The 57,671-nt window shown below is 65.8% G+C and carries 47 protein-coding genes and 1 tRNA gene (1 of these 48 running past the window's edge); 29 read left to right on the forward strand and 19 right to left on the reverse strand.

Going from position 1 to position 57,671, the window contains the following annotated elements; translation table 11 throughout:
* Positions 1-98: 98 nt before the first annotated feature.
* Complete coding sequence (locus tag QP413_RS06915) at positions 99-1,331, reverse strand: DUF3662 and FHA domain-containing protein (RefSeq protein WP_070758887.1); 1,233 nt, start codon at positions 1,329-1,331, stop codon at positions 99-101.
* Between the two features lie 325 nt (positions 1,332-1,656).
* Between QP413_RS06915 and QP413_RS06920 the strand changes: the two genes are divergently transcribed.
* Both QP413_RS06920 and QP413_RS06925 read left to right on the forward strand, forming a co-directional pair.
* A tRNA-Leu gene (locus QP413_RS06920) sits at positions 1,657-1,741 on the forward strand.
* 101 nt (positions 1,742-1,842) lie between these two features.
* Positions 1,843-2,469, forward strand: a complete 627-nt coding sequence (locus QP413_RS06925; protein ID WP_012359327.1) for a GNAT family N-acetyltransferase — start codon at positions 1,843-1,845, stop codon at positions 2,467-2,469.
* A 42-nt stretch (positions 2,470-2,511) separates the two neighbouring features.
* Here the strand turns inward: QP413_RS06925 and cydC are convergent, their stop codons facing one another.
* Genes cydC through QP413_RS06945 form a run of 4 tightly spaced genes read right to left on the reverse strand, consistent with a single transcriptional unit; the run spans position 2,512 to position 8,592 of the window.
* The gene (gene cydC / locus QP413_RS06930; protein ID WP_284781256.1) at positions 2,512-4,182 is read right to left on the reverse strand and encodes a thiol reductant ABC exporter subunit CydC; all 1,671 of its coding nucleotides are present in this window, start codon (positions 4,180-4,182) and stop codon (positions 2,512-2,514) included.
* Positions 4,179-5,915 carry an ABC transporter transmembrane domain-containing protein gene (locus QP413_RS06935; protein ID WP_284781257.1) on the reverse strand — a complete coding sequence of 579 codons (1,737 nt, stop codon included), beginning with the start codon at positions 5,913-5,915 and terminating at the stop codon, positions 4,179-4,181. Before QP413_RS06935 ends, cydC begins: the two co-directional genes overlap by 4 nt.
* On the reverse strand, positions 5,915-6,880 hold the full coding sequence (gene cydB / locus QP413_RS06940; protein WP_284781258.1) for a cytochrome d ubiquinol oxidase subunit II: 966 nt from the start codon (positions 6,878-6,880) through the stop codon (positions 5,915-5,917). Before cydB ends, QP413_RS06935 begins: the two co-directional genes overlap by 1 nt.
* Positions 6,877-8,592 carry a cytochrome ubiquinol oxidase subunit I gene (locus QP413_RS06945; RefSeq protein ID WP_284781259.1) on the reverse strand — a complete coding sequence of 572 codons (1,716 nt, stop codon included), beginning with the start codon at positions 8,590-8,592 and terminating at the stop codon, positions 6,877-6,879. Before QP413_RS06945 ends, cydB begins: the two co-directional genes overlap by 4 nt.
* Positions 8,593-8,827: 235 nt before the next feature.
* Between QP413_RS06945 and QP413_RS06950 the strand changes: the two genes are divergently transcribed.
* The gene (locus QP413_RS06950) at positions 8,828-9,391 is read left to right on the forward strand and encodes a hypothetical protein (protein WP_284781260.1); all 564 of its coding nucleotides are present in this window, start codon (positions 8,828-8,830) and stop codon (positions 9,389-9,391) included.
* Between the two features lie 138 nt (positions 9,392-9,529).
* On the opposite strand, the gene QP413_RS06955 is transcribed toward QP413_RS06950, so the two are convergent.
* Entirely contained in the window at positions 9,530-10,330 is an 801-nt protein-coding gene (locus QP413_RS06955; protein ID WP_284781261.1) for a DUF4442 domain-containing protein, read from the reverse strand.
* A gap of 76 nt (positions 10,331-10,406) precedes the next feature.
* On the opposite strand from QP413_RS06955, the gene QP413_RS06960 reads away from it, so the two are divergent.
* Both QP413_RS06960 and QP413_RS06965 read left to right on the forward strand, forming a co-directional pair.
* Positions 10,407-11,669, forward strand: a complete 1,263-nt coding sequence (locus QP413_RS06960; protein ID WP_284781262.1) for a glycosyltransferase 87 family protein — start codon at positions 10,407-10,409, stop codon at positions 11,667-11,669.
* Positions 11,614-12,750: a DUF1524 domain-containing protein gene (locus QP413_RS06965; protein WP_284781263.1), complete on the forward strand. Its 1,137-nt coding sequence runs from the start codon at positions 11,614-11,616 to the stop codon at positions 12,748-12,750. The genes QP413_RS06960 and QP413_RS06965 overlap by 56 nt, the downstream gene beginning before the upstream one ends.
* Positions 12,751-12,872: 122 nt before the next feature.
* On the opposite strand, the gene QP413_RS06970 is transcribed toward QP413_RS06965, so the two are convergent.
* A complete protein-coding gene (locus QP413_RS06970; RefSeq protein WP_284781264.1) occupies positions 12,873-13,865 on the reverse strand; it encodes an asparaginase in 993 nt (330 codons plus the stop codon).
* A 167-nt stretch (positions 13,866-14,032) separates the two neighbouring features.
* On the opposite strand from QP413_RS06970, the gene QP413_RS06975 reads away from it, so the two are divergent.
* From QP413_RS06975 to QP413_RS07020, 10 genes are all read left to right on the forward strand, one after another.
* Positions 14,033-14,677: a CPBP family intramembrane metalloprotease gene (locus tag QP413_RS06975; RefSeq protein ID WP_284781265.1), complete on the forward strand. Its 645-nt coding sequence runs from the start codon at positions 14,033-14,035 to the stop codon at positions 14,675-14,677.
* A gap of 192 nt (positions 14,678-14,869) precedes the next feature.
* Positions 14,870-15,580, forward strand: coding sequence for an NUDIX domain-containing protein (locus tag QP413_RS06980; protein ID WP_148811466.1), 711 nt, complete (start codon positions 14,870-14,872; stop codon positions 15,578-15,580).
* Between the two features lie 95 nt (positions 15,581-15,675).
* On the forward strand, positions 15,676-16,947 hold the full coding sequence (nadA, locus tag QP413_RS06985) for a quinolinate synthase NadA (RefSeq protein WP_284781266.1): 1,272 nt from the start codon (positions 15,676-15,678) through the stop codon (positions 16,945-16,947).
* Entirely contained in the window at positions 16,947-18,572 is a 1,626-nt protein-coding gene (locus QP413_RS06990) for an FAD-binding protein (protein WP_284781267.1), read from the forward strand. Before nadA ends, QP413_RS06990 begins: the two co-directional genes overlap by 1 nt.
* Positions 18,573-18,675: 103 nt before the next feature.
* Positions 18,676-19,575, forward strand: coding sequence for a carboxylating nicotinate-nucleotide diphosphorylase (gene nadC / locus QP413_RS06995; protein WP_284781268.1), 900 nt, complete (start codon positions 18,676-18,678; stop codon positions 19,573-19,575).
* A complete protein-coding gene (locus QP413_RS07000) occupies positions 19,575-20,732 on the forward strand; it encodes a cysteine desulfurase family protein (RefSeq protein WP_284781269.1) in 1,158 nt (385 codons plus the stop codon). The genes nadC and QP413_RS07000 overlap by 1 nt, the downstream gene beginning before the upstream one ends.
* 75 nt (positions 20,733-20,807) lie before the next feature.
* Positions 20,808-22,166 carry an MFS transporter gene (locus QP413_RS07005; protein ID WP_284781270.1) on the forward strand — a complete coding sequence of 453 codons (1,359 nt, stop codon included), beginning with the start codon at positions 20,808-20,810 and terminating at the stop codon, positions 22,164-22,166.
* Positions 22,167-22,220: 54 nt separating this feature from the next.
* A complete protein-coding gene (locus QP413_RS07010; protein ID WP_148811472.1) occupies positions 22,221-22,970 on the forward strand; it encodes an SDR family oxidoreductase in 750 nt (249 codons plus the stop codon).
* A 172-nt stretch (positions 22,971-23,142) separates the two neighbouring features.
* Positions 23,143-24,426 (forward strand): Fic family protein, encoded by a 1,284-nt coding sequence (locus tag QP413_RS07015; RefSeq protein ID WP_284781271.1) that lies wholly within the window; start codon positions 23,143-23,145, stop codon positions 24,424-24,426.
* Positions 24,427-24,556: 130 nt separating this feature from the next.
* A complete protein-coding gene (locus QP413_RS07020; protein WP_284781272.1) occupies positions 24,557-25,354 on the forward strand; it encodes an NAD-dependent deacylase in 798 nt (265 codons plus the stop codon).
* Here the strand turns inward: QP413_RS07020 and QP413_RS07025 are convergent.
* Positions 25,351-26,475 (reverse strand): hypothetical protein, encoded by a 1,125-nt coding sequence (locus tag QP413_RS07025; protein ID WP_284781273.1) that lies wholly within the window; start codon positions 26,473-26,475, stop codon positions 25,351-25,353. The genes QP413_RS07020 and QP413_RS07025 overlap by 4 nt on opposite strands.
* A gap of 188 nt (positions 26,476-26,663) precedes the next feature.
* Here QP413_RS07025 and QP413_RS07030 point away from each other — a divergent pair, with 188 nt between their 5' ends.
* Positions 26,664-27,872 (forward strand): hypothetical protein, encoded by a 1,209-nt coding sequence (locus QP413_RS07030; protein WP_284781274.1) that lies wholly within the window; start codon positions 26,664-26,666, stop codon positions 27,870-27,872.
* Between the two features lie 21 nt (positions 27,873-27,893).
* Here the strand turns inward: QP413_RS07030 and QP413_RS07035 are convergent, their stop codons facing one another.
* Positions 27,894-28,475 carry a hypothetical protein gene (locus QP413_RS07035; protein WP_284781275.1) on the reverse strand — a complete coding sequence of 194 codons (582 nt, stop codon included), beginning with the start codon at positions 28,473-28,475 and terminating at the stop codon, positions 27,894-27,896.
* A 251-nt stretch (positions 28,476-28,726) separates the two neighbouring features.
* Here QP413_RS07035 and QP413_RS07040 point away from each other — a divergent pair, with 251 nt between their 5' ends.
* A complete protein-coding gene (locus QP413_RS07040; protein ID WP_284781276.1) occupies positions 28,727-29,782 on the forward strand; it encodes a DNA (cytosine-5-)-methyltransferase in 1,056 nt (351 codons plus the stop codon).
* Between the two features lie 17 nt (positions 29,783-29,799).
* Positions 29,800-30,672 carry an NgoMIV family type II restriction endonuclease gene (locus QP413_RS07045; RefSeq protein ID WP_284781277.1) on the forward strand — a complete coding sequence of 291 codons (873 nt, stop codon included), beginning with the start codon at positions 29,800-29,802 and terminating at the stop codon, positions 30,670-30,672.
* A gap of 110 nt (positions 30,673-30,782) precedes the next feature.
* Here QP413_RS07045 and QP413_RS07050 read toward each other — a convergent pair whose 3' ends face one another.
* Positions 30,783-33,290: an acyltransferase family protein gene (locus tag QP413_RS07050; protein WP_284781278.1), complete on the reverse strand. Its 2,508-nt coding sequence runs from the start codon at positions 33,288-33,290 to the stop codon at positions 30,783-30,785.
* 177 nt (positions 33,291-33,467) lie between these two features.
* Positions 33,468-34,025, reverse strand: coding sequence for a gamma carbonic anhydrase family protein (locus QP413_RS07055; protein WP_012359352.1), 558 nt, complete (start codon positions 34,023-34,025; stop codon positions 33,468-33,470).
* A gap of 49 nt (positions 34,026-34,074) precedes the next feature.
* Here QP413_RS07055 and QP413_RS07060 point away from each other — a divergent pair, with 49 nt between their 5' ends.
* Positions 34,075-34,566, forward strand: coding sequence for a flavodoxin family protein (locus QP413_RS07060; RefSeq protein WP_284781279.1), 492 nt, complete (start codon positions 34,075-34,077; stop codon positions 34,564-34,566).
* Between the two features lie 13 nt (positions 34,567-34,579).
* Here the strand turns inward: QP413_RS07060 and QP413_RS07065 are convergent, their stop codons facing one another.
* On the reverse strand, positions 34,580-34,900 hold the full coding sequence (locus QP413_RS07065) for a hypothetical protein (RefSeq protein ID WP_070758580.1): 321 nt from the start codon (positions 34,898-34,900) through the stop codon (positions 34,580-34,582).
* A 67-nt stretch (positions 34,901-34,967) separates the two neighbouring features.
* On the opposite strand from QP413_RS07065, the gene QP413_RS07070 reads away from it, so the two are divergent.
* Complete coding sequence (locus tag QP413_RS07070; RefSeq protein ID WP_012359355.1) at positions 34,968-35,429, forward strand: DUF488 domain-containing protein; 462 nt, start codon at positions 34,968-34,970, stop codon at positions 35,427-35,429.
* Positions 35,430-35,492: 63 nt separating this feature from the next.
* Positions 35,493-35,780, forward strand: coding sequence for a GlsB/YeaQ/YmgE family stress response membrane protein (locus QP413_RS07075; protein ID WP_284781280.1), 288 nt, complete (start codon positions 35,493-35,495; stop codon positions 35,778-35,780).
* Between the two features lie 57 nt (positions 35,781-35,837).
* Here the strand turns inward: QP413_RS07075 and QP413_RS07080 are convergent, their stop codons facing one another.
* A complete protein-coding gene (locus QP413_RS07080; RefSeq protein WP_284781281.1) occupies positions 35,838-38,453 on the reverse strand; it encodes an ATP-dependent helicase C-terminal domain-containing protein in 2,616 nt (871 codons plus the stop codon).
* Between the two features lie 95 nt (positions 38,454-38,548).
* Complete coding sequence (locus QP413_RS07085; protein WP_284781282.1) at positions 38,549-38,905, reverse strand: hypothetical protein; 357 nt, start codon at positions 38,903-38,905, stop codon at positions 38,549-38,551.
* 379 nt (positions 38,906-39,284) lie between these two features.
* On the opposite strand from QP413_RS07085, the gene QP413_RS07090 reads away from it, so the two are divergent.
* Complete coding sequence (locus tag QP413_RS07090) at positions 39,285-39,977, forward strand: DNA-3-methyladenine glycosylase I (RefSeq protein WP_284781283.1); 693 nt, start codon at positions 39,285-39,287, stop codon at positions 39,975-39,977.
* Positions 39,978-40,049: 72 nt separating this feature from the next.
* Here the strand turns inward: QP413_RS07090 and QP413_RS07095 are convergent, their stop codons facing one another.
* Positions 40,050-42,302 carry an NADPH-dependent 2,4-dienoyl-CoA reductase gene (locus tag QP413_RS07095; RefSeq protein ID WP_284781284.1) on the reverse strand — a complete coding sequence of 751 codons (2,253 nt, stop codon included), beginning with the start codon at positions 42,300-42,302 and terminating at the stop codon, positions 40,050-40,052.
* A gap of 99 nt (positions 42,303-42,401) precedes the next feature.
* Here QP413_RS07095 and QP413_RS07100 point away from each other — a divergent pair, with 99 nt between their 5' ends.
* Positions 42,402-42,755, forward strand: a complete 354-nt coding sequence (locus tag QP413_RS07100; protein WP_284781285.1) for an RNA-binding S4 domain-containing protein — start codon at positions 42,402-42,404, stop codon at positions 42,753-42,755.
* Positions 42,755-43,588: a VOC family protein gene (locus QP413_RS07105; RefSeq protein WP_284781286.1), complete on the forward strand. Its 834-nt coding sequence runs from the start codon at positions 42,755-42,757 to the stop codon at positions 43,586-43,588. Before QP413_RS07100 ends, QP413_RS07105 begins: the two co-directional genes overlap by 1 nt.
* 9 nt (positions 43,589-43,597) lie before the next feature.
* Here QP413_RS07105 and QP413_RS07110 read toward each other — a convergent pair whose 3' ends face one another.
* Complete coding sequence (locus QP413_RS07110) at positions 43,598-45,634, reverse strand: M13-type metalloendopeptidase (protein WP_284781287.1); 2,037 nt, start codon at positions 45,632-45,634, stop codon at positions 43,598-43,600.
* A gap of 140 nt (positions 45,635-45,774) precedes the next feature.
* On the opposite strand from QP413_RS07110, the gene QP413_RS07115 reads away from it, so the two are divergent.
* The 3 genes from QP413_RS07115 (at position 45,775) to QP413_RS07125 (ending at position 48,946) form a co-directional block, all read left to right on the forward strand.
* A complete protein-coding gene (locus tag QP413_RS07115; RefSeq protein WP_284781288.1) occupies positions 45,775-46,503 on the forward strand; it encodes a hypothetical protein in 729 nt (242 codons plus the stop codon).
* Entirely contained in the window at positions 46,500-47,474 is a 975-nt protein-coding gene (locus QP413_RS07120) for a PrsW family intramembrane metalloprotease (protein WP_284781289.1), read from the forward strand. Before QP413_RS07115 ends, QP413_RS07120 begins: the two co-directional genes overlap by 4 nt.
* 149 nt (positions 47,475-47,623) lie before the next feature.
* Positions 47,624-48,946, forward strand: coding sequence for a glycoside hydrolase family 25 protein (locus QP413_RS07125; RefSeq protein ID WP_284781290.1), 1,323 nt, complete (start codon positions 47,624-47,626; stop codon positions 48,944-48,946).
* A 165-nt stretch (positions 48,947-49,111) separates the two neighbouring features.
* On the opposite strand, the gene QP413_RS07130 is transcribed toward QP413_RS07125, so the two are convergent.
* From QP413_RS07130 to QP413_RS07140, 3 genes are read right to left on the reverse strand one after another with little or no spacing between them, the layout of a single operon-like run.
* Positions 49,112-52,750 carry an arabinosyltransferase domain-containing protein gene (locus tag QP413_RS07130; protein ID WP_284781291.1) on the reverse strand — a complete coding sequence of 1,213 codons (3,639 nt, stop codon included), beginning with the start codon at positions 52,748-52,750 and terminating at the stop codon, positions 49,112-49,114.
* A gap of 54 nt (positions 52,751-52,804) precedes the next feature.
* Positions 52,805-54,805, reverse strand: a complete 2,001-nt coding sequence (locus tag QP413_RS07135; protein ID WP_246818007.1) for a galactan 5-O-arabinofuranosyltransferase — start codon at positions 54,803-54,805, stop codon at positions 52,805-52,807.
* 36 nt (positions 54,806-54,841) lie between these two features.
* A complete protein-coding gene (locus QP413_RS07140; protein WP_284781292.1) occupies positions 54,842-56,320 on the reverse strand; it encodes an NYN domain-containing protein in 1,479 nt (492 codons plus the stop codon).
* 247 nt (positions 56,321-56,567) lie between these two features.
* On the opposite strand from QP413_RS07140, the gene QP413_RS07145 reads away from it, so the two are divergent.
* Positions 56,568-56,942: a GntR family transcriptional regulator gene (locus QP413_RS07145; RefSeq protein WP_012359373.1), complete on the forward strand. Its 375-nt coding sequence runs from the start codon at positions 56,568-56,570 to the stop codon at positions 56,940-56,942.
* Between the two features lie 167 nt (positions 56,943-57,109).
* Positions 57,110-57,671, forward strand: partial view of an ATP-binding cassette domain-containing protein gene (locus QP413_RS07150; protein ID WP_070758231.1) — the 5' portion only. Its footprint extends 410 nt past the window's final position; the window shows 562 of its 972 coding nt (coding positions 1-562); it begins with the start codon at positions 57,110-57,112; its stop codon lies beyond the right edge, outside the window.

A 57,671-nucleotide genomic window follows, 5' to 3' on the forward strand; every position in this document is an offset into this window, starting at 1 on the left:
TCGTGCTCTCAATGGAAACTGCTCCCCACTAGTCGGTAACTGATTTCTCAGTCCAACTAATGGGGAGCAGTTCATAAACGGTAGGGGGTTGGAACGCCCTAGTGGTGGAAGCGGACCTCGATCTCGGAGTGGCCCACGGCAATGACATCACCGTCGGCGAGCAGCCAGTTCTCGATCGGAGTGCCGTTGACGGACGTACCGTTCGTGGACTGCAGATCGGTGAGGACGGCGTCGTAACCATCCCAGGTGATCTCCGCGTGCTGACGGGACACGCCCGTGTCCGGGATGCGCAGGTCGACGGTCTTCCCGCGGCCGATGAGGTTGCTGCCTTCGACCAGGTCGTAGCGGCGGTCGCTGCCGTCCCGCAGGGTGAGGGTGACGGTCAGTTGCTCGGCTTCCGGCCGCGGCTCCCCCGTCCCACCGCGGACGGGGGCCTCCTCATTCGCGGCGTGGGTGATCACCGTGGTTCCGGGGTAGCTGTGCTCCGGGTCGACGGCGCCGTCCTGGTCCTCGTCGGCCGGTGCGGCCGCGTCCTCCTGGACGGCCGGTCCGTCCTGCTCAGCGGCGGAATAGCCAGCGTCCTCGGTGTTCGTATTCTGCCCACCGTCGACGGACTGGGCGGGGGACTGGGAAGTGCCGGGGTGGCTCGAATCGGAGTGCTCCGCGCCGTAGCCCGTGCCCGGGCTGGGGCGGACGACCGAACCCAGGCCCGCGCCCGCGGCCCCCGTCTGCGCGGGGAAGGAATCGCTATCAGCGTCATAAGCCTGGGCCTCGACCTCGCGCACCTGGCTGGGGTCCTCCGGCCACTCCCGCTCACCGGGGGCGACGTCCTCGTCCGGGCGGGAGGAAGAACCAGCGGAGCTGGAAGATTCAGCAGAGCTTTGAGAACCAGCAGAGCTGGCGTCGGCGTCGGCGCCTGCATTCTCGTCCTCGGCGGGGGAGTAGCTCTCGGGGATCTTGAAACGGGAGTCGGCCTTCAGCTGGCCCGTGTGCAGGTCCTCCTCGACCCGAAGATCAACCGTGACCTGGTTATTCGTTGTCCATCCCTCGTTGCGGATGAAACGGCCCAGGCGGGCGGAAAGGTCGCGGACCAGCGTGGGGTGGCTCTCCTTCAGGGAGTCGTAATCACGCTGGGAAATCGAGACGATGAAGAAGCTTGGGGCAAGCCGGTTGCCCTCGCTATCCACCATCACGGAGTCCTCGGCCTGCTGCTTCAGCATCTCGTCGATCTCGGTCGGGACAACTTCGCCACCGAATACCCGCGCGAAGCTGTTATCCAGGCCCCGCTGTAGTGCGCTATCCAGTTTGCGAAATTTTCCGAAAAGATCCATCGATATTTTCCTTCCTTGGACGTCTAGGCCGTCTAACCAGAAAGGCCGCGATCGGTGAATCGCTTTAGCCTCGTGGTGCTTCGCTCGTGGTGAAGGGCAGGTCGCGCTGTGCAACGCGCCGCCGCAACGGGGTAGACGTACACATGTTGAACGGCCATTATACGGGGATAACTAGGTGGGGCCGGGTTAGTGCAGGTCACGCGGTAATTTTGTTGTGGTCTATAGCTCGTGATACGCTTCTTCCTGTTGCAAACGCACCCGGCGTTAAGCCCACGCTTTGCACCCATGCGTACCAAGCCTCATCGTTTGGAGCGGATGAAGCCACGGGCGAGTGGCGGAATTGGCAGACGCGCTGGCTTCAGGTGCCAGTGTCCTTTACGGACGTGGGGGTTCAAGTCCCCCTTCGCCCACAATAGCGGCCCCAGGTCGCAGGAACCGGTGGTTCACCTTCAACAGGTGGCCACCGGTTTTTCTTTGTGCCCGGCTGAGCCCGCCGGTGGGGGCTCCTAAGATGTGGTGCATGAGTTCTGACCCACGCACCGCGAGCACCGACCCGCTCCTTCAAGCCCCGCACGGTTTCCGCCTCCGCCGGGTGAGCCCAGCCGACATCCCCCAGATCCTGGAGCTCATCCAGGACCTCGCGGAGTATGAAAAGGAACCGGACGCCGTCCACGCCACCGAGGAAGCCCTCCACGAGCACCTCTTCGGCGAGAACCCGGCTGTGTTCGGGCACGTCGTCGAGGTGCTCGACGGAGATATCGAGGACCGGGACATCAAGGACGGGGGCGTCGCGGACAGCAGCGGCGCCGAGAACGGAGACGTCGCGCCGGGCGAGCGCCCCCGCCTGGCCGGCATGGCGCTGTGGTTCCTCAACTTCTCCACCTGGGAGTGCACCCACGGCATCTACCTGGAGGACCTCTACGTCCGCCCCGAATACCGGAAGAACGGGCTCGGGAAGCTGCTGCTCCAGCAGCTCGCGCACCTGTGCGTGGCTCGCGGCTATCAGCGCATGGAGTGGTCCGTGCTGAAGTGGAATGAACCGAGCATTCAGTTCTATAAGTCCTTCGGCGCCTACTCGATGTCCGGCTGGGACACCTACCGGCTGGACGGTGACGCGCTGCAGGGCTTCGGCGCTTAATTTTGCGCAGCGCAGCTCGGATCGCCGTGGTGCGCTGCCATATCAGCGGGGGTGCGTGACCATGATGATGGTCCGCTCGACGCGCGCCCCCGGCAGTTCGCCACGGGGAGCAGCCCAGGATTCGGCGCTGATTTCCACCGCGTTCTCCGGCTTTATCTCTTCCGACCAGGCTCCTTCGGGCACAATCTCCTCCGAGCCAGCGGCGTGAGCATCCGCGTCCTCCTGGAAACCAAGCAGGCGCAACACTTCCGTGGAGCCCGCGTCATCGAGGTGTTCCGTCGGCTCGTCCAGCAGAAGGATAGGCGCGTCGGTGAGCAGCGCGCGGGCCAGAATCACCCGACGGCGCTGACCCCCAGAGAGGTCCTCCGCGCCCCGCGCCAGCACCGTATCTAGCCCCCGGGGGAGGCCCCGAACCCACACGCCCAAGCCCAGGTGATCCAGCACCTCCCACATCGCTTCCTCGCTGGCGTTCGGTGCCCCCACCGCGAGGTTGTCCCGCACGGTCGTGGCGAAGATGTGCTCGTCCTCGGCGATGAAGCGCGCACCGGGCGCCGAATACGTCCCACCGCGGGCGGGCAGCAGCCCTGCCAGCGTCATCAGCAGGGTCGTTTTCCCAGTTCCCGACGCCGCGACGACGACGCCACGCCCACCAGCGGGGACGTCCAGGTTGTAGGTGCCGAGGTCGCTGCCCCAGCCCACCGTCAGGCGGTCGACGCGTACCGCCGAGGGAGTGGGGAAGGATCCATCCGCAGCCTCGGCATCAGCTGCCGCGGGCTCGTCCTGGGCCTTGGTCTCCGCCTCCTCGGCCCCCGGGATGGCGTACAGGCGTGACAGGGAATGCTCGGCCCGGACCCGAGTGCGGGCAGCCTCCGGGAGGGTGGATACCGCCTCGAAGGCGGCGAGTGGGAAGAGTGCGACGACGACCAGCCACTGCGGCGAATGCGCCGCCGCGCCGGAACCAGCCCAACCCGTGTACTCCAGAGCGGCGAGTGCTGAGATGGCCGCCGTGGTCAGCGCGCTGGTGAGATTCAGCAGGCCGGAAGCCCCGGCTGCCCAACCCAGGCCGCGGCGCCGCTGGGACCGAAGCTCGGCTTCGGCGCTCTCAGCCGTGGCCAGGGCACCCGCGAGCTGGCCACGCACCCGCAGCGTCGGAGCAGAAGACAACGCATGGTCCACTGCCGCGACATAGTCCTCATTAGCCTCCGCGACGAGGGAGGACCGTTCCGCGCGCGCTGCCAAGCGTGGCACGAGCACCCCCGCCACCAGCAGGCCCATGACCAGGATGAATGCCGCGAGCGGGGTGAGGATGGCCAGGAACACAACGGCGACGAGGCTCGTGATGACCGCGACCCACCGCGGAATCGTGGTGCGGACGATGCGCTCGGTCAGGGCATCGACGTCCTCCCCGATACGGGCGAGCAAAGCTCCGCGACCAAGGCCCATGACCTGCGCAGATGGTGCTGCAGCGAGGCGGGCGTAGACGTCCACGCGCACCGCGGCGGCTCGGTCCAACGCAACATCGTGGCTGGCTAGACGGTCGAGATAACGGAACAGGGCGCGGGAAATTCCGAGCGCGCGCACCGCCGTGATCGCCACGGTCAGATCCATCACGCTCGGCTGCTGCCAGGCGCGCGCGATCAACCACGCGGAGACCACCGAGAGGGCGATGGCGGACAACAGTGTGCTGACTCCAGCGATAATGGCGCGGGTCATCGGCCGTTCCCCCCTTCGTTTACCTCGGTGGATGGTGCGGACGCGGCGCTCGTCCCGCGCACCTCGATGACCCGGTCCGCCGCCGCGATCAGCAGCGGATCGTGGGAGGCGGCCAGGACTGTCGCGCCGCCTTCTGCCGCGGCACGCAGCTTGCCAATCATGAGGCCCGCGTTCGCCGAGTCCAGGTGGGCGGTCGGCTCATCGAGAATCAGCAGGTCCTTGCCGGGCACCTGCTCAGCGAAGGCGCGGCGCTGGCGCTGGCCCAGCGAGAGTTGCGACGTATCGCCGATTGCGGCCTCGTCCAGCACCGGGCGCTGCGGCAGGTAGGCGGTACGTTGCCACAACGCCTGACCTGCCCATACAGCAGGCTCGACGGCGCGGCCGCCACTGTGATCCTCGCTGCTGCTGTTCGCCTCGGGGGCATCTTGTGGGGCATCCTGCGGGGCACCCGTGGCGACCGGGGCGACGGCAACTTCTTCGACGCGGGCGCTGCCCGTTCCCCCGGTGAGTCCCAACGCTGCGAGCAGCGCGGTGGACTTCCCTGAGCCGTTATCGCCCCGCAGCACCGTGATCTGTCCGGGCTCAGCCTGCCCGGTCAGTCCCGCCGGCCGGGCTCCATCTCGCCCAGGTGCCGAGTAGTCCTCGAAGACCACCCGCAGCCCCAGGGATGCCGTGTCTGGGAGAGTTTGCGTCGCGCTCACATCCTCTGCAGCTGGCGGAGTGTCCGTATCTGCCGGGGCACCCGGCCCGTCGAGGACACCCAGCACCGCGTTCGCAGCAGCCGCTCCGTCCTGCGCATCATGGAAGCGAGACCCAACCTCACGGATCGGGGCGTAGACCTCCGGGACGATGATGAGCACCGCCAGTCCCGCAGCCAGACTCATATCCCCGCCCAGCAGCCGGAAACCGATATTCACCGCCACCAGCGCCACGGAGAGCGTGGCCAGGAACTCCAGCACCATGCCGGAAAGAAAAGCGATGCGCAGCACTCCCATCGTCGAGCGCTGGTGGGAACGCGCGAGGCGTTCCACCTCAGAGGTCGGGGCCAGCTGCTGACCATGGGCGGTGAGCGTGGGCAGCCCCGCCGCCAGATCCAAGAGCTGATCGCTCAGCAGCGCCATGTCCGCCAGCTTGCGCTCCGTGCGGCCCGCCGTGAGCAGGCCCACCAGCCACATGAAAAATGGGATTAGGGGAATCGTGACTGCCGCGATGAGCGCAGAGGAACGGTCCTGGAACCAGATGGCGGCCAGCGCGATAGGCGTCGATAAGAAGGTGGCGACCGCCGCGGGCAGGAAACCCGTCAGATATGGGCGGAAGGCGTCTAGGCCAGTGGTGAGCAGGCTGCGGAATTGGGCGACATCCACGGTGCGCGGGTCCCGGTGGGTCAACGCGGTCAGACCACGGCGCCGCAGCTCCGCGACCACCGTATCCGCCGCGGAATCCCCCAGCCGGGATTGCGCCCACGCCACGAGAGCCCGCAACACTGCCACCGCGACCAGCCAGGCCAAGAGCGCCAGGTCCAGGCGCTGGGCGTACTGCCCAATACCGCCAGGCTGAGCCTCGCCTGCTGCCGGTGCCAACTGGCCCAGTGGTGCCTCGCCGCCCAGCACTCCGGCAACCAGGTGGCCGAGCAGCAAGCCAGCGGCGATGCTCAAGCCCACCCCGGCCACAGAAAGCGCCGCACTCAGCAGCACCCAGCGACGCGCCGGGGCCGAGACCCGCAAAAGCTGCATTAGAGATGCACCGGCTCCGCCACGATCCGACGTCGGAAAATCCAGTAGGTGTACCCCTGATAAAGCAGCACAAACGGGGTCACGATCACGCCGGCCCAGGTCATGACCTTCAGGGTGTAGGGATTGGACGCGGCCTGCCAAATATCCAGGTCAGTCCACAGCATCGGGAACATCGCCCCGAAGGCCAGCACAACCACGGACACGATCGCCAGGGCGGTGGCGGTGAAGGCCCAACCATCCCGCTGCGCGACCGTCGCGGCCACCGAGCCGAGCAGTCCCACGACCGCCAGCACCAGCGGCACCCAGGTCCACGCCTTGCCGTAGCCCAGTTGGGTCCACAGTGCGAAAACGCCGCCGAACACAATCGAGCCGACCGCCAGCGGGGTGATGAAGCGCTGCGCCTCCTTCCGCAGCACGCCTGCGGTCTTGAGCCGGATGAAGGTCAGCCCGTGTAGCGCGAAAACGCACACCAGTGCCGCCGCGCCGACCAGCGCATAAGGGTGGAATAGCGGGTAGACGTGAGCGGCGTTCTCCGGGATGCCGCTCACCAGGTTGGCCACCGCCACACCCCACACGATCGGGGAGATCCAGGAGCCGGTGACGATCCCGGCATCACAGCAGGCACGCCACTTCGCGGAGTTCACCTTCGTGCGCCACTCCAGGCCCACGATGCGCACAATCAGCCCCAGGAGGATGAGGAATAGCGGCAGGTAGAAGCCGCTAAACATGTCCGCATACCAGGCGGGGAACGCCGCGAAGAGCGCACCACCGGCGGTGATGAGCCAGACCTCATTGCCGTCCCAGACGGGGCCGATGGTGCGGATCATGGCGCTACGGCGGGCCTCGTCGCGCCCCAGGAAGGGCAGGAGCAGCCCCACACCGAAGCCGAAGCCTTCCAGCATGAAGTAGCCGGCGAAGAGGAAAACGATGAGGCCAAACCACAGGGTAGGCAGGTCGATGCTCATGATTCCTTCCCTTCTGCGTCGCGCGCGAAGCTCACTGTTCCCGCAGGCTGCAGCTGCTTTTCTTCGTCATCTTGCGTATTTTCGGACGCCACCGGCTCCGGGGCGGATTCGGTCGGCGGACCGTCGAGAACCACGCGGCGGATCAGCCAGAACCACACCACCGCGAGAATGCCGTAGATCAGGGTGAAGCCCACCAGGGTCACGATGACCACCCACGGCTCGTGCCCAGAGACCCCGTGGTCGACCAGCATGCGGATCGACTCGGTGCGTGGATCACCCACCGATTCCGGGTTCGGGTGGATCACCCACGGCTGGCGACCCATCTCGGTGAAGATCCAGCCCGAGGAGTTCGCGAGGAAGGGGAAGGGGATCGCCGCCAGGCAGCCCCAGGAGAAGATGGTCGCCCACTTGCCCTTCGGCAGGCGCCCCTTGCGGGTAAATAGCCAGGCGAAGAAGGCCAGGGCGAGGGAGCCCACCATCAGCCCGATCATGGCGCGGAAGGACCAGTAGGTCACGAAGAGGTTTGGGGAGTAGTTCCCCGGCCCGTACAGTGCCTCCGCCTTTTCCTGCAGATCCATGACGCCCTGCAGGGTCACGCCCGAGAACTTGCCCTCCGCGAGGAAAGGCAGCACGAACGGCGCCTTGAGCACGTGGATGACCGATTCGCAGTTATTGTGCGTACCGATCGTGAGGATGGAGAAGGATGGGTCGGTTTCCGTGTGGCACAGGGACTCGGCCGAGGCCATCTTCATCGGCTGCTGAACGAACATCAGCTTGGCCTGAATATCGCCGGTGATGAACAGCCCGATCGAGGACAGGATGGTGGTCCACAGGCCCACCTTCATCGCCGGTCGGTGCATGCTGTGCCGGTTGTCGCCGCTGGTTGCAGCTGTTTTCTCGGACGACGACGCCGCTGCCTTGGACGATACGGTGTCAGTCGCTGCCGTGTCGGTTCCCGACGCCGACGCCTCGGCTACCGGGGCGCTTTCCAGAGCGACGCCATCCTGGGTTGCGGTAGCTGCCTTCGCCTTGGCCCGGGCGTCCTTAATCAACCACCAACCAGACACGCCGAGGACGAACGTGCCCGCGGTGAGGAAGGAACCAGCCACGGCGTGGGGGAAGGCCGCCAGCGCGGTGGGGTTGGTCAGCAACGCGACAATGTCCGTGAGCTCCGCGCGTCCGGTCTCGGGGTTGAACTCCGCGCCCACCGGGTGCTGCATGAAGGAGTTCGCGACGATAATGAAGTACGCCGAGAGGTTGACCGCTAGTGCCACCGCCCAGATGGAGAGCGTGTGCAGCCAGGTGGGGATCCGGCCCCAACCGAAGATCCAGATCCCCAGGAAGACGGACTCCATGAAGAAGGCGACCAGGCCTTCGAGGGCGAGCGGGCCGCCGAAGACGTCCCCGACCATCCGCGAGTATTCCGACCAGTTCATCCCGAACTGGAACTCCTGGACGATGCCGGTGGCTACGCCCATCGCGAAGTTCACGAGCAGAACCACACCGAAGAAGCGGGTGGCGCGGTACCAATGAGGCTTCTTCGTGACAGCCCAGAACGTCTGCATGAGCGCCACTAATGGCGCCAGCCCAATGGTCAGCGGGACAAAAATAAAGTGATAAACCGTGGTGATGCCGAATTGCCAGCGGGACAAGGCAACGGTGTCTAAACCACCGGCCGCATCCACGCCGGCGGCAAGGAGAGAAAACTCCATTTACGCCTCCGACGTATTTCCGGCACCCTTCGGCGCCGGCCTAGGTGAGTGGTGTAGCCGGTGGTGGGGCCGCATTGGGCCCACAGACGGCTGTATGTGAGTGGTCGGAGGGGTGGGCGGAAAAGTTCCCGGGAGGATAATGAGGACTTCCTGCCAAACCGGTGCCCGGCTGATGGAGAGGAGCCCAGCCGGTAAAGTTGGGCACCGCACAATATAAGGACAAAGGATTGATGGCATGACCTACCCCAATAACAACGAAGGCCAGTACAACCAGGGCTATGGCCAGCAAGGCTACGGCCAGGGTTATGGCCAGCAGGGTTATGGCGAGGGCTACGGCCAGGAGCAGTACAACCAGGGCTACTACGAGGCCCAGCCTTCCCAGGAGGGCCTGATCGCCGGCCGTTTCCAGACGAAGAAGGTCATCAGCAACCTGGTGCTGCTCGCGTTGCTCGGCGCGGTCGTGACCTTCGCCGTCGTCTTCCTCGTCGGCCTGCTGGTCTCCCAGATCGCGGGTTACGGCGCCGGCGGCGTGTCCTCCGCTGTGCTTGCGGCGGTCGTTGCCGGCCTGATCGGCATCGGCGCGGGCCTGCTGTACATCCCGGTTTCCGGCACGGGCAATGAGCACCTCTTCGGCATTGCCGTGATTGCCTTGGCGGTGGTCGCTGCGGTGCTGTGGGTGATTCTCGGCGGTCTGCTCGATGGCGACTGGACGACGCTGGTCACGCTCGCGGGCATCGTCTGCACCGCCGCGATCGCCTACGCCACGCCGAGCCGCATCGAGTCCGCCGCCATCTACTAAACGGCGAAAAGCGGTGAGGCCGCTCAGAATGGAATAGCTAGCGCGAAAGCCGCCGACCACAGTTTTCACCGTGGTCGGCGGCTTTTTATTCTCGACGCGAGGGCGGTTCCCCGCCCAGTGGTGGCTGGTTCGCCGGGTCTAGTCCAGGAACTTCTCCGCCACGCCCAGTTCCAGCAGCTCCTCGCGGGTCGCGGCCTCGCGGTCCAGCACCTCGCTGACCACCATGCGCATCTGCTCAGCCGGGTCAGGGATGCGACGCTGGCGGCTCATCAAGGAGGTCAGCACGCTCGGCTGCTGCTTGAAGCAGTGCCACAGCACCGCGTTGGCCAGGGACTCCAGCACCAGGCCGCGGGCCTCGGTGGCGTGCTTCGGCTCCGGTGCACGCTTGAGGTGGGCAAGCTTGCCCGTACGGCGCGGACGGACGTGCAGATCCTGTTGGCCGATGCCGGCCACGGAGCCGTCCTTGTTGTAGATCACCGAGGTATAAGGGACGTTGCAGTAACCGTCCTCGGCGACGACCTCCTTCATCCAGGCGAGCAGCTCGTCGGTGACCTCGACGTCGAGGTAGGCGCCGCGACGTCCCGGGGAGAGGTACTGGAAGGTGCCGGTGCGGGTCCAGGCCTCGTAGTCCGAACCCAGGCGGCCCATGACCAGCGTGCCGAAGAGCACGTCCGTCATGGAAAACAGCGTGCCGCCGAAGCCCGCGCCGTGCATATTGCGGTTCCACCAGCGCAGGTTCAGCTCCAGGCGGCCGGCGGACCAGTCATCCGCGACGTGCGTGATGCGCACGCCCGCTCCCAGCAGCGGGGGCCACAGATTGAACAGTCGCCGTGCCAGGCTGGGGTTCTCGAAGCCTTCGCGCAGCACCTTCTGCGGCAGCTTGAGCTTCTGAAAGGGCTTGCCCACGGCGCCCGTGATCGTCTTGACTGCTGAATTCATAAAATTCATGTTCCCATAAGTGGGCGGGGCTTGCTGACACACTGCGGGTTTTCCTCGGGCTGCTAAGGTTTTTCGCATGTCAAAACCAGATTTCGCCCGGGCACAACGTCTGCTCGGACCTGTTGTGCTGGTCGTGGGGCTGATCGTCGGCGCGATCGGTATCACCGTGGCCGTCCAGCACGCGCTATCCGCGTACCTGCTGGATGTGGGCGTGTTTCGCGATGCCGGGCAAGCCTTCATCGACAGCGAGAACCTCTACGTGGACTTCGACACCCGTTCCGGATTCCGCTTCATCTACCCGCCCTTCGCCGCCCTGCTGTTTGCCCCGCTGACCTGGGTGGGGGAGCAGACCATGGAGGTCCTCTGGACGCTGGCCAGCGTGGCAGCCCTCTTTGGCATCATCGCGATGGCGGTGCGGTGGCTGCAGCGCAGTGGGCTTGGCCTGCCGGGGCCGATGGATAACCGCTACTTCTGGGCCTGGTCCATTGGGCTTACCGGCCTTGCCACCTGCTTCGAGCCGGCGCGGGCCCACCTCAACTACGGCCAGATCAACGTCTTTCTGATCCTGCTGGTCGCCGCGGACGTTTTCGGCTTCACGCCGCGACGCGTCCGGGGCCTGGGAATCGGTATCGCCGCGGGCATCAAGATCACCCCGGCGGCCTATGCGCTGATCTTCCTGGTGCGCAAGGACTTCGCTTCCGTCGCCCGCTCCGCCGGGTTCTTCCTGCTCACCGCGGTCATCGGGTGGATCCTGCGCCCCGAGGCCTCCCTCTACTTCTGGACCACCGAGTTCGTCAACGAGGAGCGGGGCGGTGCGCCGCCGTATCCGCCGAACCAGTCGCTGACCGGGCTGATCGCCCGCCTGGGCGTCGACAGCGACACGGCGCTGGCGATCATGAAGCCGGGCTTCATCGTCATCGCAGCCTTGAGCCTGTGGGGCGCCTGGCGCTTCGAACGCACCGGCCGCCGCGTGCACGCTTTGACCCTGGTGATTCTCGGGGTGTGCCTGGCCGGGCCGCTGGCCGTCCCGCACCACTGGATCGGCATCGTGCTGGTCTTCCCACTGGTGTTCTGCACCCGCTCGCGGGCAGTGCGCATCGCCGCATTACTGGTGATTGTGGCCAACTACCTGGGGATGCACGGCCTGTACCCGGATCAGGAGAGCTATGCCTTCGAACCGGGCTTGTGGCTGCTGGGTAATTCCCAAGGCTGGACCGGCCTGATTCTATTCTGTGTTCTATTAATTCACGCTTGGAAAGCCAAGCCTGTCGGGGGCGTGGGCTATGCTGCCAGCCATGAAGAAAATAAGCCCTCACCAGCGGTGGAAGAGGTCCGCTAGGGCGCTCCGCCCAGCACTGGCGGTCCTCGGCGCCGCCAGCCTGACTTTCGCCACTGCGTGCGATCTCGAACCCGAAGAGCCAGCCGGCGAGAGCTCGGCCGTCACGAGTGCGGCGAGCGAAACGGCCGAAACCTCCCCACCACCACAGGAGAAAGCCGCCGCCGACGCTGAGGCATCCCCGACCTCGGAGGAGAAGAAGCCGGAGGACACGGACGTGGTGCGGATCGTCCGTGGCAAGCTCGACGAGCTGGCGGTCAAGGGGCGCGCGCCGAAGACCGGTTACGAACGTTCCCAGTTCGGCCAGCGGTGGAAGGACATCGACCGCAACGGCTGCGATCAGCGCAATGACGTCCTGGCACGGGACATGACGATGGTCTCGGCCCCGAAGGGCTGCAAGGTGCTCGCCGGGCAACTCAAGGAGCCGTATACCGGGCAGGTCATGAACTTCCAGCGCGGACCGCAGACCTCCAATGAGGTGCACATCGACCACGTCGTGGCGCTCTCGGATGCCTGGCAGAAGGGCGCCCAGCAGCTCAGCCTGGAGCGCCGGGAGGCCTTCGCCAATGACCACCGCAACCTATTGGCCGTTCAGGGGAAGGCGAATACCCAGAAGGGGGACGGCGACGCCGCGACCTGGCTGCCGAAAAACAAGGGCTTCCGCTGCCAGTACGTCGCCATCCAGGTGAACGTGAAGCACGCCTACCAGCTGTGGGTCACCGCCGCGGAGAAGGAGGCCATCAACCGCGTTCTCGACGGCTGTGGCCCGGGTTCCATCAACCTCGCCGGGGACGGTACCGGCACCGGCCCGAACGCCATCGATGGCTTGCTGCGACCTGGTGCCGCCCAGCTCCCGCCACCGCAGCCAGCCCAGCCGGCGCCGCCGAAGCCGCGACCATCCCCGGCCCAGCCAGCTCCGGCACCGCTTGCGCCAGCGCCGGTGGCGCCCGCGCAGTCGGGTGGCGCGGTGTACTACAAGAACTGCGCCGCGGCCCGGGCGGCCGGTGCTGCCCCTATTTACGCTGGTCAGCCCGGTTACCGACCGGGTCTGGACGGCGACCGCGACGGCGTGGCCTGCGAATAGGCAGGGCTATAGCGAGCGGGCGGCGCGCCACGGCGGCCGGGGCGCCCGGGAGGGGCGAGGTTCACGCTGCCTGGCCTGCCTCGTGCCCGCTACCGCTGAGTGGCCCGCTGCCTCAGGCTGTTCTAGTGCCCGAAGCGGGCGAAGCCCTCGCGCAGCTGCTCGGAATCAGCCCCCGCTGCCAGCAGGACGTGCGCCAACAGACGGGCCTTCCGGGCCGTGAGCGAACCGGCGAGGAGGAAGCCGCGCTCCAGCAGATCGGCCTCGGAGCCCGGGTAGCCATAGGTGTGGGTCAGGGTCCGCCCCGCCCCTGTGCGGGAGGCCACGATCACCGGGGTGCCCTCCTCGAGCACCTTTTCCAGAGCATCGGCGGCCGGCACTGCCAGGTGCCCCACACCCGGGCCACTGGCCACGATTGCCCGCGGATTCATCTGCGCCAACGCCGCGACCCACTCGCCGTCCTCGGCCACCGCGCTCTCCACGATCGGGATGCGCACCGGCTCGTCCGCCGGCGCGGGCTGGGCGGCCTCGCGCCGGGCGGGCCGGAACTGCAGGTGCAGCTCGCGCTCAAAGATCCGGCCCAGCGGGCCCCAGCCAGGGGACTGGAAGGTGGACAGTGCGGTCGCGTCCGTCTTCACGACGGTGCGGGCGGCGTGGACGGTGTCGTCCAGAACAACGAGGACGCCGAGGCCACGGGCGTCCGGGCTGGCGGCGGTGATGACGGCGGACATGAGATTCGCCGGGCCGTCGGAACTTAACAGGTTCGGTGACCGCATCGCGCCGGTGAGCACGATCGGCTCCTCCCGGCCCCACATCAGGTCGAGTAGGAAGGCGGTCTCTTCCAGGGTGTCGGTGCCGTGGGTGAGGACGACGCCCGCGGCGCCGGCGTCCACCGCCTCTTCCGCGTAGCGGAGGGCGGCGAGGATATCCGACATCGTGATCGCCGGGGAGGCGACGTTGTTGATGGTCTTCGCGCTGATCCGGGCGACGTCCTGCAGGTTGGGGACGGCGGCGATCAGGTCCTCGGCCCCGAGTTGGGGGTTGACGGGGGTGCTCGCGCTCTGGGAGCTCATTGCGATGGTGCCGCCGAGTGCGCCGACGGAAATCTGGGGAAGCATGCTCTCACTTTAAGCATTCCGGGTGGCGGGTGAACAGTGCGCCCGCGGTGGATCGCTCGTGCGCGGGCGGCGTGTGGGGCGGGTGGGATTAGCAAGCAGCAAGCGTGCGGAGTGAGCGGCTGAACGGCGTGCAGGGCGTGGCTGCCCGCCCCGGTAGCATCTGGCGCATGGAGAATAAGCCTGTGGCAGCGCGCCTCGCCATCATCCTGGTCCCGGCCGTGTTGGGGGCCGCGAGCCTGTTTTGGGTATCTTCCTCGCCCGCGGGTTCGGCCAGCTTCTACCTGGCCACCGCCGTGGCCTTCCTGGTGTGGCTTGCCGCGTGGCTGGGTTTCGGCGACCGCCGTTGCTTGAGCCCGCGCGCCGGCTCGACGGCCGCCCGTGAGCTCGGGGTCGGTGTGGGGCTAGGTGTGGTGCTGCTCGGGATCTTCCTGCTGGGGGCCTTGGTAACCCGCAATATTCTGGTGCTGGCGGAGCCGGTCGCGGGGCTGATGGACAACATGCGGGTGGACGCGCTGTGGGCCACGGTGCTCACCCTGGTGCTCAACGGGGTGGGGGAGGAGCTCTTCTTCCGCGACGTCGCCCGCCGCGCCCTGGATTCCCTCGCTAGCCCGGCGGCGTCCCTTGGCCTGCAGGTGGCGCTTTATGTGCTGGTCACGGTGGCGATGGGGGTCCCGCTGCTGTTGGTTGGTTCGCTGTGCATCAGCTTGTTTACCGCGCTGCTCGCCCGCCGGTACGGCACTATCCTCGGCGCGACGGCGCTGCACCTTTCCTGGAGCACCGGCATGGCCTTCCTGCTGCCGTTGTTCTTCTAGCTTCTCGGTCTGTCGGCCCGGGGCCTGGCGCGCGGCGGCGGTGTGGCCCTGAGCCACTGACGATGTTCCGAGCTCGCTGCGATGGGCGCGGCTGCCATATGGGCGCGTTCGGCCATTCGCCTTGACCGGGGGTGAGCTGCGCCATACACTTACTTAGTGTCAATATGACATTAAGTAGTGAGGAGGCCCGGCATGAGGCGATGGACCGGCCTAAACGTCGCCGAAAGGCGACAACTCGGCCCCACGGTGGCTGTCTCCACGGTGGCTTTCGCCATTGACCCACCGCACGCGGATGCAGCTAGCCCCGCACTGTGGGTCCCGCTCGTGCGCCGCATTCGGCCACCCTTCGAAGGCGCTTGGGCACTGCCCGGCGGGCCCACCGAATGGGATAAAACCCTCACCGAAACTGCCTTGGAGAACCTCGTCGCCGCCGCCCAGGCGGAGCCGAACTACCTGGAACAGCTCTACGCCTTCGGATCGGTGGAACGCTCCGCCGAGGCGCAGCGCACCGTGACCATCGCCTACTGGGCACAGTTCCGGGACAGCGACTTCCAGCAGCGGCAACGTCAGGAACAAGAAAACATCGCCTGGTTCCGCACCGATGACCTCCCGCCCCTGGCCTTCGACCACGCAGAGATCATCGACGCGGGCATCGACCGGTTGCGCAGAAGGACCGAAAAGGCCCTCGTCGCACACCGTTTCCTGGAGGATTCCTTCACCATCGCCGAACTACGCCACGTCCAGGAGGTCATTCTCGGCAAGAAGCTCGACCCGGCCAACTTCCGCCGCCAGGTCCTCGCCAGCGGGGACGTCGAGGAAACCGGGGAATACCAGGAAGGAACCAAACACCGACCCGCGAAGTACTACCGCTTCGTCCCCGAATCCGACCGGGCAGAACTGTAGAAACTGACCACTGGCGACACGACCAACCCGACGCGAAAACCCACCACTGAACCCACCTGCCTTAAAGGGGCAGCCACAACAGAAAGCACAAGACTATGAGCTCCGTAACCAACCTCATCCTCAAGGCCGCCGACGCCGAGTCCAGCACCTGTGACTCCCAGCTGCCCGCCGAGCCCTGGGAGGTCGACCAGAATTCCTCCTACGGGCCGGGCGCTTCCCACGGCGATGACTTCCCGACCGTGGCACCCCGCCAGGGCGTGCTGCCGGAGCGCTACACCAGCGCCACCCCAGACGAGCTGGATGCCATGATCATCGCCGCCCGGGAGACCCTCGGCGACCGGGTGAAAATCCTGGGCCACTTCTACCAGCGCGATGAGATCGTGAAGTTCGCGGACTTCGTGGGTGACTCCTTCAACCTCGCCCAGGCGGCGAAGGCCCACCCGGAGGCCGAGGCCTTCGTCTTCTGTGGCGTGCACTTCATGGCGGAAACCGCGGACATCCTCTCCCAGGACAACCAGGCCGTGATCCTGCCGAACCTCTCTGCGGGCTGCTCCATGGCCGATATGGCGAACATCAGCCAGGTCGAGGCCTGCTGGGAGGAACTCAGCGAGGTGCTGGGAACAAACGGCGACGGGGACGTCGCTGCCAAGGCACCGCTGATCCCGGTGACCTACATGAACTCCGCCGCGGACATCAAGGCCTTCTGCGGCCGCAACGGCGGGATCGTCTGCACCTCCTCGAACGCCCGCACCGTCCTGGACTGGGTCTTCGAGCGCGGCGAGCGGGTCGTCTTCCTGCCGGACCAGCACCTGGGCCGCAACACTGCTCGCGCGATGGGCATCCCGGACGAGCAGATCATCATGTGGCACCCGCACCTGCCGCTGGGCGGCAACACCGCCGAGGAGATCCGGGCTGCGAAGGTGATCCTGTGGAACGGCTTCTGCTCCGTGCACAAGCGCTTCACCGTCGCCCAGATCGAAAAGGCGCGCGCTGAGTTCCCGGGCGTGCGAGTCGTCGTCCACCCTGAGTGCCCGGCCCCGGTCGTCGACGCCGCGGACGTCTCCGGCTCCACCGAAGTCATCCGCCGCGAGGTGGAGGCCTCCAAGCCGGGCGACGTCATCGCCATCGGCACCGAGATCAACATGGTCAACCGCCTGGCCCAGCAGTACCCGGACCGCACCATCTTCTGCCTGGACCCGGTGGTCTGCCCGTGCTCCACGATGTACCGCATCCACCCCGCGTACCTGGCCTATGCGCTGGAGTCCCTGGTGGACGGCAAGGTGGTCAACCAGATCACCGTGGACGAGTCCGTCGCCGAGCACGCCGAGGTTGCCCTCGAGCGCATGCTGGCTGCGAAGCCTCACTGATGCCGCAGGTCAACGTCCTAGGCTCCGGGGTAGCCGGCATGGTCGCCGCGCTCACCGCGGCTGCCGCCGGCGCCGAGGTCGCCCTGATCTATCCGGGCGGAAGCATCGCCGCCAGCCGGGGAGCCACGCAGCTCGCGCAGGGCGGGATCGCCGCCGCGATCGACCCGGCCGATAGCGTGGCCGCGCACGTCGCGGACACCCTGGCCGCGGGGGCGGGGCTGGTTCCCTCGAATTCCGAGGAGGCCCGGGCGGTCGAGTTTTTGGCCGCCGAGGGGGCGGTGGCGGTGCGCCGCCTGCTCGCGGCCGGTTTCCCCGCCGACCTGCTCCCGAATGGCACGCCCGCGCTCGCGCTGGAAGCGGCGCATAGCGCGGAGCGGATCGTCCACGCGTGGGGGGATCGCACCGGCGCGGCCCTGCACGCCTTCCTCGCAGAGAAGATTGAGGCGAGCACGGGCGAGCACAGCGGTGGTTCACAGGCTGGCGCGATCACCCAACACCCCGGCTGCGAGCTGGCCGAACTGCTTCTCACCGACGGCGTGGTCACCGGCGCCCGGGTGCGCCGCGCGGGTGAAACACTAGACCTCAGCGCGGACGCAACCATCGTCGCCACCGGCGGATATAGCGGCATCTTCCCCCGCTCCACCAGCGGTGGGGTGTGCACGGGTGCCGGGATCCTCGCAGCGGCCCGAGCCGGGGCGGTGTTGGCGGATATGGAGTTCGTCCAGTTCCACCCCACCGTCCTGGCGGGCACCAACTTTCTCATCTCCGAGGCGGTGCGCGGGGCTGGGGGAGTGCTGCTCGACGATGCGGGACAGCGCTTTCTTAAGAACGTCGACCCGCGCGCGGAGCTCGCGCCCCGCGACGTCGTCGCCACCGGGGTGTGCCGCGCCCTGCACGAACACACCGAGAACGTGTGGCTGGACGCCCGCCACATCCCGCAGCTGACCGAGGAGTTCCCGGGCATCACCGCGATGCTCGCCTCGCAGGGCATCGACTGGCGCCACGAGATCGTTCCGGTTGCCCCGGCCGCGCACTATTGCATGGGCGGAATCGCCACTGACCTGCACGGACGCGCCAGCGTGCCAGGCCTCTACGCCGCCGGTGAGGCCGCCCGGACCGGCGTGCACGGGGCGAACCGTCTGGCGTCGAACTCCCTGCTCGAGGCGCTGGTCTTCGCCGCTGCCGCTGGCAAGGACGCCGCGGCGCAGGTCTCCGGCGACCAGGGACAACAACCCACGGGGCTGGTAACCGCGACCGCCGAAGGCCGCGTGCTGGACGTCGAGCTGACGCTGCCGGAAGGCACCGCGCCGGGCGTGACGTCTCCGGCAGACGTCGAGGAATCGAACGGCGCTGCGCAATACGATTCTGCGGCACAGGACGAGGCCACTGCGCGGGACGCCGTGGGTGAGGGGCTGGACGTCGAAAGAACCGGCGAGGGCATCCGGCAGGCCCGGCAACGGCTGGCAGAGGTCCCCGGCGCCAGCGCCACCGTGGCGCAACTCGTGGCCACCGCGGCGGAGGTCCGGACCGAATCCCGGGGAGCCCACCGCCGTCGCGACTATCCCCGCACGGACCCGAATCAGGCCAGCTCCCGCTTCCTGCGGCTCGTCCCCGCCGGAACATAACGCCCAGAAAAACGCCGTGACCAGCTCACACAGCGCAGCAGCAACAAATCCCGAGAAAACAGCCCAGCGACAACAAGCCCCGAAGAAGAACCCGAAAGGCCCCATGCTCACCCAAGACACCATCACCACCGCCGTCCGCGCCGCCCTCGCCGAGGACGCCCCGTGGGGAGACATCACCTCCGAGGCGACCATCCCCGCCGACACCCGCCTCCGCACCGCGCTGACCGCCCGCGAGGACGGGGTCTTCGCCGGCGGGCAGGTCGTCCGCGCCGCCTTCGAGCTCACCGACCCGGCGATCACCGTCACCGAACTGGCCGCCGAGGGCACCCGCTTCACCGCGGGCCAGCAGCTCGCGGTCATCGAGGGCCCGGCCCGCGGCGTGCTCACCGCCGAGCGCATTGCCCTGAACTTCGCGCAGCGCATGTGCGCGATCGCCACCATGACCGCCCGCTACGTCGACGCCATCGCTGGAACGAATGCCCGCATTGTCGACACCCGGAAAACCACCCCTGGCCTGCGCGCCTTCGAGAAGCACTCCGTGCGCGTCGGCGGCGGACACAACCACCGCTACGGGCTCTCGGACGCCGTGATGGTCAAGGACAATCACCTCGCAGCACTCACCGCGAGCCTCGGGGAGGGCTCGATCACCGAGGCGCTGCGCGTCGTCCGCAGCCGGGTCGGCCACACCACCCACATCGAGGTGGAGGTCGACCGCATGGACCAGATCGAGCCTGTGCTCGCCGCCGGGGTGGACAGCATCATGCTGGATAATTTCGGCCCCACCGAGCTCGCCCGTGCCGTCGCCCTGATCGACGGCCGTGCGGCCACCGAGGCCAGCGGCAACGTCAGCCTGGAGACGGTCGCGGAGCTCGCGGCCACCGGCGTGGACGTCATCTCCGTCGGTAAGCTCACTCACTCCGCGGGCTCCCTTGACCTGGGGCTCGACGCACTGGAGCCGGCAGCGCAGAGCACGCAGGACCAGGAAGCACAGGACCAGGCCTAATGTCCCGCTACCTCGACGCCGCCGCCACCGCACCACTGCACCCGGCCGCCCGGGAAGCGATGAACCGGGTGTGGGACGCAGGTCCGGGTAATGCCGCCAGCGTGCACAGCGCCGGGCACCGCGCGGACCGGGAACTCGACCACGCCCGCACCACGGTGGCGCGGGCTTTCGGCGTCCCCACAGACGGCGTGATCTTCACCGCCGGTGGGACGGAGGCGAATAACCTCGGCATCATCGGCCGCGCCCTGGCCAATCCGCGCGGGCGGAGGGTCGTGACCACCAAGGCCGAGCACTCCTCCGTGCTAGCCAGCGTGGACTACCTGCAACGCATCCACGGCTTTACCGTGGACTACCTGCCCGTCGACGCGTCGGGACGAGTCCTCGACAGCGCCGCCCGGGAGTACCTGACCGCGGACACCACGCTGGTCGCCGTGGGCCTGGCCAACTCGGAGGTCGGCAGCGTCAGTAGCGTCGAGAACCTCAGCACCACCGCCCTCGAGCTGGGGATTTCCCTGCACATCGACGCCGTCCAGGCCGCCGCTGGCCTGCCAGTCAGCTTCGCGGACGGTGGCTGGCCCGGTACTGGAATAACCAGCGCAGCGGTGGCCTCCCATAAATTCGGCGGACCGCAGGGCATGGGCGCGCTGCTCCTGCCCAGGGATGTCGCCCTGGAGCCCGTCATCCACGGCGGGGAGCAGGAAAACGGTCGACGCGCGGGCACCAGCAATATCGCCGGGGCCGCGGGCTTCGCCGCCGCCGTCGCAGCCACCCGTGCCTCGATCGGCACCCGAGCCGTGGAGCTCATGGCCTCCCGTGACGCCCTGATCGAGGCCGTGCTCGCCGGCGTGCCGGGCGCGGCGCTGACCGGGCACCCCACCGAGCGGCTGCCCAACCACGCCTCCTTCGTTGTCGAAGGGGTCAGCGGTGAGTCCCTGCTGGTGGCGTTGGATACTGCGGGATTCGCGGTGAGTTCCGGGTCAGCCTGCCGCGCGGGCCAATCCGAACCCTCCCCGGTGCTGCTGGCTATGGGTTATAGCCCGGAGTTGGCGCAGTCCGCCCTCCGCTTCACCCTGCCTTCACCCCTGAAGGAGGCAGAGATCGAACAGATTGTGCGAATTCTGAGGACTGAAATTCTTTCTGTCCGCCCCAATGGCTAGGTTTATTCCCAGCTCTTTGGATACGTAGCTTCACGCCCCTGACCGGCGAGGCTACGCAGAATTTAAGGATTATTGATGGATCTGCGCCAACTCATCGATAACACCCGGATGTCCGGCTATCAGTGGCTCATCATCGCGGTCGCCGCCTTCGTCAACGCCCTGGACGGTTACGACCTGGTCGCGATGGCCTTCTCGGCGAATGCGGTCACGAAGGAATTTGATCTCAGTGGATCCACCCTCGGCTGGCTGCTGGCCTCCGCGCTGATCGGCGTGGGGGTGGGTGCGGTGGCGCTGGCCCCGCTGGCCGACCGCTTCGGCCGCAAGCGCCTGATCGTGATTTCCCTGCTGATCACCCTGGCCGGCCTGATTGCCACCGGGTTCAGCAGCAGCGTGCCCGAGCTCTTCGTGTACCGCGTGATCACCGGCATCGGGGTGGGCGGCGTGCTCGCCTGCGTGACCGTGCTGACCTCCGAGTTCTCCAATCTGCGTTTCCGCGGCCTGGCGATGGCGATCTATGCCGCGGGCTACGGCCTGGGTGCCTCCCTGTGCGGCACGATTGCCTCCACCTTCATCCCGGATCATGGCTGGCGCATCGTGTTTTTCGCTGGCGCAGTGCTGACGACGGTCGCGCTGCTCGCCGTGTTTTTCTTCATTCCGGAGACTCCGGAGACCCTCGCCGCTCGCGGGGACGACGCCGCCCTCCAGCGTCTGGCCCGGCGCATAGGCAAGGTGTCGGCTGGCGCGAACGAGCAGCAGCGGGTGACCGTCGCGGTCCCCTCGGCTGCAGAGCGCGGCCGTTTCCGCGACCTGCTGGGCCCGGAGCTGCTGCGCAACACCCTGCTGCTGTGGCTGGGCTTTGCGCTGGTGAACTTCGGTTTCAACTTTGCGAACCAGTGGACCCCGAAGCTGCTCACCGAGGTCGGGCTGAGCGAGCAACTCAGCACGCTGGGCGGGATCATGCTCGCCCTGGGCGGAACGGTGGGCTCCGTGCTCTTCGGCGTGCTGACCACCCGACTGAGCACCCGCACAACACTGGTGATCTTCTCCCTCACGGCGGGCTGGGTCCTGGTTGCCTTCATCCTCAGCACGGACTTCCCGGTGCTCATGCTGGCGCTGGGCGTGGCCGTGGGCATGCTGCTCAACGGCTGCGTGACCGGCATGTACACGATCACCCCGCAGTCCTACCCCTTCCACCTGCGCAGCACCGGTGTCGGCATCGCGCTGGGCGTGGGTCGCATCGGTGCGATCATGGGCCCGCTTGTGGTCGGTTACCTGGTGGACTCGGGCTGGTCGCCGCTGGCGCTCTACGTTGGCGCTGCAGTGGTCATGCTCGTTGTGGCCGTGGCTATCGGCGCTGTGCAGGGACCGGCCACGGTGGTCGCGGGACGGCCGGGCTCTGTGAGCACCGACCGGGTGAGCAGCGACCGGGACTAGGTCCCCGTCGGCGAATCGGCGCGCGTGTCTGCGGTGCCGACTAGCCTGAGGGGCATGACTAACACCACGGATAACACCCGCACCGCCGTCGTCACCGGGGCCTCCGCAGGCATCGGGGCCGCCGCTGCAGAAGCACTCGCCGCCGACGGCTGGCACGTCGTCCTCACCGCCCGCCGCGAGGACCGCCTCCGGGAGGTGCAGGCCCGAATTCAGGACGCCGGCGGCCAGGCCACCGTCATCGTCCTCGACGTCACCGACCAGGCCTCCATCGACGCGGTGGCCGAACAGCTCGCCGCGGAATTCGGCAGCGTTGACCTGCTGGTCAACAATGCGGGCGGGGCGCGCGGCCTGGAACCCATCGTGGAGACCGACCCGGCGGACTGGCGCTGGATGTTCGAGGCCAATGTGATGGGAACCCTGCAGGTCACCCGCGCCCTATACGAACAGCTCAAGGCCGGGCAGGCACCACAGGTGATCAACGTGGTCTCCATGGCCGGGCGTGGCGCATACCGGAACGGGGCGGGCTATAACGCCGCGAAGTTCGGGGAGACCGCGCTGACGGACGTGATGCGCATGGAGTTCGCCGAGGACGGCATCCGCGTCTGCCAGCTGGATCCGGGCCGCGTTGCTACCGACTTCTCGCTGAACCGCTTCAAGGGGGATCAAGCCCGCGCGGACGAGGTCTACGAGGGCGTGCAGAACCTGGTGGCGGAGGATATCGGCGAAACCGTGCGCTGGATCGCGGGCCGGCCCGCGCACATGGATGTGGAGACGATCATGATCAAGCCGATCGATCAGGTCTAAACCAGGGTGCTGGGATAAAAGTTAAAAGGGTACTCTTGAGCCGAAGAGTTACCCTTTAACGCTTAAGGTATAAACCTTGAGCCGAAGGTGTAGCCCTTAATCACTAAAGGATAAGTCTTGGCTTGCCGCCCAGGGCGTGAGCCGTAGCCCGGCTACCCAGGAAGAGGCGTGTATGGGGCACTACGTTGATCAGCATTGGCACCCAATCGATGCACCAGGGGTGCCGAAACGCGATAAGGCTGGTGGACACTTCCGCGCGTTTGTCCCAGATTTTTTGATGCAGGGCCGGCGTGGTGCACCGCTACTTGTCGACGACGACGTGTCGTACAAAGCGGCCGTTGTGGAGCGGAAGATTTTGCAGCTTGGGCGGCTACAAGGCGCCACGCAGTTGGAGAGCATCGCCCGATGGCTGATGCGTTCGGAGGCAGTTGCTTCTTCCAAGATCGAGGGGATTGCGCCGAGGGTAGACAAGATTGCTCTTGCAGAACTCGCGCAGAGTGAGGATGTCCGGGGATTCAAACCGAATGCTGCAGCGGTGGCTCGCAACCTCACCGTGCTCCGTAGCGTGGAGGAACAATTCGAAGCGCTGGGTCCAATCACGGTCGACATGCTGGAGCGTCTGCAGGAGCAGCTCATCGGCGGCGAGCGGAGGATCCCTGTAGGCGTACGTGAGCAACAAAACTGGATCGGTGGCGGGGACTTCACCCCAATTGGAGCAGAGTTCGTTCCGCCCCCGCCAGAATACGTTCCGGAACTTATGGAAGACCTCGTTGAATACCTGAATAGTGCAACCCACGGTGCGCTTCTCCAGGCGGGGATTGTCCACGCACAATTCGAGACGATTCACCCGTTCGCAGATGGGAACGGCCGGGTCGGTCGAGCACTCATTCATGGGGTCCTTCAACGCCGTGGCCTCGCGCCGAAAACCCTCCTGCCCATCAGCCTCGTTCTGGGAACATGGTCGCAGCGCTACGTCGAGGGATTGACCAAGTTCCGGGAGGGGGACCTTTCCGGGTGGCTCGACCTATTCGTTGAAGCGGCTGATGTGGCAGTGGGCCAGGCAGAAGAGCTTTCGAATGAATTGAGCGCTATGGAACAGCAGTGGGCGGAGCAAGTCGATGCTGCGAGGAAGGCTAGCGGGAAGGTGCGAGAACTGCGCCGGGACTCCCTGGTGATACGCCTCTTGGGGGCTTTGCCGGAACACCCAGTGGTCACGGTGGCTACGGTCAACCGCATCTATGGGAAGGCTCCTGCGAGTGCCCGTCAAGCACTGGATTTTTTGGAGGAGGCCGGAATCTTGCGGTCAAAGTCTGTGGGTCCACAAGGACAACGTGGCTACTATGCGGACGACGTGCTCGATCTCATCACCTACGCTGACCGGAAACTCGCTAGTAGCCAATTCGATACACGGCTCGCAGAACCCCAGGGTCGAGGTGCACCAGCCCGGCCGGAGTAGTGGAACTCGCAGAGTGCAGCTTGCTTTCCTGCTGCTGAGCTGGGCGCCGGGCTGGTTCCGGGCAGGAGGGGCGAGCAGCTTCTTGGGTAACCCGAACCCGGCACGACCAGCCACGGGCTAGCCTTGGGCCATGAGCACGAACTCTGGTGTTTTCACGCTGAACGACGGCCTACCGCAAGAACTGATCGACGTCCTGACGGGCGCGCGTAACGTCGTCGTCTTCACCGGCGCGGGAATGAGTAAGGACTCCGGGCTGGACACCTTCCGCGACGCACAGACAGGTATCTGGGAGCGCATCAACCCGCAGGACATGGCCTCCCTGGACTCCTGGGCCAAGGATCCTGACCCCATGTACGCCTGGTACCTCTGGCGCGGACATGTCTGCCGGCAGGCAGCTCCCAACGCCGGCCACGTGGCCATCGCCGAGTGGGAGAACGCCTCCTGGGCCTCCGAGCGGGGCATCAACCTGCACGTGGTGACCCAAAACATCGATGACCTGCATGAACGGGCGGGCAGCAAGCGGATCTCGCACCTGCACGGCAGCCTCTTCAGCTACCGCTGCGCGATCTGTCACAAGCCCGCCCGCACCCCTGAGTTCCCTGATCATCAGCTGGAGCGCGTCACCCCGCCGAATTGTTCCCTGTGCGGTAACCCCATCCGCCCGGGCGTGGTGTGGTTCGGTGAGCCGCTGCCGCACCGCGAGTGGGACGCCTCCGAGGCCGCGATGCGGGAGGCCGACCTGGTGGTCATCATTGGCACCTCGGGCGTGGTCTACCCGGCAGCGGGACTGCCGCAGGTTGCGAAGGCCGCGGGAGCCCGCATCCTGGAGATCTCCCCGGAACGCACCGATCTCACCCGGCTGGCGGACTGGTCGCTGCGGGCCACGGCGGCGGAGGGTGCCCCGGCGATCGTCGCGGCGGCGAATTAATCGCCGAATGCTTGTCGTGTCAGCTCGCTCCAGAAGTCACCAAAGGAGCCCTTGGAAGAGGAAGAGGACTTGCTGCCGGAGCTGATGTCGTCGACGTCGAAGTCCTCGACGAAATCGGCCCAGCTCTGCGAGCCCACGTCGTAGAACTTCACGACGAGCTTGCCGTCCTCCAGCTCAACGACGTCCAGGCGCTGGCCGGTGTCACGGCCACTCTTATCACCGATCTGGACGGTGTAGCTCTTCTTGAGCTGGCTGTTCTTGTACGCGTCCTTGACCTTGTCTTCGTCGAAGTTCATGGACAGGCGCATGAAGTCCTGGTCATCGACGGTGTACAGGGCCTTCGGGTCCTCAGCACCCAGGTAGCGGTCGATACCACGGTAATCATCGTTGAGATCCAGCTCGTCGATCAGGGCATCCTGGGCCTTGATGTGGATATTCTCCCGGATCCACTTATCCGTCTTGTCCCGGTCGCGCAGCTTCAACAGTTGTTCGACCTTCTTATTCGGCGCACCCTTTCCGGTGACGTTATCGCCACCCATGCCGCCGAAGAGGCTCACGGCGGCGAAGATCAGCAGCATCACGACGGCCGTGGCGATCGCGGTGATGAGGATTGCCATCTTGGAGGAGCGGCCGAACTCCTTCTTGGTCTTCTCCACGGCGGGCGCGAGCTGCTGTTGGGTCTTCGTACCGGCCTCCTTGAAGCGCTCGCCCAGCGACGGGCCCTGCTTCTCCTGCGAGTGCTGGGCACCTGCTGAGCCAGCTATGCCCGCTGCGCCTGCGGCACCGGCAGCACCAGCTGCAACACCGGCGCCCGCTGCGTGATCGCCCGTCGGCGCAGCGCCCGCGGAGAAGTCCGCGGCGGCGAGCTGGCGGAGGGCGTTGACATCCACCTCAGGCGCGTTCGGATCATCCAGGCGGGAATCGTAGGCGGTGCGCTTCTGTGGATCACCCAGGATGGAGCGGGCGATCTCCACTTCCTCGCGGCCACCGATATTGTCCAGCTCGTTGTTCTCCAGGCGTTCGGAGAGCTCGGCGCTGATCTCGTCCGGTGCCTTGGAGCGGTCGAGATTGAGAGCTTGATAAAGGTCGTAGTGGGCCATGTGCTTCCTTCCGGCCAGCATCGACGGGTTTTCTAACAGGAATTTATCAGATCACTGGGAGCGAATGCTCCGCTCTACCGAACTTCCCCGATTGGCCTTCTACCCGCACATTTGCGCTATCCGCACGAGACCATTTCGCGTGCGATACCGTGTTTCTTGTTGTGCTCCGATGAAAGGGAGCTGGACGCCACCTGAGAAGGAATCCTGACGTGAATTCGCCTAACCAGAACCAGCCATACGACTGGGGCGTGCCGTCCCAGCCAGCCAACGGGCCTGCGCAGCAGCCCGCCGGCAACGGTGCCCCGCCGCCACAAGGTTCACAGGGCCCACAGGGACCCGTTGGGGGTCAACCGCCGCAGGGGCAGCAAGACAAGCCCCGCAAGAACCTAAAGCCGTGGGCGTTCACCGCACTAGCCGTCGTCGTCATCGCGGCACTGGTCTACGCGGGACTGTGGATCTACCAGGCGACCCGCGGTACCGAAAAAGGGCCGTTGGGCTGGGATAACGAGCAGATCGCGAAGCACGTCTCCAAGAACAAGCTCGCCGACTGCGACCTGGGGGAAGAGTTCTGGAACTCCGTTGGCCTCAAGGACGTCCAAGTCTCCGGCGACGAGGAGACCTGCCAGGGCTGGTACGAGACCGCCGATGGTGGCGAGGTCCTCGTCACCATGGAGATCGACAGCTCGTCCTCAGGCGTCTCGGTGCCGGACGACAGCGTCTCCCTGAGCAGCGACGGTCTGCGCGGCTGGACCGCGCAGGAAAAGAGCGAGGACGGCTACCTGTCCACCGAGCCGACCGAAAAGTGCACCTACTACAGCAAGAGCGGCCTGTTCGTGGGCACCCTGTCCACTCCGGCGACGTGCGGCGCGCTGAAGCCGCTGGCCAGCCAGCTGACAAACCTGGACATTCAGGACCGCGAGGCCACCGCAAGCAAGGACCTGACGGACTTCGACTCCCCGGAGTACCTGCCGGTCAACGTCGAACCGGTCGAGGTTTCCTCCCCGCTGTGGGAGAAGCTGGGCAAGAACGTTGCCAAGGCTGGGGAGGCGCAGAAGGTCAAGGACGACGGCTACTCGGGCTCAAAGATCACCGTCGACAAGATCGACGTTGACAAGGCGCAGGTCTGCGCGGACGCGACGTTCCGCCTGGGACGGGAGACTGATCGTTTCGTCTTCCAATTCCACGTCCCGGATATGCGCGTCGTGTTCCCGACGGGTAGCGCGCTCAAGCTGGTCCGCGATCCGGAGCATTTGCGCCTCAAGGAGGGGGCGACCAAGAAACTCAGCTACTGTGGCGACCTCGAGGATGCGGAGTACGTGGGTTACCGCGGGGGACAGGTCTACCTGGTCAGTGACTTGGATAGCAGCGGTGATCTTGAGGGCAGTGCCTGGAAGTTTGATCTCGCCACACAGGACTAAGGCAGCACGAGCGCGGCTAGCTTAGCCTCCCAGTGCCCCCGGCAGCAGTTTCGCGAGCCGGGGGCATCGTGCTTTCTTGAGCTGCAGAACCAGCGAGGCGATGTTTGCTGTGCCTTCCTCATCCGTGCCCTTCTTGCCCGTGCGCGCGGCCACGGCCTGCGCCAACGCACCGGGATGGGTGGTGCCGAGTTCGTGGAGGAAATCGTCGGGGTTGGTGACTCGGTAGCTCTCCCGGGCGGGCTTCTTCGTGAAGTCCGAGGGCCGGTTGAAGCTCAGCAGCGTGGCCGCCCCGCAGGCGGTTGCGGCGGCGTGCACGTGGTAGTCGCCGGGGTCTTTCCCGCTGAAGGCCAGGTCCTTGGGGTAGTGGGGGAGGACGTCGTCCATCTCGCGGCGCAGCTCCGCCATCCGCTGATCCCGCTGCGCACCGGTGAATTGCGGTACGCGCCAGTTCATCGTGGCGCCGGTCTCCGACAGGGTTTTTAAGGACGTCACGAGCCGCAGTTCGTACCCCTCACCGACCAGTGCTGCGCGCAGGTCGAAAAGCCACCGCAGCACGGTGGTGCTGGTCAGCACGTTGGCGTCGAGAAAAACGATGTGTGGCATGGCAGGGAGGAACTGAGCGGTTCGGAGCGAATTAATCGAACATATTAGCGAATAAAGGGTATCCTTGTCTGGCTCGTTGCTAGACTAACAGGCGAAAACTTCCGAGAGTGCGCAGGTTAGTTTGTGCGACGCACCACTACGTTCGTTGTACTTTGCACGCAGCTGGGGGTGGACGGGCGCGAGGTTCGGCGGTAATCGAACAGATTGACTTGGCTCACTGGAGCCAGAAGACTTGGACAGCGGAGTAAACCATGACTGGAAATGATGATGCAGTGCCCGCCTTCAAGGCGGAGGCTTTAACTTCGGTGGAGATCTGCGCTGGTGCAGGGGGGCAGGCGCTAGGTCTGGAGCAATCTGGGTTTGATCATCTCGCCGCCGTTGAGATCGACCCAGATGCGGTAGAGACGTTAAGGGCAAATAGGCCTAGTTGGAACGTTCTCGCCGAAGATGTGCTGAGTTTCGATATCGAACCTTATGCCGAGAACTTGGACTTGTTCGCTGGTGGCGTGCCCTGCCCTCCATTTTCCATCGCGGGTAAGCAGCTCGGAAAGGATGATGAGCGGGACCTTTTCCCGCGGGCGCTGCAGCTGGTCAGGATCGCAAGGCCCCGAGCGGTGATGCTTGAGAATGTCCGAGGCATGGCACAGCCGCGTTTCGAGGCCTACCGCGCCGAGCTCATCGAAGAGCTGAATGACATGGGCTATACCGTGTTCTGGGAGCTGGTCATTTCCGCCGATTATGGGGTGCCGCAGCTCCGGCCACGATTTATTATGGTGGCGCTGCAGCATGAATATGCAGAATATTTTGCCTGGCCTGAGCCGGTCTCGCATCGCACTACGGTGGGAGAGGCTTTGCACCATCTGATGTCCTCTCGCGGTTGGCCAGGTGCGACCGCTTGGGCAGCAGGTGCGCAAGACATCGCCCCAACACTGGTTGGCGGAAGTAAGAAGCATGGGGGCCCGGACGTGGGGCCTTCGCGTGCGCGTGCGGCATGGAAGAGGCTGGGGGTAAAGGGCTCGTCTATCGCGGAGGAGGCTCCTGGCGCGGATTTCACCGAGGATCCTAACGAGGAGATGCCTAGGCTGACTGTCCAGATGGGTGGGGTGATCCAGGGATTTCCAGAGGACTGGAAGTGGATGGGCCGCAAAACCGCGGCGTGGAGGCAGGTCGGGAACGCTTTTCCACCGCCGGTTGCACGTGCCATCGGCGAGAGAATCGCCTCTGCGCTCAATAAGGAACCGATCCCCGATGGTTCGTTGCCCGCGTTTCCGTATGGGGCGGCCCAATTGCTCGAAATGACTATCTAGATATGAATTGCCCACGTATGAACCCAGCTGTCCTTTCGCAGGCTCGTAAAGAATTCATTCAAGAGCTCATCGATACGGGAACCTTGGCGATCTCCGATAAAGGAATCGCCTCGAATGCCGATAGGGGCAGCCGGGCTAGCCGGGTTGTTGCGTTGCACCTGGCGGAGAATCTGGGAGTGCCTGTGCGACAGAAGCTAGCGGGGCAGACGGCGGGATCGAATTTTGAGAACGCGGTCGGCACCTTTCTGCGTACAACGATTCGGTCGATGGCGGCTGTGCAGCCAGGAAACTGGTTTGTCGACGTCGTGGGATCCTCCCATCGTGCGAGTCACGTCGCTCGCTATGAGCCTTATCTTCACCTTGGGGACTTGGCGGTCGAAATCGAAAACAAGCCAACCCTCGCCGCGGTGCTAGGGAACTCTTATTCCATCGCGCCGGACATCCTCGTCACGCGAGATGCCTATAGCGATGAAGCGTTGAACGCCGAATTGGAGTTCGTGGATGAACAGGCTGGTTTGCTTTCTCCCATGCGTGCATCCAATACGCAGTCTTCCTCTTCTCGGTTTCTGCATGCGGTTGTCAGCTGCAAATTCACCATGCGCTCCGACCGCGCGCAGAACACACGGAGTGAGGCGCTCAACCTGATTCGCAACCGGAAGGGGCGCGCCCCGCACATCATTGCGATTACCGCGGAGCCGATGATTTCGAGGATCGCCTCCTTGGCCTTGGGCACCGGTGACATTGACATGGTGTACCACGCTGCGCTTCCTGAACTGCGCAAAGCGGTGCATGAAGCAGGTTCGGAAGACGCTCAGGAAATTCTCGAAATGCTGGTGCACGGGCGACGGTTGCGCGATATTTCCGACATGCCCCTGGATCTGATCTCTTAAAACTTTCCAAGAACGCCACTAGCTGCAAGAGAGAAGCAACACGCATGAAAGAACCCCAGCGGCTTACCGCTGGGGTTAATTCAGCAAGGGCGTCGTGTCCCGGAACCTAGCTAGTAAAAGTCGCCGGCCGGGGCAGCGGGTTGGGGAACCGCCGGGGCCTGCACCGGCGGGTGCTGCCCAATCTCATCCGGGCTCGGGGCGTCCAATCCAGCGCCAGGCTGACCGGCATCTGGCTGACCAGCGCCTGGCTGCCCAGCGCCCGGTGCACCTGGCTGCTCTGCACCCGGTTGCTCTGCCCCTGGGGCTCCGGGAGCGACCTCACCGGACTCCTCAGCCCGCGCATCCGGCGCCTTACGGGCCTTATCCTCCGAGCCCTCCGCGCCACGAGGCTTCTTGTACATCTGGTACTCAATCGCATCCGCGAAGCGGGAGGCGAAGATGTTCGTGAAGTGGTGCTGATCGCGGTAGGCCACCAGGTTGCCGATGATCGCCGGGCACCAGCCGTCCTTACAGAAGCCATCGGTGACATCCAGCAGCGTCACGTCCAGACCCGCATAAGCCTTGAACTGCGGGTCCTCCGGCAGTAGGGAGGCGTCCTGCGGGGTGCCGCACTCCGCGTTGATCTCCTCGATCTCCTCCGGCGTCGGGCGCCAACGATCCCGCACGCCCGGGAAGTTCCGGCCACGCTCGGTGGCGGTGCGGGTGCCGTCCACCATCTCGCCCACGCACTCGCGCAGGTTGAATGGCACCGGGTCACCCATCTCCGGCGGCTGGATGTGCCAGGCGTTATCGCGCATCAGGTAGCTGTGGATGCCGTTCTCGGTGAACAGCTTCACCAGATCCACGTACTCCGGAGGCACCTGCTCCGGCCCATTACCCGCGATATCCGACGGGCGGGTACCGGTCATCCACACACCCTCAGTCGGCGGGTTGGCCAGGATGTGGTCCACGACCTTCTTCGACCAGGAACGGCAGGACGGGAAGTCCGAGCCATCCCACTTGGTGATATTCGCGTTGACTGGGCAGCCCATCTTCAGGATCGGCATGAACTTCACACCCTGGCGGCGGCCCACCTCGTCCAACGCTGGGATGAAGTGCTCGGAATGGGAACCACCAATCACGTACACCGTGCGCTCGGAGTTCAAATCACCGTAGGCGCAGTCCTCCTCGGAGCGGTTGAAGTTCCGCTTCAGGATCAGGTGATCCTCCTCGAAGCCGATCTGGCAACCATCCGGCTGCGTCGGCGGCAGCAGCGGGCCCATCTCTTCGAACGGTGGGGCCAGCGGCTGGCGCGGTGGGACGAAGGCGTCGTTACTGAAGGCCAGCGGGCCAGGGTAGTTCTCGACGTTCGACGCCAGGCGCCAGAGTTCCTCGCCCTCCTCGACCTGGTTCTTCGCCACCACCGGGGCCGCGGCGACCACACCACCGGCGATCAGGATGATCACCATCGCATAGGCGGTCTTCGGCCACACGCGGATGGCTTCCCACCAGTAGCTCGGGGTCCACAGCACGTGCGCGCGGCGTGGGCGGCCGGTCTGGCGCAGCGGGCGCTCGATCAGGCGATTAGACAGCCATGCCATGACCACCGAGGCTGCGATGATGGCCACGCCGAACAATGGCTGCTCCTGGGCGTTGTAGCCCGTGTAGGACACCAGGATGATCAGCAGCGGCCAGTGCCACAGGTACAGGGCGTAGGAAATCCGGCCCAGGAACTGCATGAAGCGGCTCTCCAGGATGCGGGTAACACCCACCGGCTTACCGTTTTGCCCAGCCAGGATCACCATCACTGCACCCACCAGCGGGAACAGCGTGCCCGGGCCCGGGAAGGTCTGGGCGCCATCCATGATCAGGCCGGTGGAGGCGATCATGATCAGGCCCAGCCAACCGAAGAGCTGACGCACCCACGTGTTCAGCGGCGGCACGATCGGCGCCGGCGGCTTCTCGCCGTGGTCGGAACGCGGCATGATCAGCATGCCCAGCAGGCCACCCAGCCCGATCTCCCAGAAGCGGGAGAAGGAGTGGTAGTAGTTCACGGCCTGGTCCTGGCCGTGCTGGTACGTCGCGAAGGCGAAAGAAAGCACCGTGACTGCCGTGAGAATGACAGCCAAGGCCTTGCGGGAAAAACGTCGGAAAATGAGCGCGATCAGGGTGACCGCAATCAGGGATGCGACGTAGATCTGCAGCTGCGCGGACATGCTCCACAGGTGCTGGAACGGCGAGACCGTGGAGCTGGCGGTGTTGTAATCACGGCCCGAAAACGCCAGCTGCCAGTTCGTGATGTACGCCAGCGCGCCGACCGCGTCCTTAGATAGCTGCAGGTGCTGGATCCGCGGCATAAGCAGCAGTCCAGCCGCCAACGTCGCGCCGACGACCACCGCGAGCAGCGGGAAGAGGCGTCGGATGATGCGCACGAGCGACTGAACGAACGTCAGCCCCTTCGGGTTGCGCGCATTCGCGAGCTGGGAGCCAAAGAAAAACACACCTCCCAGCAGAAGGAAGACATCCACGCCCGAGGACACCTTGCCCACGAAGACGTGGAAAATCACCACGAGGGCGATCGCGAAACCGCGCAAGCCCTCGATATCGTTACGGAATCTTTTCCCACCTGTGCTGGCCATAGCCCCTTCATGCTATCGGGTGCCGGGCCGAACTCAGAAGAAGGCTCGCGGGTGGGGTGCGAGGAAGTGTCCTGCCCAAGCCCTGCAACGTCGGTGGCAGCAACCGGAAAATGAGTGGGAGCAAGCGGACGCGAGGGGAGTGGACGGACGCGGGGTGGTGAGCGGCAGCTGGAGTAGCTAGCGGAAACGCACCTCGGCGAGCTCGATCGCCTCCGACGGATCCGGCTGCCCCTTCGCGATCTCGACGTAGCGGCCCGCGTGCTCGACCAGTCCCTGCTGTGCCTGCTCGCTCATCTCACGACGCACCTTCGCCGGTACCCCCGCCGCCAGCGACGCCGCCGGGATCTCCTGGTTTTCTAGGACGACGCCACCAGCCGCGATGAGGCTTCCGGAACCAACACGGGCACCGGAGAGGATCGTCGCTGACATGCCGACCAGAACGCCGTCCCCGATCTCGCAGCCGTGGACGAGGGCCTTGTGCCCGACGGTGACGTCCGAACCGAGGACGCAGGGGGAGTCGTGGTTCGCGTGCAGGACGGAGTTGTCCTGGATATTCGTGCGTTCCCCGATGCGGATCGGGCCGACGTCCCCGCGCAGGACGCAGCCGTAGAAGACGGAGGAATCGGCGCCGATCTCGACGTCCCCGATGATGGTCGCGCCGGGGGCGATATAGGCGGATTCGTGGATGCGTGGGCGAACGCCCTGGAAGGGAAGGATCAGTGGTGCGGTGCTCATGGTTCCCATCTTGCCCACTTCCGGGCCCGCGGGTGGCCATAATGGGGGCATGGCTAGCAACACTCGAACTCTGCTGATCGTGCACCACAGCCCGACGGATACGGTGCGGCCGATTGCCCGACGGGTGATTGAGAAGTGTCAGGAGGCTGCCGAGCAGGCTGCTGAGGCGCTGGGAGATGGCGCGCCGCGCATCGAGGTGGTTGAGCGCCAGGCCTTGGAGCCGGATAAGGCGGAGCTCCTGGCAGCGGACGCGGTGATCTTCGGAACAACCGCGAACTTCGGCTATATCTCCGGGGCGCTGAAGCACTACTTCGACACCCTGTTTTACCAGGTCAACGAGGAAAAGCAAGGCACCCCGGTCTCCTGGTGGATCCGGGGTGGATTCGATACCACTGGAGCGGAGAAAGCGATGGATTCCATCATCACCGGCCTGCAGTGGGAGGTGGCGGCTGAGCCTGTGGCCTTCACCGGGAACCCGGCGGAGCACCAGGATCGGCTCGACACCATGGCGGAGGCCATGGTGGGCGCGCTGCTCAGCTAAGGGCTGGGCGGGCTTACTTCGCGTCGGAGAGGAAGTGTGCGGCTCCAGCGGATGCTGCGGTGACCGCGAGGACAGCCGGCCAGGCGCCGATCTTCTTCGCCAGCGGGTGGGAGAGGCCAAAGGCCCCGAGGTAACCGGCGGTGAGCCCAGCGGCGGTGGGCGCGCCAACCTTGGCGTTCCAGGAGCGGGCGGCGTAACCGCCGGCAGCAGCGAGAATCACGCCACCGAGCGGGCGGATCTCGGTCTCGCGGGCGGTGAGCCAGCCACCGATGAGCCCGGTGGCGATGACAGCGGCAGTGTTGACGTCCTTGGCCTTCTTCAGATTCATAGACATGCCCTCAGGTTACCCGCGGACGTAGCGTGGTGGGAGGACATGAAATAAGGAAGGAGCAAGCAAGCGGATGGAACTGGCACGGGTGTATGACGTCGTGAACAACGGTGGCTCGAAGGGGAGTGACCAGGGAAAGGGCAGTGGCGGCGAGGCGGGCGCCTGGTTCCTGGTCGACCGCCTGTGGCCACGGGGAGTGTCCAAGGAGAAGCTGCCGCTGACGGGCTGGCCCAAAGAGCTGACGCCCTCCTCTGAGCTGCGCAAGGAGTTCCACTCGGGCGAGCTGAGCTTTGAGAACTTTGCCAACCGTTACCGCACGGAGCTGGATGACGCTCTCGATGACGGGGACCTTGAGGGCGCGCTGCGGGAGCTCGAGGAGGCCGGCGCCAAGCCACCCCGTTCGGATGCGAAAACCGAACAGACCGCGAAGGACGGGGTGCTGCTGCTCTATGGCGCGAAAGACACCGAACAGAACCACGCGATCGTACTACTGGAGTGGCTCAACGCCACGCTCCGAGAGCGGCGCGACCAGTAGGTTATTTCCAGCGAAAAATAAAAATTCTGGCAGGATCCTACGACAGCTGGCATACTGGAGGACATGGATACATTGATTCTCGCAGCACAAGCAACCCCGGCCCTCGGATTCATCGGCTGGATCATTATCGGCGGCCTGGCAGGTTGGATCGGTTCGAAGATTATGGGCACCGACGCGCAGATGGGCGTTATCGCCAACATCGTCGTTGGTATCGTCGGTGGCCTCATCGGCGGTTGGGTCCTCACCCTGTTCAACGTCAACTCCGGCGGCATGTTCTGGAGCTTCCTGACCTGCCTGCTCGGCGCAGTGATCCTCCTGTGGATCCTCAAGATGGTTTTGCCGAAGCGCTAAACCGCCTCCGGCACAGCCCAAACCAAGGAGCCCTTCGGGGCTCCTTTTTCTTGTGCCCTAACCCGCCGCCGGGTCCTCGGGCCAGGTGTGCTTCGGGTAGCGGCCCCGCATATCTTTGCGCACCCCCTGATAAGGCCCGGCCCAGAAACTCCCCAGGTCATCGGTCACCGCCACCGGCCGTTGCGCCGGGGAGAGCAGGTGGAACTGCACCCGCCGGCCCGCGATGCGCGGGGACTCCGTGAGGCCGAACGCGTCCTGCAGCTTCGTCGCCAACACCACGGGTTCGGCGAGGACCTCGGGGGTTGGCGCTGCCTGCCCCTCGCCGGAGCTCCCCGGGAGGACTTCGCCTGGGGCAACGCTGGCAGCATCACTCACAGCGCCAGCCGCGGAGCTTCCGATCAGCACCTCCGGGTAGGTCAGTCGCCTCGTCCGCCCGCTCGGCAGCTCCAGGGACTCCGGCGCAAGCTCGTCGATCGGCTGATCCCACGGGATCAGCCCGCGCAGCAGGCTCGCCACATCCGGCCGCCGACCGGCAGCAATATCCGCCGCGATAAAGCTCAGCAGCTCCGCCGGCAGCCCCGCCCGCAGATCCGGGTAGCCCGACGCACGTTCGAACCCGGCTACTGCGGCGTCGTGCAAGTACTGCATGCGTTTCACCAGCTCGCGGGCGTTCCCGCTGAGCTGCAGCATTTCCTCCAGCTGCTCCGGGGTGGCCTGCGCAATCGCAGCGGATACCGCCTCTTCCGCCTCCGCCACGCTGGGCTTGGCCGGAGCGCTGCTCAACTCGACCGCCCCCACGACCGTCCGTTCCCGCGCCTGCACCCGCTTCTTCTCCACGCTGTAACTCGCGGTCCTTTCCTTTTGGACGCCACCGGCTGCAGCCAGGGCCAGCTCCTCGGAGATCGGCATGGCCGAGCGCAGGATCGAACCCGTCCCGGACTTCCTCGCGGATGCCGACTCGCTGCGCCCGATATCCGCCACCGCGAACCACTGCTCATTGTGTGGTGCATCCACCCCTGGCATGCCCTTCGGGATAACCGCCCCGGTGCCGCCCACGGTCAGCACCCGTTCCGACCCAGGTTCGACGCGCCGGGCGAGCAGATCCGGCCGCGCACACGCGATCGTGTAGGCGATGGCGTCCTCCCCGGTCAGCGGGTCGCTGAGCTCACGTGGGGCGTGCGGCTGCAACAAGCGGACGAGCCTGCGCACCGCCGGGTCCTTCGGCGAGATATCCCGGATCGCGCTGGCTGGGGCACGCTGGGAACTGGCGACGTCCAAAAACTGCAGCACACGGGCCACGAGCTCCACCGGGACGCGCCGGCTGGCGAGCAGGCCGCCGCGGGCGTGGCGCGGATCGAGGGGGAGCGTGACCAGCAGTTCCCCGAGTTCGGTGATGGTCCCGTCGGCGTCGAGCGCCCCCAACTGGCGGAGCGTGGCAGCGGCGGCAGCGGCGTTGTTCTGGGGGAAGGGGTCCGGCAGGGCCAGGCCCTCACCCATGGGTGCGCCCCAGGCGGCGACGTCCAGCAGTGCGGCGGTGAGGTCACTGGTCTGGATCGCAGGCGCAGCGAATTCCGGCAAGCGGGCCCACTCATCTGCGCTGATCAGCCGGAACACGGTGCCTGGCCCCTCGCGGCCCGCACGACCCGCTCGCTGCACGCAGCTGGCCTGGGCGGCGGACTCCGTGACCAGGACGGACATGCCGCGGGAGGAATCGCGCCGGGAAACGCGGGAAAGGCAGGTATCCACGACGACGCGCACGCCCGGCACCGTGATCGAGGATTCGGCGACGTCCGTGGCGAAAATGACCCGGCGGGTGGGGTTGGCGCTGGTGGCCCCGCGCGGGTTGACGATCTCGGACTGCTGCTTCGGGCTGAGCTGGCCGTGCAGCGCGAAGGCGGCAAGCTCGGGGGAATCGAATTGCTGGGCGAGCAGCTCGGTGCCGCGGATGGTCGGGACGAAGGCCAGGATGTCGCCTTCGGCGATCTCCGCGAGAGCTCGGCGCACCCCGGCGGCGATGAAGGCCTCGATGGAACCGGGCTGGCCGGGCCTGCTATCGCTGCGGCGGTGGGTGATGGAGTCCGCAGCGGCGGCGTAGTGGATCTCCAACGGGTAGATCGGGGCTGGAACGTGCACCACCGCCTCCGGTACCCCGAGCAGATTCGCGAAACGCTGGGCGTCCACCGTCGCGGACATCGCCAGGACCAGCAGGTCATCGCGCAACTCCCGCAGCTGGGCGGCGATGGCGAACACCAGGTCGGACTCGATATGGCGTTCATGGACCTCATCCACGACGATCGCGCCCACCCCAGGCAGGTCGGGGTCCCGCAGCATGCGCCGGAGCAGCACGCCGGGGGTCACCATCTCGATCCGGGTCTGCTTGGATACGCGGGAATCCCCGCGGACCGTATATCCCACTTTTCCGCCCAGCTCGGTGCCTCGCAGCTCGGCGAGGCGGGCAGCGGCGGAGCGGGCAGCCACGCGCCGGGGCTGGGTCACGATCACGCGCTGATCAGGGGCAACCAGATCAGCATCGGCGAGGAACTGCGGGGCCAGGGTGGTCTTGCCCGTGCCCGGCGGGGCGTGCACCACAGCCGCGCCGAACTCCGCGAGCGCGCTGAGCAGGGCCGTGCGGCCAGCGGAAAAGGGCAGATTAGGGGTGGGGGTGGTAGACATGCTGCCTATCAAATTAGCCCACGGTGGTGCGCGGTGGTGGCGGGCGCGGGGGAGGAAGAGCGCGGCCCCTTCGCCGTGAATCCGATGGGGCCGACTTAGCGGACGGAGGTCCGCAGCACGCTGAACAGGCCGTCGGCGGGGCCGATGACGTCGTCGCCGAGGACGTAGAGCAACAGCGAGATCAGAATCAGGGTGACGATCGAGATCACCAGGAGGGTCGACGTCACGGTGAGCCACAGTCGTGGGGTCGGGTCCTCGCCATCGCAGTAGAAGGGGAGCGTCGCGCGGGGCGCGGGTTGATCCTGCGGTGCGGGATCGATGGGTTGGCCATCGGAGGTGAGGAAGCCGCCGAGCGCGGGGAGGGTGGCCTTGAAGGTGCCGGTATCGCGGGGCTCGTCGTTTTCGGGGTGATCCTTCGCCGGGTGGGGGCGGTTCATCGACGGTGTGTTCATCGTGGCCCTCCTTTGTTTGTCTGGCGAACTGCTCGATCACGTTTTAATGGATGCCTGCTGCTCTCTGCGCTGGCCGCCGTAGGGCAGCGCGACCCAAGAAGAGGCACCCGGGGTAGCGAGCTGATTTTAGCTAGATGAATGCCATTTTCGCAAGCATCGAAACGGGGGTAATTTTCCGGAGGTAGCGATAATGGGAAAACCCTGACCAGCAGGTTTGAGAATGATTTAACCCCGCGGCGGGGCTGAATTCTGCCTTAAGCAGAGGGCGATGTCTGCTGCGCCCGCTAGTGTGCACAGCGAAGTGCATGGCGAGCCGCGCGGGGCACAGGTCACGAGCGGCGAACCAATACTTCGCACAGCCTAAACTCGAGGGGGAATTATGGATAAGCACACATCTGACAACCATCGCCAGCCGGGCGCGACCGCGCGCGGCAACATCATCGGCGCCGACGGCGTGGTTCGCCCGCCCTGGGCCACGCGCTCCGAGCTGGAGCGGCAGTATTTCGACGAGGAATGGGGCCGGCCCGTTATCACGGAATCCGGCCTGCTCGAGCGGATCTGCCTCGAGGGCTTCCAGTCGGGGCTGTCGTGGGCGACGATTCTGCGCAAGCGTCGCGCTTTCAGGGATCACTTCTTCCTTTTCGACGCCACCCGCATCACGCAGATGAGCGCAGAGCAGCGCGAGGCGGCGCTCGCCGACCCTGCGCTGATCCGCAACCCGCGAAAGCACGCCGCGATCTACCGAAATGCCGAGGCCACGGTGGCCCTCCGGGAGGACCCGGAGCTGCAGGAGCTGCCGGAAGGGCACCCTGCGCGGGAGATCCTGGGCGGGGCGGCGCGTCGCCTGCCCGCGGGCCTGCCGGTGCTGATCTGGTCCTACGCCCCGGCCGAGCACCAGCCCCCAGCGCACATCGCAGAGATGCCCTCGGAGTCAGAGGAGTCGGTGGCGATGGCCGCAGAGCTCAAACGTCGTGGCTTCACCTTCGTGGGTCCGACGACCTGCTACGCGTTGATGCAGGCCATCGGGATGGTCGACGACCGGGTGCCGGAGCCGGAAGCAGAGCAGCCTTAGGGGTAGCCCCTAGAAGAGGCTCTAGAGGCAGCCCCTAGAAGCGGCTCTAGAGGAAGCCCTTAAAGGCGGGCTTTAGAGGCGGGCGGCGAGCTCCACGGCCTGCCGGATCGCACGCTTGGCGTCCAGCTCCGCGGCGACATCTGCGCCACCGACGATGTGGACCTTCTGCTCCGCGCCCTCGCTGGTGCCGTCGGCCTGATCCGGGCGGACGGACTCCTGGCCGGTGCACAGCACAACGGTGTCGACCGGGATGACCAGCTCCTTGCGCTCCTCGCGGATGGCGGTCTCCAGGCGGGCGAGCTCCTCGGTGTCCTTGGCCTTCTTGGCCTTGGATAGCGCCTTCTGCAGCTCCTTGATGTCCTGGGCGGGCACCGTGATGTGCAGGCCCTCGGAGTCCAGCTTCTCGTAGGTCACGCCCACGATCTGCTCCACCCCGGCCATTGCCACTGCTGCGCGGTGCACCCACCCGGTGGTCTTGCCCAGCCCACGACCCATGCGGGTGATCTTGCGCTGCAGCATGGTGACCTTGCGCAGCGGCTGCGGCGGATTCGGTCGGGTCAGGTTCGCGCGCGCCTCCGGGTCGGTGGTTACGCCCCACTGCTCGTTCCATTCGCGGATGGACTGCGGCTGGCCGCCACGGTCCTCCACCAGGAACTCAGTGACGTCGTAGCCGATACCGCCGGCGCCGATGACGGCGACGTTCTTGCCTGCCTCCTTCTCGCGGCTGAGCAGCTCCGCGTAAGTCATGGCGCTCACGCCCTCGACCTCGCCGCGCAGTGCCTCCGCCAGGCCCGGGAACTCGGGGATGCGCGGGGTCACACCGCTGGCCGCCACGACCTCGTCGAAGCCGGCCTCCAGCAGCTCCTCTGGGGTGCGCGGGGAGCCGAGGTGGATCGGTACCTCGCGCTTAGCCAGGCGGGCCTGCACGTTCTTCAGCGCCTCGACGAACTCCTCCTTGCCAGGGATTCGCATGGCCAGCTGGAACTGGCCGCCGACCTTATCGCTGGCCTCGAAGATCTCCACGTGGTGGCCACGCTCCGCCAGGGCCTCGGCACCGAACAGACCAGCAACACCAGCGCCGATGATGCCCACCCGCTTTGTGGTTCGGGTCGGCAGCAGCTTCAGCTCCGTCTCGTACCCCGCGCGTGGGTTGACCAGGCAGGTTGCCCGCTCATTGGTGAAGGTGTGATCCAGGCAGGCCTGGTTACAAGCGATGCAGTGGTTGATCAGCTCCGCCTCGCCTGCCGCAGCCCGGTTGACGAACTCAGCATCCGCCAGCATCGGGCGGGCCAGGGAGACGAACTCGCCGAAGGGTTCGCCACCGGTGCGGGCCTCGCCACCCTCCGGGTTGAAGGAGCCGTCCAACAGCTGCTCGGCGACCTGCGGGGTGTTGATGCGGTTAGCGATGACCACCGGCACATCCACGACCTTGCGCAGCTCGGCGGTCGCCCAGGCGAAGGCGCCACGCGGCACGGAAGTGACGATCGTCGGAACCTGCGCCTCGTGCCAGCCGATACCCGAGCTGAACATGTCCACCCCGGCGTCCTGCAGCTGGCGGGCCAACTCGTGGATCTCCTCCTGAGTCTGGCCACCTTCGACCAGGTCCAGCACCGAGATGCGGTAGTCGATGACGAAGTCCTCAGGGACCGCGGCACGAACCGCCTTGACGATCTCGATCGGGAAGCGCATCCGCTTCTCCGCAGAACCACCCCAGTCATCGGTGCGCTGGTTCGTGCGCTCCGCGAGGAACTGATTGATCAGGTAGCCCTCGGAGCCCATGATCTGCACGCCGTCGTAGCCGGCATCCTTGGCATACTTTGCCGCCTCGCCGTAGGCCTTGATCGTCGCGCGGACCTCCTCGTCGGAGAGCTCGCGGGCCGGGAACGGGGTGATCGGGGACTGGGTCGCGGAGGCGGAGACCGACATCGGGTGGTAGCCGTAACGGCCAGCGTGCAGCAGCTGCAGGATGGCCAGCGCACCCCCGGCGTGGGTGGCCTCGGTGACCTGGCGGTGGGCGTCGGCGATTTCCTGGGAGTTGAAGGGCTGACCAAAAGGCGTCAGGTTGCCCTCCAGCACGGGCGGGTAGCCACCAGTCACGATGGCTGCAACACCGCCCTCCGCGCGTTCGCGGAAGAACTCGGCCAACTTCGGGGCGTCCTCGAGCTTGTCCTCGAGGCCGGTGTGCATGGAACCCATGATCACGCGGTTGCGGAAAGTCTTGCCGCCAACCTCGAGGGGCGAAAGCATCGTCGGGTACTGGGATTCTCCCGCCGCACCAGAATCGGCGGAAGAGCTGGAAGCGTTAGTGAATGCGGGGCTTGTCATGTTGCTGATTTTGCCCTAGCAAAGTGCCGAAGATGCGTAAATGCAATAAAAAGAAAAGCAAAAACGACTCGCCCAATCCGGCACCGTAGGATGGGCAACATGCAGCAAGATTTTCCTGTCGTGCCTATCCGTGACACCGAGATCCGGCTGGGGCAGTTCCTGAAACTCGCCAACCTTGTGGAAACCGGGGGAATGGCCAAGGACGTCCTCGCCGAAGGGGCGGTGTCGGTCAACGGCGCAGCCGAAACCCGCCGCGGCAAGGCCCTGCGAGACGGCGACCAGGTGACAATCACCGACCCCGAGACCGGCACTGCCCTCGGCGCAGAGGTCGGAGCGAATGGCCGTAGTGTTGCCGATAGCGAAAACCTGGCTGAAGAGGACGACCTTGGGGAGTTCTTCGATGAAGCCACTGCCGATGACGACTTCGACCCCGAAAAGTGGAGGAATCTCTAATGCCCGCTATGCAGGCGCAACCAGGCATGCCGCTGTGGCTGGACCTGGCAACCACCGATATTGATGCCGCGAAGCGCTTCTACACCGAACTCGTGGGCTGGGAATACCGCGAGCACGGCCAGGGCTACGCCGTCGCGACGAAGAACGGCATGCCCGTCGCCGGCATCGGTGCCATCCCGGAGGAGAAGATCTCCATGTGGGGCCTGGCGCTCTACACGCCGAACGTCACGGTCGCGCACAACGCCGCCGTCAACGCCGGTGCCCGCTCTGTTCTGGAGCCGCGGGTGCTCGGGGCCCCGGAAGGGGAGGGCGCCGATGGTGAGACCGACCGCGGCGAGATGGCCGTGGTCATCGACCCCAGCGGGGCGGCCATCGGCCTGAAGAATCCTGCGGATGAGCACGCGCTCTTCGCCGCGGGTGAGCCGGGCACGCCGGTATGGCACGAGCTCATGGTCGGCCAGGGCTGGGACGAGACTCTGGAGTTCTACCACGAGCTCGCCGGCTGGGATATCCGCGTCGATAAGAACTCCGACGGCAGCCGCTACGCGCTCGGCGAGTTCGAGGGCGCAGCTCTCGTCGGCCTCTGGGATACCCAGGAGATGCAGCTGCCCTCCATGTGGACGCTCTACCTGGGGGTCGCGGACATCGACGCCGCGGTGGATACCGCCCGCGGGCTGGGCGCCCAGATCATCCGGGAGCCCTTCGACTCCGAGTTCGGCCGGGGCGCCACCATCACCGATCCCACCGGCGCGCTGCTGAACCTCACCGAGGTCGAGGAGTACGTCCCGGACGAGACCGAGGACTTCGAGCCCGACCTCTTCGCCGACCTCTAGGCCGCGTAGCTACCAGATGGTCACGCGCTGGTCCTCGGCCAGCCACATGCCATCGGCCTCGGTGACCTCCCAGGCCTGGTAGAACTCCGGGATATTCGACGCGACCACGTTGCAGCGGAACTCCGCCGGCGAGTGCGGGTCGATGGAGATGTACTGCGCGGACATCTGCGGGCGGATGGCCGTCTGCCAGACCCGCGCCCACTGCAGGAAGACGTGCTGCAGCGCCTCCCGGTACTCCGCGCTGGGGCCCTCGGGCGTCTCAACCGCCACGCCCTGGTCGCTCAGGTAGCGGCGCAGCGCGACGATGGCGATACCCAGGCCGCCGAGGTCACCGATATTCTCACCCAGGGTGAAGGAGCCGTTGACCTTGTGCGCGGTCTCCCCGCGCTGCTTCAGTCCGGTCGGCACGAGCCCTTCGAACTGCGCGACGAGCTTGTCCGTAAGCTGCGTGAACGCTGCACGGTCCTCCTCGCTCCACCAGGAATGCAGGTTGCCGTCGCCGTCGAACTTCGACCCCTGGTCGTCGAAACCGTGCCCGATCTCGTGGCCGATGACCGCGCCGATCGCACCGAAGTTGCTGGCGGCGTCGGCGTCCATGCTGAAGAACGGCGGGCGCAGGATCGCGGCGGGGAAGGTGATGTCATTCATCACCGGGTTGTAGAAAGCGTTGACGGTCTGCGGGGTGGCGAACCAGGTCGCAGGATCCGTCGGCTTGCCCAGCTTGTTGATCTCATAGTCGTGATTGAATCGGCTGGCCGCCCGCACGTTAGCCAGCAGCTCGGCCCCGCCGGCTGCGAACTCCAGCCCATCGAACTGCCGCCACTTCTCCGGGTAACCGATCTTCGCGCGGAACTTACCCAGCTTCACCAGTGCCTTCTCGCGGGTGGCGGGAGTCATCCACTCCAGGGCAGAGATGCGCTCGCGGTAGGCCTCGATGAGGTAGTCCACCAGCTCGAGCATCTTCTCCTTATATTCTGGCGGGAAATGCTCGGCGACGAACTTCTTGCCGACCTCCTCGCCGATCGCGCCCTCGACCAGACCCAGGCCGCGCTTCCAACGGGCACGCTGCTCCGTCGAACCGCTCAGGGTGCGGCCGTAGAACTCGAAACGCCGGTCGGTGAACTTCGCAGGCAGGTAAGGCGCACGGGAGTTCAGCACGCGCCAGGTCGCCCAGAGCTTCCAATCGTCCAGTAGCACGCTCCCGGCAAGATTCGCGACGTGCTCGATGAAGCTCGGCTGGCTCACGATCACACGCTCGGCAGCCGCGCTACCAGCGGCAATGCCGGTGGCCTCGAACCACTCCGCGAAGGGGAAGCCTGTCGGCAGATCCGCCACCGCCATCGGGTTGTGGGTCTTATCCGCATCGCGGCTGGTCACGTTATCCCAGTGACCCTCGGCAAGCGTGGTTTCGAAGCGCAGGATTGCCTCGGCGGCCTCCGCGGCGCCCGCACCCGCGTGGCTCCCCGGCAGAGCCCGCCCCTCAGCGAGGTACAGCTCCAGCATGTCCGTCACATACTCGCGGTAAGCAGCCAGCGTCTCCTGGTGCTGTTCCTGCCGGTAGTAGGCCTCGTCCGGCAGGCCCAGCCCGGATTGCACCAGGTAGGCGCGCTCGGCATCGCCCTCGGCGTCCTTGGCGACAAAGTAGCCCGCCACGCCACCGACGCCAGCGCGGTCCAGCTCACCCAGCTCGATGGCCAGCTCGCGAATGTCCGCGGCGGCGTTGATTCCGGCCAGGTCGGCGTCCAGCGGTGCGAGCCCGGCCGCCTCGATGCCCTCCTCGTCCATAAAGGAGGAGTACAGCGCCCCGATCTGGGAATCGGCGGGCTGTGTCTCGACGATGGCGCGGACGTCCTTCTCAGACTGGTCACGCAGCTGGTGGAAGGTGCCGTCGACCGCCCGATCTGCGGGAATCTCGTGGCTGGCCAGCCACTGCCCGTTGACGTGGCGGTACAGGTCCTGAGCAGGCGAAATAGTCTCGCCCGCGGCGGCCTCGGTGATGTTATCCGGCAGTTCCGGCTGGCTGGATGTTGTCTTCTTTTCGCTCATGTTCCCCCACTGTAGTGCGCGCTGCAGACACGGCGTCGTCTTCTCTTTTTAGGACGTCACCCCGGTCGACGACCGTGCCGCCCGCCGGACCAGTGTTGGTGGACATGGGGTGTGTCTGGGGCGGGGGCTACGATGAAAAAATGGATCGGAGACAGTTGACGGCGCCGAGCGTGCCGTTCGGAAAGGCGCGACGAAACCGCTACGTCGCCGCGGTGGGAGCAGCAGCGGTGCTGGGGCTCGCGGCGCCGGTGGCGGTCAACGCCGCGCTCACTGCCGAGGCGCCGGCTCACTACGCGAACCCGGCGGAGGCTTTCGATGAAAACCTGATGAGTTTCGCCGACTGGCCCCTGGACTTCGGGGTGCTGCACGATTGCGCGGCACCGATCACGGAGGACGCGATGGTCGCGCCGGAGTTTATTTGCCCCTCCGCCCAAGTCGAGGTTGTGAGCATGCTCTCGGTGAAGGATCAGGCGCTGGCGGTAGACCGAGCGATCCGGGCGATTAATTTCGCGGATCTGCAAAGCATGCGACCCGTCCGGTACACGGAGACCGCACTTGAGATCGCCCCTGAGCTGAAGCAACGCACCGGGGTGAATGAGGTCTGGGTCAGCGACTATTACGAAGTAGCCGCAGCCAGCGACGAGGACGAGGACGTCGACCCATTTTCCGATGCCGACCTCAGCCGAACGGTCGCCTTTTACCGCGAGGATGAGGGCGGGGACGACGAGAGTACGCTCGTCAGCGTGCAGGTCACGGCCCGGGGAGTGGACAGCACGAAGGCGATGGTCAACGAGCTGCTGAAGACCGCCGAGCTGCGACCAGAGGCAACCACCGAGGTGTCCCCACAGCAACGGGAGGGAGGCCGATGATGCTGCCGGAACAGCAACCCCGGGGGCGCAATAGCCCTGCCGAATCGACCCCACACAGGAGCTCCTTTCCACGGCTGATCCCTGAGGTGAGCTCTGCGCTCGGCGTTTCGCCGGAAGGCGTCTCGGGGCCGCGTATTCAACGGGGCGGGGTCTATATCTGCTTCATCCTGCTGGCGGTGCTCTGCACAGTACTGGCCATCCTCGCGCTGTTGCTAGCGACGCCGTCGGCCCCTGGGCTGCCACTGCTGGTTGCCCTGGGCATCTCTATTGTTCTGGTTGCCGTGATCTGGTGGGGACTCAGCCGCCTGCGCTGCTACCAGGGCACGCCTCGGCGCTTGGTGGCCATGGCCCTGTGGTGGGGTGCCAGTGTCAGCAGCGTGCTTGCGGTATTCACCGCGGCGGATGCGGCCAGCGAGATTCCGGAGAAGCTTGGCCTGCCCATCCTCTCGACGGCTTTTGGTGGGGCCTGGCCGGAGGAGATCACGAAGGCCCTGGGTATCTGGATGCTGCTGTGGATCGGCCGCGATTGGTGGAACCGGCCGCACCATGGCCTGCTGGCCGGCGTGTTCGTCGGGCTCGGAATGGAGGTTTACGAGAGCTCGCTCTACGCGCTGTTCCTCGGTGTTCTGCATCCCTCCTCGGACGTAGTGGGGGCAGCTTCTGCGTACGGCATGCGGTTGCTTTTCGGTATCGGGCTGCACGCGGTATTCAGCGGGCTCGTCGGTTATGGCATCGGACGGGCGCTATGGGGGCCCCGCGAACGGAGCCGAGCATGGCGTTGTAGGCAGGTTTTCGGCTGGGGTTTCGCCGGTTTTGCGCTGCATTTCTTGTGGAATATCAGCTGGCCGGAGCCAGCGGCACTGTTCGCGATGGCGGCTGTATGGGTCGCCGGGGTTGCCGCGTTAGCCACGTGCTTCTACCGGGAGGAGAAGGTATTGCGGCAGGTCGAGGGCGGTTTCAGCGAGCCCTAGCGGGCGCCTCGCCCTGGGTTGCGGTGTCGCCGCGACGGGCAAAAACATAGCCCCGCAATGGGGCTTTTGTTAATTACAGTGGTGTAAGATGCTGGTGATTACGTGCGATACAGGTGTGAAAAGAGTGAAAGTTGGGTACTCTATTCCACATGCGTTCACTGCCTTGGCGCCGCACGCGCCGTACCTCGACCCCTGCACGCCTCACGGCAACTGCCCTTTTGGGCACCTCTGCCACTGTCGCCGCGCTGATGGCGAGCCACGTGATCCCGGTGCCCTCCTGGGCAATCCCGGGCATCGACGTCGCCTCCCACCAGCACCCGGGCGGCGCAGCCATCGATTGGAATACCGTCGCTGCCAGCGGCCAGAAGTTCGCCTTCGTGAAGGCCACCGAGGGCACCAACTACACCAACCCCTACTACGCCTCGGATTCGGTAAAGGCCCAGCAGGCCGGCATCATCCCGGGCAGCTACCACTACGCCCGCCCGGCTTGGAATGATCCGCGCGCCGAGGCCCGGTTCTATGCCTCCGTGATCGCGACCGGCCCGCAGCCATCCCTACCGCCGGTCCTCGACCTCGAGGAAGATCAGGGCCTCAGCCCGGAGCAGCTGCAGCACTGGGTGCGTGAATGGATCGACGAGATCAAGATCCAGACCGGCCGCCAGCCGATCATCTACACCTACTACTCCTTCTGGAAGCAGAAGATGGCGAACACCACGGAGTTCTCCGAGTACCCGCTGTGGCTGGCCTACTACTCGAACAGCCTGCCGGGAGACATCCCGGGCGGCTGGGACAAGGTCACCTTCTGGCAGTACAGCGGCAACGGTTCCGTCGACGGCGTGATCACCGACGTCGACCTGAACGAGTACTACGGTGACGATGCCCAGCTCCAGGCCCTCGCCGGAGACATGGCGGACAATTCCCCGGCCGGCGAGACCTCCAACCAGCTGGCAGCGACCCAGCCGATCGTCGAGAAGGAAGCTCAGATCGTCAACGAGATCGAGCACCAGACCGGCGTCAACATGCCGATCACCTCGGACTTCGTGGTCCAGCTGCTCGGCGTCGTCGGTGGTCGCGTGTCCCCGGAGACCTTCATCAACAGCGCGCTGCCACAGCTCACCGCCCCGGTGGCCGCAGCGATTTCCCAGCAGCTCGGCGTGCCGCAGGACCAGGTTGCGGAGAAGATCCAGCAGGGCCAGGAACTCCTGCCTGCACTCACCGCGCTGGCTGGTGCCCTGGGCGAGGCTCGCCAGAACGGTGGCGTGCCCACCGAGGCGATCCAGCAGCTGCTCAACATGGCGGGCCAGTCCGGTGCCCTGGGCAGCGCCGGCAGCAGCTCCAGCGTTGACCTGGGCCAGCTGCTCCGCGTGATCCAGACCGTCGGCGGCACCCAGGACTGGGCAGGCCAGCTGCAGAACGGTCAGCTCAACGTCGACCCGAACGCGCTCCAGGGTCTCCTGCGCGCCCTGAGCTAAACACTGGACATACCCGCTCGCGCACGATAAAGCCCGCGGCTCCTCTCGAGGTACGAGGAGCCGCGGGCTTTGGCGATGCCGCAGGCGGTTAGTGCTTGAGGCAGCTAGTACAGCCCACCCACGTGCGCTGCCAGCCTGCCGTTCTACCGGCAGGCCAGCCGCTAACTATTCATCGTTGTACTTCATCGGGCCGTTGTACCAGAAGCCCGAGCGGGTCTTCTCTTCGACGTCCACCTCAACCCGACGCGGCTTCTCGCCCGTGGCATCCGGGAAGGTCCGCAGGCGGTCCAGCACACCCCAGTCCCGCAGCCAGTCATCCTTTAGGTAAGTCGGCAGCTCCGTGGCCTGCGTGCTCATCTGCACCAGCCCCACGGAACCACCACCGGCGTAGTCCATCACCGGGGTAAGGATGCGGCGGGCGGAGTGATCCGGCGAGATGCGGAACTCCGGCACCTCAGCCACGCCCACGTTGTGGTCGAATGGCCGCTGGCACGGGAACTGGAAAGCCGTGGCCCAGTCCAGCAGCGCCGGAGCCTCGGAACCCACGTAGTCATTCAGCGGCTCCAGCTTCGGGGCGCGGGGCGGGGTCAGCGCCAGCCATTCGGATGGGGTGAGGTTGGTATCCACCGCGACGATGCGGATCTGATCCGCCTCCTCCGGGATCCACTCCATCGGAATGCGCAGGTTGCGCCACTGCGGGGCGGTGCCGATGTCCAGCGGTAGATCCGCGCCCAGCGGCTCGAAGTCGTCCTGACCCTTGCCGGTCGACTTGCCGTACTCCACCTTGACCAGCTGCCCGTACTGGAAAACATTGTCGGAATCGTAGTGGCCGATGGTGCCCGCCGCGCTCAACGTGATCAGCGGGTGATCCTCCCGGTTCTCCGGCAGGGAGTACCACTTGGTCGTCGTCGAGGCGGAGAACTGCGGCCCCTCCTGGAAGGAGCCGACCACCGGTACGCGCTGAGGATCCAGCTCGAACGGCAGACGCGCGTGCGAACCGTTCACGCCCGGCTTCGGCAGCAGCCCACCGGCGGTGCCGGAATCCTGGCCACCGTCCGCAGCCTCTGCGCCACCGCTGCGGTCTCCGGAGGCTGCGGCGTCGTCGTTCCGGTCATTGGACGAGGCGCCGGCGGTGCCGTCCGTGCCCTCGCTGCTGGCCTGGCTGGCTTCCTCGCTCAGATTCGTGCCGCTGCTCGGCTGATCGCCATCCAGCTTCATCGCGGTTTCCACCGAGTTCTGGCTCACGGCATCCTCGCCACGACCATCCGGGTCGATGTGCGCCGGGATGCGGTTCGGTAGGAAGCCAGTGGAGTCCTCGGTGGTCAGGGAGTCACCGATCGGCGAACCATCGGCCACCTTGAGCAGCGAATCATTCGTATTCGTCTCCACGAGGACATCCTCGGCCAGCTGGCAGCTGTGCCCAGCCAGGGAGACGGCGTTGCCCTTGCCGATCGAGTACGCCGGCCACTGCGAGATGAAGCCCTTGCCCATCGACGCGATCGAGAACACCAGTGCCAGCATGGTCAGCGCACCGATCGGTGCCGCGGTCACCATCGTGACGCGGTACTTGCGCTTCCGGTTCGTCGTATCCGTCACCGCACCGTCATCGGTGCCATTGTCGACGTCAGCAACCTCGCCCGCGGACTGGGCGCGGGCCTTTTGCGCATCCGTGCGGTACCCCAGCAGCACGCCCCAGATCAGGGTGAGCAGGGCGATGGCCAACATCACCGTCGAGGCCTCAATGCCAGCGATCTGGATCGTCTTATCCCACCACGGAACACCGAAGCTAGAGACGTACCACCAGCCATTCGTGCCCGAGAGCGACAGCGCGAAGAGCATGAGCGTGGTGCCCAGGAAGAGCACGCGGTTGCGCGCGGAGCTCGCCGAGAAGTGCGAGGCGGCGATCGCCGCGAGTCCGATCAGGGCTGCACCAATGCCCGCGTAGACGCCAAAGTGGTGAGTCCACTTCGTCGGTGTGAAGACCATGAAGAAGGCCGTGCCGAGGATGACCAGAATCAGGCGAGCGGTGGGGGCCTTCGCTGCGCCCGGGACACGCCCGTTGCGCAGGATGGACGCCACGACCACGCCGAGGCTGAAGATCATCATCAGCACGATGAAGCGGCGCGCGAAGGAGCCGTCGGTGGACTGCTCCAGCAGTGAGGTGTAGCGCACGTATTCCTGGTACCAGGACAGCGACGGACCTCGGTCGGAGCGAACGGCGATGGCCTCGCGCACGGTGCTAAACGTCTGGTCGCCGAATACGCCGACGAGGATCGCGGTGCCCGCAGCAAGGAACGGTGCGATCTGTGCGAGCATGCCGCGAATCACCTTCCCGCGGCCCGCACCCTTCTCGGCGCCCAGCCACGGCAGGCGGCGCACCGCGATGCGGATCAGTGCGCTCAGGGAGACCAGCACCGCCGCCACGGCCATCAGGCCGGTCGGACCCGCACCCAGCGCCAGGGTGGCCAGCAGCGTACCGATCGCCGCCGGCAGCAGCCGGTGGGTGGCGATGGCTCGCTCGAAGGAGACCCAGGTCAGCAGCGAGAAGACCGCGATGATCGGCTCCGGGCGGGTGCCGTTATTGAAAGCGATGAAGAACATCAGGAAGGCCACCGCGGTGGTCCAGTGCGCCACGGCGCGCTGGTTAACCTTCACGCCCAGGCGCGGCAGCACCTCGCGGGAGAGCACCAGCCAGGTCACCGCGGAAGCCAGCAGGGCGGGAAGTCGCATCCACAGGGAGGTGGAGGAGACGTTGACCATCAGCGCCAGCAGGTCGTAGAACGGCCAGCCGAAGGGGGACTCCGGCACGCCGAACCAGCGATAGTAATTGGCCATGTAGCCGGACTCGTGGCTGGCCCGGGCCATCGTCAGCAGGTAGCCATCGTCGGCGGTATTCGCGCCGATGAAGAACCAAATCAGCAGCACGGCACCTACGAAGCCGTCCACCCAGCGGGGCTTCCACCAGTCCTTCTGCATCAGGCGACCGGAGCCGGTGCGGCCGTCCAACTTGTCGATCTGGTGCAGCGCCCACAGCGAGACGACCATGAAGGCCAGCCCCAGCCACATGACGATGTTCTTCAGCAGCGTTGGGGCGCTCGAGAAGCGCGAATCCACCTTGACGTCGGCCTTGAGTCCCGCGTCGGCGGCGGCCTTCGCGTTCTCTGGGGTGTTCTCGAACTCGGTGTAGATGCCGGTCAGCATCGGGCGGGTGTCCCGGTCGACGGTGCCGGAGAACACCGCAGGGTCCAGCTCTTCGCCGTCGGTGGTGGTCCCGTCCACCCAGACCCGGGTGGCCTCGGCATCCGAGGTGATGCGCAGCAGGGCATCCTCGGAGAGCTCCTTGAGGTCCTTCTCCTTGAGGGAGAGCGGCACCACGTTGCGGATAATGACGTCCAGGCCGGAGTCGGTGTTACGGACGAAGAGCCCGCGCAGCGTCTCCTCCTTCGAGCCCTCCGGGACGGTGGATAGGACGTTGCTCTGGCCGTCGTTGAGCTTGTCGATCTCGGAGAGCGGGATCGAAAGGTCCAGGCTCTCCGGGGAGTAGCTGATCAGCGGCGCGGTAACGCTACGCAGATCCCCGTTCTGCGGCCAGGAAAAGGAGGACTGCTGCTGGTTCACCGGCAGGAATGGAGTGGCGATGAAAAGCAAGAAGCCCAGCAAGCCGGAGACGATCGCGAGGGTCGTGATCCGACTGCTGGTGCCACTCTTCGGGGCCGAGCCCGCCTGAGGCGGCGCGGTGGGGTTCACCGCGCTTTCGGACCCTCGATCTGGCTGTTTATTATTCTGCTGCTGCACCGTAGACACGGCTAATAACTGTACGTTACCGCCGGTCAAATGTGGACTAGTACGCGCGTGGCCTTAGTTACGCACCGCGACGGCGAACGGCCCAATCTGCGTGACATCCCAGTGCTTCTGGAACGCGCTCGCCGGGAAGTGGACGGTGCGGAAACGGACGTTCGGCTGGTTCGGGTAGATGTCATCCGCGATGAGGTAGGAGAACTCCGCTTCCTCCATCGGGGTGGCGTCGCGACCCGCCGGCCCACCTTCCTCGGCTGGCACCTCGCCACGCAGGACGAGGGCGTCTGGCGCGGTCCACCCTTCTTCCTCGGCTGCCCGATCCATCGCGGCGATGAGCTCATCTGGGTCGGTGATCTGGGTCCAGGACTCGATTTCCTCGTTGCGCCGCTCGAACTCTCCCAGCGGGTTGGCGTAGTGGGCAGTCATCGCCTGATACACGTGATAGGGGTAAAAGCTCATGAAGTGCTGCTCATCGGTGAGGATGGTCGCCCCGGAGCGCTTCCCCAGCTTTTCAGCGAGGTGCTCGTCGATCTGCGCGTAGTAGACGGTGGCGTCCGCGGGCATGCGGTCACCGCGCATGGCGTTGCCGTCGGCGTCCGTGTAGGCGGTATCGATCTTCTTCTCGTGATTCATTGGGATATCGATCGCGTAGTAGAGCGTCCCGAATGCCAGGATCGCGGCGAACACGCGCGTCACACCGCGGGACTTCGCGGGGTCCACGGTCGCCGGGTAGAACTTCGGCATCCCCACACCCCGCAGGTCGATGATCGCCAGCGCGCCGGCCACGGCAAAGAGCAGCGCGATCGGCAGCGCCACGCGGAATCCCAGCAGGGTCGTGCCGAGCAGCGGCATGGCCATGGAGGCGACCGCCCAACCGTAGGCGGTGAGGATGCCGACCAGCAGGGCGCGGGCGTCGTCCTGACGGTGGCGGGCAACCAGCCAGACCAGGCCGATCAGGGTCAGAACACCGAGCGCGGAGAGGTCGAAGAAGGGCATCATCAACGCGGTGCCATCTTCGGGGAGGTAGTGCTGTGCCTTGCCCGTTGGACCGTGGGGCTGGGTGAGTAGCGCGCGCAGGTAGGGGAACCAGCCAAGCAGCGCGATGAGGATCGAGCCGACCCCCATGGCCAGCAGGCTCAGCAGCGGGCGGATTCCCTTCTGCCGGATCGCGGCGGCGATGGCCATGACCACCACCGAGAGTGCAGAGAGTGCCGTGAAGAGGGTGTACAGATTGGCAGAAAGTCCCAGGTAGACCATCACGCCGAACAGTGCCCAGCGGGAGCCGAGCAGTGCGTGGCGGGTCATCACCATTGCGGCTGGCATGCCCACCGCGACGATGGCCGCGTAGGGCTCCTCCGGGGCTACGTGCAGGGTCGCTACCGCCGTGACCAGCGCAACCGTCGCGCCGGAGGCCAGCGAGCCGGTGAGGTGGCGCCACAGGGGAACGAGCATGGAGAAAGCCGCGGCCAGGGTCATCAACGCCCAGGGCTGGTAGGCAGCCCAGCCCGCCAACCCGGTGATGCGTGCGAAGAGACCGCCGGTGAAGAACCACAGGCCGGGGTAGAAGCTCGGCATGTTCGGGTAGGCCATGTCCACCCAGCCCGGAGTGTCCGTCAGACGGGTCAGGAACTGGGTGCGGAAAGCCTGATCGACGCTCACACCATCCAGGTACAGGCTGGTGGCGGCCAGCGGGATACCGATGCTGGTGATCACCAGGCCCGCTGGAGCAAGGTAGAGCAGCACGGCGAGAACTCGGCGCTGCCAATTCGACCAGTTGGTTCGCGGGTGGAGCACGTAGTACACCGACACCGCAGCGAAGAGGATCACGAGCACAGAGCCGACGCTGCTCAGCGCCTTGAGCACGTAGCTGGTGTTATACGCCGGAAGGCTCGGCCTGGACATGATGAACCAGGCCACGACCGTCGCCACTGCCGCGACCGCGCCGGTGACCAGCATGTGCACGATTGTGCGCAGCGGGCTCAGGGCATCGGGCTGCGTTTCCGCAGTGCTGAATCCAGTGACGGATGCTTGGTTGTGCTCGACGGTCGTTCCGGTGTGCATGCGTATATCAAAACACATGCACACCGAAGGGCGGATTTAACCGCGCGGGCCGCGGAGCATGATGCCGCGGATACCGCTGTGGAAACCATCGCGCAGGCCGACGCGCTGCGCCTCCGTCAGGGTGTATTCGTGAAGGGTATCGCAGGCGAACTGCAGGAGTGGGCGGTCGATCTCCGGGGGAAGGCCGCCGCCAGAGAGCAGGTGGGCGTTATCCTTCTGGGCCTCGCTCGCGGCGTTGTCGAACCACCAGACGGCGTACTGCTGGCCGATGTCGTAGGGGTTCTGCTCTCCCGCGGACGCCCAGACTTCGTTGGGGAGCGGGACGTAGCGGGAGCGCAGCTTGCGGTGGCGGGCCATCATGGATGGGTTTGGCTTTGGCTTCCGCGCTGCTTCCGGTGTGTCCTCGGTGGCCGTGGCTGGTTCCTGTGCCTGGGACTGGGCTGCCCCGCTCTGCTCAGCCGCGTTGTCCGGCGTCTTGTTGTCCGGCGCCGCGTCGTTCGGTGCCGCAGCACCCTGAGCTGCGACGGTGTTGGGGGTCGGTTGTGCCGTCGTTTCGGCGGACGGCTCGGACGTCGCTGGTTCGGCGGAGGCAGTAGGTGCCGGACCCGGCTTGGGTCCGGGCTTCGGCGCCGACTTTGGTGCAGCAGGGTGCGCCGCAGAGGTGGCTTGTGCTGCGCTTGCGGGGCTTTCCTTGGCTGCTGCGGGTTCGGTCGTAGCCTGCTCAGACGCTGCTGCCGAGGTCGGCTCCGCAGCAGCAGCGGTCTCCGCGGTGTCCCCGGGGACGTTGTTGTCCGTTTTTGCCGTGGGCTCGGTGACCTGCTTGTTGTGCTCCATTTCCGGAATGACGCTCGGTCCGGACTCTTCGGGCTCTTCTGCATCGCCGAGGGGCTTGAAGTCCGGGCTGGGGCTGTCCTCGCCCTGCGTTTCCCCAGGGATTGGGGTGGTGCTGGCGTTGGCGGGCAGCGGTCCCTCCAGGATCTGCAGCCGCATCGTGTCCCGGAAATCCTCGCGAGGGTCGAGGATCGTGGTGGTATCGCAGGCGAAGCGCAGCTGGGAGGACATGGAGTCCCAGCCGAAGCCGTAGAGGTGCACGCGAATGCCCGCATTCACGGCCTCTTCCACGCCGGGCAGCATGTCCGCGTCGCCGGAGACGAGGACGATATCCGAGACGTTGCCACGGACGGCAGCGAGCACCATATCCGCGACCAGGCGGGTGTCCACTGCCTTCTGCGTGCGGCGGTCTCCCCATTCAATGAGTTGGCCACTGCGTAGCTGCACCCCAGGTTCGCTGCGCAGGGAACGCTGGTAGCGGTGTGGTCCGGACTCCGGGATGCCGTCGTACCAAAATTGTCGGTGAATGGGCTGTTTGAGCTGGTCCTGGGCGATACGGCCCAAGGTACAGACGACCTCCGGGAGGTCGATTTCTAATTGCGCGCGGGCGCCGGTTTCCCAGGAGTTATAGAAGCTAGCTAGGAGATAAGAGGTATCGACGAAGATCTGTGTTCGTTCGAGCATGATGGGTCGGTTGTCCGTTTCTTTAGTTTCACAATTTTCAGTGCATTATCCATTGCGCACTGTACTTCTTGAGCGCCTGTGCGCGTGGCGCTTTCCCCTCTAGTGTGCATCAAAGAGTTGTTGTATGGTTGGTTACACAAGTAACTAACCGACTAGGTAGGGCGCGGTGTTGAACCGCAACCTGGTCGCACGGTGAACGTCAACCAAGCCCCATCGAGGGGATCGAACACGAATACAGGGAGGTGCCATGGAGGAAGCCACCACGCCGCTGTTTCAGCAAGTGGCTGAGCTCGTAGCGGATGCCATTGTGGACGGCTCCCTGCCAGAGGGGGAGCGGGCACCGTCGACGAACGAGCTCGCGGCCTTCCACGCAATCAACCCGGCCACCGCCCGCAAGGGCTTGAGCCTGCTGGTGGATGCCGGGGTGCTTCAGAAACAGCGAGGTATCGGCATGTTCGTTACTGAGGGCGCGCGGGAGAAGGTCATCGCGCAACGCAAGGAGGCCTTCGCCGGCCGTTACCTGGTGCCGCTGGTCGACGAGGCCGCGAAGCTGGACATGACCGCCAGCGAGCTCCGCGAGCTGCTGGGCAGCGTCGCTGAAAGCCGGGGGCTCTATGACTGACCCCAACAACGCACCGAAGCCCGTGCCCCGCGGGTTACTCCAGCCGCCAATGCAGAGCACCGGCGAGCAGGTAAAACACTGCCCTTCGAGCGGCAACTAGCCCAGAGCATCACGCTAGACCGTTAAGTCGACGCACCACGCGTCCCACCACACAGGAAGGCACAACAATGAACCACCTGAAAGAAAGCGTTGGAACGAGCATCCCGCCCCGCGCTACACCCAGCATCGAGCTATCGGAGCTGGCGGTCAGCTTCGGCAAGAAAACCCACCCGGCCGTCGACGGCATCAGCCTGCAGATCCCGGGCGGTCAGGTCTACGGACTGATCGGACGGAATGGAGCGGGGAAGACCACCCTGCTCCGGGCTATCGCGCAGCAGCTGAACAGCTCCGGCACGGTGACCCTGGACGGTCAGCCCATCCGCGATAACGAGTGGGCGCTGGAGCGCATCATTCTCGCCGGCCCGGATGCCACGTGGCCGCAGGACCTCCCGGTGCGTAGCGTGCTGCGGATCGCGGAGCTTCGTTGGCCAACCTGGGATCAGGCCTTCGCGGAGGAGATGATCCAGGCTTTCCGCATCGATACCAGCAAGCGGTTGCGCGCGATGTCTCGTGGTCAGCGTTCGGCGGTGAGCATCATCCTCGGCCTGGCAGCGCAGTGCCCGATCACCCTGCTGGACGAGCCCTATCTCGGCCTCGACGTGCAGAGTCGCGAGGCCTTCTACCAATTCC

The sequence above is a fragment of the Corynebacterium sp. UMB4614 genome, from assembly GCF_030217065.1.
GTDB lineage: Bacteria > Actinomycetota > Actinomycetes > Mycobacteriales > Mycobacteriaceae > Corynebacterium.

Bases quoted from the DNA above. Each gene is read 5' to 3' on its own strand.
- QP413_RS07120 (WP_284781289.1), top strand. From the start codon at position 46,500: ATGATGCTGCCGGAACAGCAACCCCGGGGGCGCAATAGCCCTGCCGAA.
- QP413_RS06990 (WP_284781267.1), top strand. From the start codon at position 16,947: ATGCCGCAGGTCAACGTCCTAGGCTCCGGGGTAGCCGGCATGGTCGCC.
- QP413_RS07090 (WP_284781283.1), top strand. From the start codon at position 39,285: ATGGATAAGCACACATCTGACAACCATCGCCAGCCGGGCGCGACCGCG.
- QP413_RS07105 (WP_284781286.1), top strand. From the start codon at position 42,755: ATGCCCGCTATGCAGGCGCAACCAGGCATGCCGCTGTGGCTGGACCTG.
- QP413_RS07075 (WP_284781280.1), top strand. From the start codon at position 35,493: ATGGATACATTGATTCTCGCAGCACAAGCAACCCCGGCCCTCGGATTC.
- QP413_RS07065 (WP_070758580.1), bottom strand. From the start codon at position 34,900: ATGTCTATGAATCTGAAGAAGGCCAAGGACGTCAACACTGCCGCTGTC.
- QP413_RS06970 (WP_284781264.1), bottom strand. From the start codon at position 13,865: ATGCTTCCCCAGATTTCCGTCGGCGCACTCGGCGGCACCATCGCAATG.
- QP413_RS07140 (WP_284781292.1), bottom strand. From the start codon at position 56,320: ATGCTCGAACGAACACAGATCTTCGTCGATACCTCTTATCTCCTAGCT.
- QP413_RS07145 (WP_012359373.1), top strand. From the start codon at position 56,568: ATGGAGGAAGCCACCACGCCGCTGTTTCAGCAAGTGGCTGAGCTCGTA.
- QP413_RS07135 (WP_246818007.1), bottom strand. From the start codon at position 54,805: ATGCACACCGGAACGACCGTCGAGCACAACCAAGCATCCGTCACTGGA.
- cydB (WP_284781258.1), bottom strand. From the start codon at position 6,880: ATGAGCATCGACCTGCCTACCCTGTGGTTTGGCCTCATCGTTTTCCTC.
- nadA (WP_284781266.1), top strand. From the start codon at position 15,676: ATGAGCTCCGTAACCAACCTCATCCTCAAGGCCGCCGACGCCGAGTCC.
- QP413_RS07060 (WP_284781279.1), top strand. From the start codon at position 34,075: ATGGCTAGCAACACTCGAACTCTGCTGATCGTGCACCACAGCCCGACG.
- QP413_RS07085 (WP_284781282.1), bottom strand. From the start codon at position 38,905: ATGAACACACCGTCGATGAACCGCCCCCACCCGGCGAAGGATCACCCC.
- QP413_RS06975 (WP_284781265.1), top strand. From the start codon at position 14,033: ATGGAGAATAAGCCTGTGGCAGCGCGCCTCGCCATCATCCTGGTCCCG.
- QP413_RS07055 (WP_012359352.1), bottom strand. From the start codon at position 34,025: ATGAGCACCGCACCACTGATCCTTCCCTTCCAGGGCGTTCGCCCACGC.
- QP413_RS07000 (WP_284781269.1), top strand. From the start codon at position 19,575: ATGTCCCGCTACCTCGACGCCGCCGCCACCGCACCACTGCACCCGGCC.
- QP413_RS07115 (WP_284781288.1), top strand. From the start codon at position 45,775: ATGGATCGGAGACAGTTGACGGCGCCGAGCGTGCCGTTCGGAAAGGCG.
- QP413_RS07010 (WP_148811472.1), top strand. From the start codon at position 22,221: ATGACTAACACCACGGATAACACCCGCACCGCCGTCGTCACCGGGGCC.
- QP413_RS07080 (WP_284781281.1), bottom strand. From the start codon at position 38,453: ATGTCTACCACCCCCACCCCTAATCTGCCCTTTTCCGCTGGCCGCACG.
- QP413_RS07025 (WP_284781273.1), bottom strand. From the start codon at position 26,475: ATGCTGGCCGGAAGGAAGCACATGGCCCACTACGACCTTTATCAAGCT.
- QP413_RS07020 (WP_284781272.1), top strand. From the start codon at position 24,557: ATGAGCACGAACTCTGGTGTTTTCACGCTGAACGACGGCCTACCGCAA.
- QP413_RS06935 (WP_284781257.1), bottom strand. From the start codon at position 5,915: ATGCAGCTTTTGCGGGTCTCGGCCCCGGCGCGTCGCTGGGTGCTGCTG.
- QP413_RS07095 (WP_284781284.1), bottom strand. From the start codon at position 42,302: ATGACAAGCCCCGCATTCACTAACGCTTCCAGCTCTTCCGCCGATTCT.
- QP413_RS06955 (WP_284781261.1), bottom strand. From the start codon at position 10,330: ATGAATTCAGCAGTCAAGACGATCACGGGCGCCGTGGGCAAGCCCTTT.
- nadC (WP_284781268.1), top strand. From the start codon at position 18,676: ATGCTCACCCAAGACACCATCACCACCGCCGTCCGCGCCGCCCTCGCC.
- QP413_RS07035 (WP_284781275.1), bottom strand. From the start codon at position 28,475: ATGCCACACATCGTTTTTCTCGACGCCAACGTGCTGACCAGCACCACC.
- QP413_RS06925 (WP_012359327.1), top strand. From the start codon at position 1,843: ATGTGGTGCATGAGTTCTGACCCACGCACCGCGAGCACCGACCCGCTC.
- QP413_RS06950 (WP_284781260.1), top strand. From the start codon at position 8,828: ATGACCTACCCCAATAACAACGAAGGCCAGTACAACCAGGGCTATGGC.
- QP413_RS06945 (WP_284781259.1), bottom strand. From the start codon at position 8,592: ATGGAGTTTTCTCTCCTTGCCGCCGGCGTGGATGCGGCCGGTGGTTTA.
- QP413_RS06915 (WP_070758887.1), bottom strand. From the start codon at position 1,331: ATGGATCTTTTCGGAAAATTTCGCAAACTGGATAGCGCACTACAGCGG.
- QP413_RS07005 (WP_284781270.1), top strand. From the start codon at position 20,808: ATGGATCTGCGCCAACTCATCGATAACACCCGGATGTCCGGCTATCAG.
- QP413_RS07015 (WP_284781271.1), top strand. From the start codon at position 23,143: ATGGGGCACTACGTTGATCAGCATTGGCACCCAATCGATGCACCAGGG.
- QP413_RS06980 (WP_148811466.1), top strand. From the start codon at position 14,870: ATGAGGCGATGGACCGGCCTAAACGTCGCCGAAAGGCGACAACTCGGC.
- QP413_RS07050 (WP_284781278.1), bottom strand. From the start codon at position 33,290: ATGGCCAGCACAGGTGGGAAAAGATTCCGTAACGATATCGAGGGCTTG.
- QP413_RS07110 (WP_284781287.1), bottom strand. From the start codon at position 45,634: ATGAGCGAAAAGAAGACAACATCCAGCCAGCCGGAACTGCCGGATAAC.
- QP413_RS07040 (WP_284781276.1), top strand. From the start codon at position 28,727: ATGACTGGAAATGATGATGCAGTGCCCGCCTTCAAGGCGGAGGCTTTA.
- QP413_RS06965 (WP_284781263.1), top strand. From the start codon at position 11,614: ATGCTGCCAGCCATGAAGAAAATAAGCCCTCACCAGCGGTGGAAGAGG.
- QP413_RS07045 (WP_284781277.1), top strand. From the start codon at position 29,800: ATGAACCCAGCTGTCCTTTCGCAGGCTCGTAAAGAATTCATTCAAGAG.
- QP413_RS07100 (WP_284781285.1), top strand. From the start codon at position 42,402: ATGCAGCAAGATTTTCCTGTCGTGCCTATCCGTGACACCGAGATCCGG.
- QP413_RS06960 (WP_284781262.1), top strand. From the start codon at position 10,407: ATGTCAAAACCAGATTTCGCCCGGGCACAACGTCTGCTCGGACCTGTT.
- cydC (WP_284781256.1), bottom strand. From the start codon at position 4,182: ATGACCCGCGCCATTATCGCTGGAGTCAGCACACTGTTGTCCGCCATC.
- QP413_RS07125 (WP_284781290.1), top strand. From the start codon at position 47,624: ATGCGTTCACTGCCTTGGCGCCGCACGCGCCGTACCTCGACCCCTGCA.
- QP413_RS07070 (WP_012359355.1), top strand. From the start codon at position 34,968: ATGGAACTGGCACGGGTGTATGACGTCGTGAACAACGGTGGCTCGAAG.